The sequence below is a fragment of the Pseudomonas graminis genome, from assembly GCF_900111735.1.
Taxonomy (GTDB): Bacteria; Pseudomonadota; Gammaproteobacteria; order Pseudomonadales; family Pseudomonadaceae; genus Aquipseudomonas; species Aquipseudomonas graminis.
In genome coordinates this window covers 1-53841 of record NZ_FOHW01000035.1, presented here as the reverse complement: position 1 = coordinate 53841, position 53841 = coordinate 1, and the positions used below count along the sequence as shown (strand labels likewise).

53 protein-coding genes and 2 pseudogenes are annotated in these 53841 nt (G+C 61.7%); 24 read left to right on the top strand and 31 right to left on the bottom strand.

Annotated features, from left to right (window positions below; translation table 11 throughout):
* Positions 1-163 precede the first annotated feature (163 nt).
* The 10 genes from madM to BMY98_RS21390 form a co-directional block, all read right to left on the bottom strand.
* Complete coding sequence (madM, locus tag BMY98_RS21435) at positions 164-928, bottom strand: malonate transporter subunit MadM (RefSeq protein WP_074892392.1); 765 nt, start codon at positions 926-928, stop codon at positions 164-166.
* Position 929: 1 nt separating this feature from the next.
* The gene (gene madL, locus BMY98_RS21430; protein WP_065991198.1) at positions 930-1364 is read right to left on the bottom strand and encodes a malonate transporter subunit MadL; all 435 of its coding nucleotides are present in this window, start codon (positions 1362-1364) and stop codon (positions 930-932) included.
* A gap of 66 nt (positions 1365-1430) precedes the next feature.
* Entirely contained in the window at positions 1431-2366 is a 936-nt protein-coding gene (gene mdcH, locus BMY98_RS21425) for a malonate decarboxylase subunit epsilon (protein WP_074892391.1), read from the bottom strand.
* Positions 2363-2989: a malonate decarboxylase holo-ACP synthase gene (locus tag BMY98_RS21420; protein WP_425438898.1), complete on the bottom strand. Its 627-nt coding sequence runs from the start codon at positions 2987-2989 to the stop codon at positions 2363-2365. Before BMY98_RS21420 ends, mdcH begins: the two co-directional genes overlap by 4 nt.
* Positions 2989-3792: a biotin-independent malonate decarboxylase subunit gamma gene (gene mdcE / locus BMY98_RS21415; RefSeq protein WP_074892389.1), complete on the bottom strand. Its 804-nt coding sequence runs from the start codon at positions 3790-3792 to the stop codon at positions 2989-2991. The genes BMY98_RS21420 and mdcE overlap by 1 nt, the downstream gene beginning before the upstream one ends.
* A complete protein-coding gene (locus BMY98_RS21410) occupies positions 3789-4640 on the bottom strand; it encodes a biotin-independent malonate decarboxylase subunit beta (protein WP_074892388.1) in 852 nt (283 codons plus the stop codon). Before BMY98_RS21410 ends, mdcE begins: the two co-directional genes overlap by 4 nt.
* Positions 4633-4932 carry a malonate decarboxylase subunit delta gene (locus tag BMY98_RS21405; RefSeq protein ID WP_074892387.1) on the bottom strand — a complete coding sequence of 100 codons (300 nt, stop codon included), beginning with the start codon at positions 4930-4932 and terminating at the stop codon, positions 4633-4635. The genes BMY98_RS21410 and BMY98_RS21405 overlap by 8 nt, the downstream gene beginning before the upstream one ends.
* Before the next feature lie 2 nt (positions 4933-4934).
* On the bottom strand, positions 4935-5831 hold the full coding sequence (locus BMY98_RS21400; protein ID WP_074892386.1) for a triphosphoribosyl-dephospho-CoA synthase: 897 nt from the start codon (positions 5829-5831) through the stop codon (positions 4935-4937).
* Positions 5831-7507 carry a malonate decarboxylase subunit alpha gene (gene mdcA, locus BMY98_RS21395; protein WP_074892385.1) on the bottom strand — a complete coding sequence of 559 codons (1677 nt, stop codon included), beginning with the start codon at positions 7505-7507 and terminating at the stop codon, positions 5831-5833. The genes BMY98_RS21400 and mdcA overlap by 1 nt, the downstream gene beginning before the upstream one ends.
* Positions 7508-7605: 98 nt before the next feature.
* The gene (locus BMY98_RS21390) at positions 7606-8754 is read right to left on the bottom strand and encodes a Fic family protein (protein WP_074892384.1); all 1149 of its coding nucleotides are present in this window, start codon (positions 8752-8754) and stop codon (positions 7606-7608) included.
* Positions 8755-8938: 184 nt separating this feature from the next.
* Here BMY98_RS21390 and BMY98_RS21385 point away from each other — a divergent pair, with 184 nt between their 5' ends.
* Both BMY98_RS21385 and BMY98_RS21380 read left to right on the top strand, forming a co-directional pair.
* Complete coding sequence (locus BMY98_RS21385; protein WP_425438897.1) at positions 8939-9274, top strand: CopG family ribbon-helix-helix protein; 336 nt, start codon at positions 8939-8941, stop codon at positions 9272-9274.
* A gap of 25 nt (positions 9275-9299) precedes the next feature.
* Positions 9300-9530 carry a type II toxin-antitoxin system RelE/ParE family toxin gene (locus BMY98_RS21380; RefSeq protein ID WP_342742129.1) on the top strand — a complete coding sequence of 77 codons (231 nt, stop codon included), beginning with the start codon at positions 9300-9302 and terminating at the stop codon, positions 9528-9530.
* 170 nt (positions 9531-9700) lie between these two features.
* Here BMY98_RS21380 and BMY98_RS21375 read toward each other — a convergent pair whose 3' ends face one another.
* The 7 genes and pseudogenes from BMY98_RS21375 to pilG all read right to left on the bottom strand — a co-directional run bounded on the left by BMY98_RS21375 (position 9701) and on the right by pilG (position 19830).
* Positions 9701-10189, bottom strand: coding sequence for a chemotaxis protein CheW (locus tag BMY98_RS21375; protein ID WP_074892381.1), 489 nt, complete (start codon positions 10187-10189; stop codon positions 9701-9703).
* Positions 10182-12050 (bottom strand): annotated as a pseudogene (locus tag BMY98_RS28190) (hybrid sensor histidine kinase/response regulator); the annotation flags it as partial. The pseudogene BMY98_RS28190 and the gene BMY98_RS21375, both read right to left, overlap by 8 nt.
* A 102-nt stretch (positions 12051-12152) precedes the next feature.
* Positions 12153-16163: pseudogene (locus BMY98_RS21370) on the bottom strand (Hpt domain-containing protein); the annotation flags it as partial.
* Positions 16164-16241: 78 nt separating this feature from the next.
* Positions 16242-18278, bottom strand: coding sequence for a methyl-accepting chemotaxis protein (locus BMY98_RS21365; RefSeq protein WP_074892379.1), 2037 nt, complete (start codon positions 18276-18278; stop codon positions 16242-16244).
* Positions 18279-18452: 174 nt separating this feature from the next.
* Positions 18453-18992, bottom strand: coding sequence for a chemotaxis protein CheW (locus BMY98_RS21360; RefSeq protein ID WP_074892378.1), 540 nt, complete (start codon positions 18990-18992; stop codon positions 18453-18455).
* Positions 18993-19008: 16 nt separating this feature from the next.
* On the bottom strand, positions 19009-19374 hold the full coding sequence (pilH, locus tag BMY98_RS21355; RefSeq protein WP_065991171.1) for a twitching motility response regulator PilH: 366 nt from the start codon (positions 19372-19374) through the stop codon (positions 19009-19011).
* 45 nt (positions 19375-19419) lie between these two features.
* Entirely contained in the window at positions 19420-19830 is a 411-nt protein-coding gene (gene pilG, locus BMY98_RS21350) for a twitching motility response regulator PilG (RefSeq protein WP_065991170.1), read from the bottom strand.
* Between the two features lie 253 nt (positions 19831-20083).
* On the opposite strand from pilG, the gene gshB reads away from it, so the two are divergent.
* From gshB to BMY98_RS21315, 7 genes are all read left to right on the top strand, one after another.
* Positions 20084-21040, top strand: coding sequence for a glutathione synthase (gene gshB / locus BMY98_RS21345; RefSeq protein ID WP_074892377.1), 957 nt, complete (start codon positions 20084-20086; stop codon positions 21038-21040).
* Between the two features lie 258 nt (positions 21041-21298).
* Positions 21299-22201 (top strand): energy transducer TonB, encoded by a 903-nt coding sequence (locus BMY98_RS21340; RefSeq protein WP_074892376.1) that lies wholly within the window; start codon positions 21299-21301, stop codon positions 22199-22201.
* Between the two features lie 107 nt (positions 22202-22308).
* Entirely contained in the window at positions 22309-22878 is a 570-nt protein-coding gene (locus tag BMY98_RS21335) for a YqgE/AlgH family protein (protein WP_074892375.1), read from the top strand.
* A complete protein-coding gene (gene ruvX, locus BMY98_RS21330) occupies positions 22878-23315 on the top strand; it encodes a Holliday junction resolvase RuvX (protein WP_074892374.1) in 438 nt (145 codons plus the stop codon). Before BMY98_RS21335 ends, ruvX begins: the two co-directional genes overlap by 1 nt.
* Before the next feature lie 76 nt (positions 23316-23391).
* Positions 23392-23913 carry a bifunctional pyr operon transcriptional regulator/uracil phosphoribosyltransferase PyrR gene (gene pyrR, locus BMY98_RS21325; RefSeq protein ID WP_074892373.1) on the top strand — a complete coding sequence of 174 codons (522 nt, stop codon included), beginning with the start codon at positions 23392-23394 and terminating at the stop codon, positions 23911-23913.
* Positions 23914-23925: 12 nt separating this feature from the next.
* A complete protein-coding gene (locus tag BMY98_RS21320) occupies positions 23926-24930 on the top strand; it encodes an aspartate carbamoyltransferase catalytic subunit (protein WP_065991159.1) in 1005 nt (334 codons plus the stop codon).
* On the top strand, positions 24927-26198 hold the full coding sequence (locus BMY98_RS21315; protein WP_074892372.1) for a dihydroorotase: 1272 nt from the start codon (positions 24927-24929) through the stop codon (positions 26196-26198). The genes BMY98_RS21320 and BMY98_RS21315 overlap by 4 nt, the downstream gene beginning before the upstream one ends.
* 266 nt (positions 26199-26464) lie before the next feature.
* Here BMY98_RS21315 and BMY98_RS21310 read toward each other — a convergent pair whose 3' ends face one another.
* Positions 26465-26881, bottom strand: coding sequence for an NINE protein (locus tag BMY98_RS21310; RefSeq protein ID WP_074892371.1), 417 nt, complete (start codon positions 26879-26881; stop codon positions 26465-26467).
* Between the two features lie 250 nt (positions 26882-27131).
* On the opposite strand from BMY98_RS21310, the gene BMY98_RS21305 reads away from it, so the two are divergent.
* A complete protein-coding gene (locus BMY98_RS21305) occupies positions 27132-27863 on the top strand; it encodes a C40 family peptidase (protein WP_074892370.1) in 732 nt (243 codons plus the stop codon).
* 74 nt (positions 27864-27937) lie between these two features.
* Here the strand turns inward: BMY98_RS21305 and BMY98_RS21300 are convergent, their stop codons facing one another.
* The gene (locus BMY98_RS21300; protein ID WP_074892369.1) at positions 27938-28972 is read right to left on the bottom strand and encodes a type IV pilus twitching motility protein PilT; all 1035 of its coding nucleotides are present in this window, start codon (positions 28970-28972) and stop codon (positions 27938-27940) included.
* 54 nt (positions 28973-29026) lie between these two features.
* Here BMY98_RS21300 and BMY98_RS21295 point away from each other — a divergent pair, with 54 nt between their 5' ends.
* The 8 genes from BMY98_RS21295 (at position 29027) to BMY98_RS21260 (ending at position 35544) form a co-directional block, all read left to right on the top strand.
* A complete protein-coding gene (locus tag BMY98_RS21295) occupies positions 29027-29713 on the top strand; it encodes a YggS family pyridoxal phosphate-dependent enzyme (protein WP_074892368.1) in 687 nt (228 codons plus the stop codon).
* A 24-nt stretch (positions 29714-29737) separates the two neighbouring features.
* The gene (gene proC / locus BMY98_RS21290; protein ID WP_074892367.1) at positions 29738-30556 is read left to right on the top strand and encodes a pyrroline-5-carboxylate reductase; all 819 of its coding nucleotides are present in this window, start codon (positions 29738-29740) and stop codon (positions 30554-30556) included.
* Between the two features lie 10 nt (positions 30557-30566).
* Positions 30567-31157, top strand: coding sequence for a YggT family protein (locus BMY98_RS21285; protein WP_074892366.1), 591 nt, complete (start codon positions 30567-30569; stop codon positions 31155-31157).
* Between the two features lie 314 nt (positions 31158-31471).
* Positions 31472-32611: a homoserine O-succinyltransferase MetX gene (metX, locus tag BMY98_RS21280; RefSeq protein ID WP_074892365.1), complete on the top strand. Its 1140-nt coding sequence runs from the start codon at positions 31472-31474 to the stop codon at positions 32609-32611.
* A 7-nt stretch (positions 32612-32618) separates the two neighbouring features.
* On the top strand, positions 32619-33239 hold the full coding sequence (gene metW / locus BMY98_RS21275; RefSeq protein WP_074892364.1) for a methionine biosynthesis protein MetW: 621 nt from the start codon (positions 32619-32621) through the stop codon (positions 33237-33239).
* Positions 33240-33378: 139 nt separating this feature from the next.
* On the top strand, positions 33379-33987 hold the full coding sequence (gene rdgB, locus BMY98_RS21270) for an RdgB/HAM1 family non-canonical purine NTP pyrophosphatase (RefSeq protein ID WP_074892396.1): 609 nt from the start codon (positions 33379-33381) through the stop codon (positions 33985-33987).
* The gene (gene hemW / locus BMY98_RS21265; protein WP_074892363.1) at positions 33984-35198 is read left to right on the top strand and encodes a radical SAM family heme chaperone HemW; all 1215 of its coding nucleotides are present in this window, start codon (positions 33984-33986) and stop codon (positions 35196-35198) included. The genes rdgB and hemW overlap by 4 nt, the downstream gene beginning before the upstream one ends.
* A gap of 22 nt (positions 35199-35220) precedes the next feature.
* Positions 35221-35544 (top strand): DUF3392 domain-containing protein, encoded by a 324-nt coding sequence (locus BMY98_RS21260; protein WP_065991135.1) that lies wholly within the window; start codon positions 35221-35223, stop codon positions 35542-35544.
* A 93-nt stretch (positions 35545-35637) separates the two neighbouring features.
* On the opposite strand, the gene BMY98_RS21255 is transcribed toward BMY98_RS21260, so the two are convergent.
* The 5 genes from BMY98_RS21255 to BMY98_RS21235 all read right to left on the bottom strand — a co-directional run bounded on the left by BMY98_RS21255 (position 35638) and on the right by BMY98_RS21235 (position 38638).
* Positions 35638-36081: a hypothetical protein gene (locus BMY98_RS21255; RefSeq protein ID WP_074892395.1), complete on the bottom strand. Its 444-nt coding sequence runs from the start codon at positions 36079-36081 to the stop codon at positions 35638-35640.
* 207 nt (positions 36082-36288) lie between these two features.
* The gene (trmB, locus tag BMY98_RS21250) at positions 36289-37002 is read right to left on the bottom strand and encodes a tRNA (guanosine(46)-N7)-methyltransferase TrmB (RefSeq protein ID WP_074892394.1); all 714 of its coding nucleotides are present in this window, start codon (positions 37000-37002) and stop codon (positions 36289-36291) included.
* A 55-nt stretch (positions 37003-37057) separates the two neighbouring features.
* Positions 37058-37852: a thiazole synthase gene (locus BMY98_RS21245; RefSeq protein WP_074892362.1), complete on the bottom strand. Its 795-nt coding sequence runs from the start codon at positions 37850-37852 to the stop codon at positions 37058-37060.
* 66 nt (positions 37853-37918) lie between these two features.
* A complete protein-coding gene (gene thiS, locus BMY98_RS21240) occupies positions 37919-38119 on the bottom strand; it encodes a sulfur carrier protein ThiS (RefSeq protein WP_074892361.1) in 201 nt (66 codons plus the stop codon).
* A gap of 135 nt (positions 38120-38254) precedes the next feature.
* Complete coding sequence (locus BMY98_RS21235; RefSeq protein WP_074892360.1) at positions 38255-38638, bottom strand: DUF423 domain-containing protein; 384 nt, start codon at positions 38636-38638, stop codon at positions 38255-38257.
* 75 nt (positions 38639-38713) lie between these two features.
* Between BMY98_RS21235 and mtgA the strand changes: the two genes are divergently transcribed.
* Positions 38714-39424, top strand: a complete 711-nt coding sequence (gene mtgA, locus BMY98_RS21230) for a monofunctional biosynthetic peptidoglycan transglycosylase (RefSeq protein WP_074892393.1) — start codon at positions 38714-38716, stop codon at positions 39422-39424.
* 772 nt (positions 39425-40196) lie between these two features.
* Here mtgA and rpoH read toward each other — a convergent pair.
* The 4 genes from rpoH to ftsY all read right to left on the bottom strand — a co-directional run bounded on the left by rpoH (position 40197) and on the right by ftsY (position 44426).
* Positions 40197-41051 (bottom strand): RNA polymerase sigma factor RpoH, encoded by an 855-nt coding sequence (gene rpoH, locus BMY98_RS21225; protein WP_037018833.1) that lies wholly within the window; start codon positions 41049-41051, stop codon positions 40197-40199.
* Positions 41052-41182: 131 nt separating this feature from the next.
* Positions 41183-42208, bottom strand: coding sequence for a permease-like cell division protein FtsX (gene ftsX, locus BMY98_RS21220; protein WP_074892359.1), 1026 nt, complete (start codon positions 42206-42208; stop codon positions 41183-41185).
* Positions 42205-42876, bottom strand: coding sequence for a cell division ATP-binding protein FtsE (gene ftsE / locus BMY98_RS21215; protein ID WP_037018829.1), 672 nt, complete (start codon positions 42874-42876; stop codon positions 42205-42207). The genes ftsX and ftsE overlap by 4 nt, the downstream gene beginning before the upstream one ends.
* Positions 42873-44426 carry a signal recognition particle-docking protein FtsY gene (ftsY, locus tag BMY98_RS21210; RefSeq protein ID WP_074892358.1) on the bottom strand — a complete coding sequence of 518 codons (1554 nt, stop codon included), beginning with the start codon at positions 44424-44426 and terminating at the stop codon, positions 42873-42875. Before ftsY ends, ftsE begins: the two co-directional genes overlap by 4 nt.
* Before the next feature lie 271 nt (positions 44427-44697).
* Here ftsY and BMY98_RS21205 point away from each other — a divergent pair, with 271 nt between their 5' ends.
* The 4 genes from BMY98_RS21205 to BMY98_RS21190 are packed head-to-tail and all read left to right on the top strand — an operon-like array spanning position 44698 to position 49163.
* A complete protein-coding gene (locus BMY98_RS21205; RefSeq protein ID WP_074892357.1) occupies positions 44698-46050 on the top strand; it encodes a M16 family metallopeptidase in 1353 nt (450 codons plus the stop codon).
* Positions 46047-47543 carry a M16 family metallopeptidase gene (locus BMY98_RS21200; RefSeq protein WP_074892356.1) on the top strand — a complete coding sequence of 499 codons (1497 nt, stop codon included), beginning with the start codon at positions 46047-46049 and terminating at the stop codon, positions 47541-47543. The genes BMY98_RS21205 and BMY98_RS21200 overlap by 4 nt, the downstream gene beginning before the upstream one ends.
* Positions 47543-48163, top strand: a complete 621-nt coding sequence (gene rsmD, locus BMY98_RS21195; protein WP_074892355.1) for a 16S rRNA (guanine(966)-N(2))-methyltransferase RsmD — start codon at positions 47543-47545, stop codon at positions 48161-48163. Before BMY98_RS21200 ends, rsmD begins: the two co-directional genes overlap by 1 nt.
* Positions 48147-49163, top strand: coding sequence for a hydrolase (locus BMY98_RS21190; RefSeq protein ID WP_074892354.1), 1017 nt, complete (start codon positions 48147-48149; stop codon positions 49161-49163). The genes rsmD and BMY98_RS21190 overlap by 17 nt, the downstream gene beginning before the upstream one ends.
* A 51-nt stretch (positions 49164-49214) precedes the next feature.
* Here BMY98_RS21190 and BMY98_RS21185 read toward each other — a convergent pair whose 3' ends face one another.
* The 3 genes from BMY98_RS21185 to BMY98_RS21175 all read right to left on the bottom strand — a co-directional run bounded on the left by BMY98_RS21185 (position 49215) and on the right by BMY98_RS21175 (position 52088).
* Positions 49215-50069 carry a sulfurtransferase gene (locus tag BMY98_RS21185; protein WP_074892353.1) on the bottom strand — a complete coding sequence of 285 codons (855 nt, stop codon included), beginning with the start codon at positions 50067-50069 and terminating at the stop codon, positions 49215-49217.
* Between the two features lie 63 nt (positions 50070-50132).
* Positions 50133-50819: a TetR/AcrR family transcriptional regulator gene (locus BMY98_RS21180; protein ID WP_074892352.1), complete on the bottom strand. Its 687-nt coding sequence runs from the start codon at positions 50817-50819 to the stop codon at positions 50133-50135.
* A gap of 72 nt (positions 50820-50891) precedes the next feature.
* On the bottom strand, positions 50892-52088 hold the full coding sequence (locus BMY98_RS21175) for an MFS transporter (protein ID WP_074892351.1): 1197 nt from the start codon (positions 52086-52088) through the stop codon (positions 50892-50894).
* Between the two features lie 146 nt (positions 52089-52234).
* Between BMY98_RS21175 and BMY98_RS21170 the strand changes: the two genes are divergently transcribed.
* A complete protein-coding gene (locus tag BMY98_RS21170) occupies positions 52235-53674 on the top strand; it encodes a coniferyl aldehyde dehydrogenase (RefSeq protein WP_074892350.1) in 1440 nt (479 codons plus the stop codon).
* Positions 53675-53841 lie beyond the last annotated feature (167 nt).

Genomic DNA, 53841 nt, shown 5'->3' with positions numbered 1-53841 from the left:
TAGGAGCGCGCTTGCCCGCGAACAGGCCGGTGCAGCCGACACATCTCTATCGTCAGAAACAAAGCCTTCGCGGGCAAGCGCGCTCCTACAGGTTTTGCGACGGAAAATCATCCGGGCTCGGCCTTAGGAATTGCGACGAAAACACGCCGCGCACCTCGAAGCCTCAGCCCAAAATCCCGCGGACGATGAAGTACAGCAGGGAAGGCCCCAGCAGGCAGCCGAGCCCGGTGTGGAAGGTCGCCGTCAGCGCGCCGTAAGGCACCAGCCGCCGATCAGTTGCCGCGAGTCCTGCCGTCACGCCGCTCACGGTGCCGGCCAAGCCACCGAAAACCATCGCCGAACGCGGGTTATCCAGCCCCATCCAGCGTGCAGCCATCGGGGTGCCGACCATCACCAGAATGGCTTTGATCAGACCGGTCGCGATCGACAGCGCCATCACGTCCGAGCTCGCGCCCAACGCCGCGCCAGTCACCGGACCGACGATGTACGTCACCGCGCCCGCGCCAATGGTGGTGATGCTGACAGCATCGCGATAGCCGAACGCGTACGCCACGCAGCAGCCGACAATGAACGGCAGCAACGTGCCGAGCAACAGCGAGAACGCGCCGACCCATCCAGCCTTTTTCGCTTCGGTGGCCTGCACTTCGAAGGCCGTGGCGACGATGGCGAAATCACGCAGCATCGACCCGCCCATCAAGCCGATCCCGGAAAACAACGCCAGGTCCGCCAGCCCTTTCTGGCCCCCGGTCATCGTGCCGCCGACCCACGCCAGCACCAGGCCGATGACGATCGCAATGGCCGAACCATGGATGCGCCCGAACGTCAGGCGCTTGGACAGCACCACCGAAATCCACATCACCACGCCCACGACCGCAAACGCGGTAACGAGGCCCTGACTGATCAGGTCTTTCTGAATGAGCTCCCACATATCAGCGGCCTCCTGCTGGCGAAACAGTTGGCGCGATCACCGGGAGCGGGTTCGCCAGTTCGTCCTCTTTGGGCAGTGGCTCGCCCTTGTTGATGCGGCTGATGACCGCAATCGTGCAGCCACAGACCACCACTGACACCACCGCCGCAATGACCGCGATGGGCCCGCCCTTAAGCGCCGTAACGACATTTTGCTGAGCGGCCATGGCTACGACCACCGGGATGTACATGGCGCCCCAGAAGCCGACGCCCATTTCGCAGCCTTCGCTCATGCCGCCGCGCTTTTGCATGAACAGCCGTGCGCAGATCAACAGGATCATCGCGATCCCGACGCCGCCCACGTTGGATTTGACGCCCAGCAGCACGCCGAGCAGATCACCGAGAATCACCCCCGCGAGGGTGCAGATTGCGAGTAACGCCACGCCATAAATCACCATTGTTCTTTCCTCAAATTGCATCGTCGAAGTTGTTGTTTTTGTGTTCCTTCGAAAGCAGCAGTCGGTTTATGAGTGGCGGCGTTCCTCCTCTCGCGACAGCGCGCTGAGCGTGTCCAGCCGGGCGCCCTGAAAGGCAACGGCCGATCCTTGTTCGAAGACGCGGCGTGCCAGACCGGTAAGCACAGTGCCCGGCGGCAGTTCGATGTGCAGGCGTGCGCCGCGCTCGTACGCGGTTTGCACCGTGCTGCGCCAGTCGATGACACGGCACATGTTGAACGCCAGATCGTCGCGCACCTTGTCGGCGCTGAGCATCGGCCGCGCGGTGCTGCCGCTGAGGTATTTGAGCGTCGGCGCTTTCACGCCCACATGGGCAAACGCATCGGCGAGCGCCCGCGCAGGTTCAGCCAGCAGCTCGCAGTGGGACGGCACGCTGACCGCCAGCCGCTTGGCCGCCGCAGCGCCCTGCTCTTTTGCAAGCGCAGCGACAGCCGCCATGGCCTCGTCTCGCCCGGCAATGACGAACTGGTTATCGGCGTTGATGTTGGCCAGATAGACCGGGCTCTCAACGCTATGAATTCGGGCGATCAGGGCTTCGACGGTGGGTTGGTCAAGACCGATCAGCGCCGTCATGCCGAAGCCCTGTGGATAAGCGCTTTGCATCAGCTCGCCCCGCAGCGCCACCAGACGCACGGCATCCGAAAAATCCAGAGCGCCCGCGATGACGGCGGCGGGATAAGCGCCGATGGACAAACCCGCGACCATATCAGGGCTGTTTTCATCGGCCATCAACACCCGCGCACAGGCGACGCCAGCGATCAACAAACACAGCTGAACAGCGCGTGTCGATTGCAGGGCTGCGGCGGTGTCCAGGGTCAGGACGTCCTCTTTCAAAGCAGCGCTCGCTTCTGCCAGGCAGTGCGCGACCAACGGGTGCTCCGGCAGGCCGTGGAGCATGCCCGGCTGTTGCGCGCCCTGGCCGGGAAACGCCCAGAAGCTGCTCATGCCGCGACCGCCTGCGCCAGCCACGGGTTATCCACAAGCCTCGCGCCGTCTTCGGCTTTGAGGAGCACCTGACGAGACGGTCCTGCCCATTCGCGCAGCGCCACGGCGCCAAACGGGGTTTGCAGCTGAAGGTCGATTCGGCACACCGCGCCGGCAAGCTGCTCCACCAAACGAGCGGCGTGCTGGCGATCAAAAAATTGAGGGGTCCGCAGGATAAGATCGAGGTCGCTGCCCGCGTGCAGCACCGGCACGCCACTGGCCAGCTCGAAACCGGCGCCACCCGCCACGCCCCACTGCAGGCCGAGTGCATTCATCACTGAACGGATCTGCTGCAAGGCGCGCAACGCCGGCCAATCAGCGTCAGGCGTCATGGCGATCAACTCTTCAGGCAGCACGCGCCGTTGCACATCGTCGAGCCTCATGTGGGCGGCATAGCGCTGATCCCGCGAGCGACCCCGCACACCCACCGCCACCAGACCAGCCGCGACCCGGGCGCGGCGCACCACCACCGGATGACCCAGGCCAACGGCCTCGAACGCCCACGCCGGCGCGTCAATCGGCAACGCAGCCGCCGACATCCCCCACAACAGATCATGGGGGAGCACCGGCTGAAAAGTGCTCATCACCACTGCGCCCGCAACAGCTCGCGCACTTTCGACGACGCCCCACGGTTCGGCGCGCCCAGGCGTGTACTCAGGTCATTGGCCCCGGCCAGGGTGTCTTTGATCGCTGCAATCAAACAGTCCTCAACCAGGGTGAGATCCGCCGCGCTGGGCTGCTCGATTTGACTGACCGACAGGATTTCCCACAGCAGGCCAAGGCTGGCGTAGCTGTCGATGTCGTAGGCCATCGGCGGCACGCTGGCGGCGAGTTTTTCCAGTTCTTCGACGCTGCGCAGTGTCACCCGCGCCGCCGAAGCCTTGCCCATAGCGTGAACCATGACGCCCGGGTCGCGCAGGGCAATCAGGCGATTGGCCTGATAACCGTGGGCGAGAAACGCGCCCGACATCGCCTTGCCCACCAATAGCCCAATCACCGGATGCCCGGCCAGACGCGCCCGAGCATAAGCGTCGACCGCCCCGGCCAGTGCCTGGTGAATACCCAGCGCTTCCTCGCGGCGGCCATAGGCTTGACTCGGCACGTCGATGATCGCGATTAATGTCCGCTTGTTGTCGCTGTCCTGATCCAGCTCGATGGCGCTGTCCACGGCCTGGGCCAGGCCCCATCCTTCAAGCAATCCGACTTCGCCGTTTTGTGCGCGGGGAAAACGATTGGCAGGGTCGGCGACCACGGCCAGGAATCGCGCCGGGCGATCACCCAGCGTGCCGTCCGCTGCTTTCACCGACGCTGGCAGCCCCGCCACTTCGGCGGCGTTTGCGGCGAGCGCATTGAACCAGCTCAATCCACGCAGAGAGTAAGCACTCATGTCCGGTCTCCTTGATAGGCGCTGCGTACGGCAGCGGGCTCGATCTGCTGGCCGGTGTCCACCTGCGACAAACGCTCAAGGAACCAGGCGAACCGGCTGCTGCGCTCCTGCTCGGGCTTGCCCCTGTGCAACAACGCTTGCACCTGTTGCTGAATGGCGCTGATGTCATCGGCGACAAAGGCGTCTACCAGACCGCTGGCAAAACGTTGCTCGCCCCCGGTCAGGCTCCAGATGAACGGACGGTCGCGGGAGTCGTATTCCTCGATGCCGGCTTCCTGTTCGATGACTTGCGGGCCGTTCAGGCCCAGACGTGCTTCCTGGGTAACGACCAGATAACTGCACAGCGCCGCGGCGATGGACATGCCGCCGAAGCAGCCGACGCTGCCCGCCACCACGCCGATCACTGGCTGATAACGGCGCAGATCAACGATGGCCGCGTGAATGTCGGCGATGGCGGCCAGCCCGAGATTGGCTTCCTGCAAGCGCACGCCCCCGGTTTCCAGCAGCAGAACGGCTGCCGTCGGAATGCCCTTGCGGTTGTCTTCGGCGGCCAACTCAAGCGCGCCGGCCATTTTGGCGCCGCCGACTTCGCCCATGCTGCCGCCTTGAAAGCCGCCTTCGATGGCGCAGATCACCACCGGTTTGCCATCGATCGTGCCTTTGGCGATTACCACGCCATCGTCGGCCTGGGGCACGACGCCCTGCTTGGCCAGCCAAGGGGAAACCAGACGCTCGAAGGGATCGATCAGCTCACGAAAACTGCCGTTGTCCAGCAGCGCGCGAGCGCGTTGCCGGGCGCCGAGTTCGACGAAGCTGTGCTGCTGCAAAAGCCGCGTGCTGTCAGTCATGACCGACCTCCTCGAAACCTTGCTCCAGGCGCAGCCGAACCACGCCCGGTGTCGCGCCGAAATCATGGATGTCGATACTCATGGCCGGTGGCGTCTGGCCGTCGAACATGCGCTTGAAGAGATTGTCCCAGCGCGCCGAACTGCCATTGACCGACGTCAGCACCTGGATCGTCAGCTTGCCCGGCTGGCCCGGTTCAAGCAGCACTTCCAGATCACCTGAACCGACACAACCCACCAACGCGCGACCCCGTGGCGGCTGCCCGGCAGGGAATTCAAAAGACAGGGTTTCCATGATCAGACGTTCCTCGTTGCATCGCCGAGCGCACGCTCCAGGCGATCAATAAACAGGCAAGCGGCGAGCAAATCGGCAGCGCCGCCGGGAGAGGCGTTCAGGCTCAGCAGTTGTTGATCCAGCTGATTCAGCGCGCGACGGCCGCTGAGGGTCGCGCTGCCGCCGGCGTCCAGCACCCGCTGCGCACCGTGTTGCATGGCGTGCAGGCCTGCTTCACCCGCGCGATACAACACGCAGGTATCGGACAGGGTGGTCATGATCGCCAGCAGTGCATCGAGTCGCGCGTTCTGCTCGCCATGTCCGGCGGCGCGGCTGCGGATGAGTTGCGGCAAGCCGGTTTGAGTGACGGCAGGGAAACCCGCTTGCGCTTGCCCTCGGGCACCCGTTGCGCCGTATTTTTGCGCAACGGCCTGGCCATGGCTTTGACTCTCGCCCTGATGACGATCGTCGATCATTGCCAGATGGCTAGCGCGTTGGCACAGCCCTTCCGGAAAGAGATCATCGGGGTCCAGCGCTGCTGCGGTGACCAACAAGCCCAATGCCCAGATCGCGCCACGGTGGGTGTTCACACCATTGGTGGTGCGCATCATCGCGGCTTCGCCCTCGCGACCGAGGCGGCCGATGGTTTCCCGCAAAATCGGGTTGATCTCGCCAATGGCAACAGCGGCGTCGGCCATCTGCTTGAACGCCGGCCACAGCGAGAGCGCTGATGCGTGCATCAAGCCCAGGTGCAGATCTGTGTGAGCACCACTGCTGCGACGATCGACCAGCGCCGGTTTTGGCGACAGGTCGGCTTCGTCGATCAGCGCATCCACGGCCAGATCGGCCAGGCGCTCTGCCAGCGATGCAGGGTTCGGCGTTGCATCGAAGGCATCGAAAGCTACATTGAATGCGCGCATCACCAGCTCCTGAATTTCGCAGGCGGGTTGTACAAGCCGCCGGACCATTCCACCAGCTCGGCGACGCTCTTGGCCGCCAGCAGTTCGCGGCTGGCATCGGTGCGACGAATGCCCAAATCCTCAGGCAGCGCAATCAGCCCTTCACGGCGCATGCGGGCGGTGTCTTTCGGGTTGTGGCGCAGGCCGATGGAGGTCACACCCGCCACAGCGGCGATCATGGCCTGACGCTCTTCCAGCGTTCGCGCCTTGTACAGATAGGCGATGCCTTCTTCGGTCAACAGATGGGTGACGTCGTCGCCGTAGATCATGATCGGCGCCAGGGGCATGCCGCTCTTTTTCGCGACTTCGACAGCGTCCAGCGTCTCGACGAAAGTGGGTTTGCCGCCCTCCTGGAAAGTCTCGACCATTTGCACGACGAGCTTCTTGCCGCGTTCAAGATAGGCGTCCGGCCCGTCACCGCTCTGCTGGCGCATGTCCAGCCAGGCGGGCGTGGCGTGACGTCGGCCGCGCGGGTCGTGGCCCATGTTCGGTGCGCCACCGAAGCCGGCAAGGCGCCCGCGCGTAACGGTGGAGGAATGGCCGTCGCCGTCGACTTGCAGCGTGGCACCAATGAACAGGTCGACCGCGTACTGCCCGGCCAGCTGGCACATCATCCGGTTGGAGCGCATGGAGCCATCGTGGCCCGTGAAGAACACGTCGGGCCGCGCGGCAATATAGTTTTCCATGCCCAGCTCGGTGCCGAAGCAATGCACGCTTTCGACCCAGCCGCTTTCGATGGCGGGAATCAGCGTCGGGTGCGGATTGAGCGTCCAGTTACGGCAGATCTTGCCCTTCAGGCCCAGCGATTCGCCGTAGGTCGGCAGGATCAGTTCGATGGCTGCGGTGTTGAAGCCGATCCCGTGGTTGAGGGACTGGACGTTGTGTTTCTCGTAGATCCCGCGAATCGCCATCATCGCCATCAGCACGTGCACCGGCTTGATGTGGCGCGGGTCGCGGGTAAACAGCGGCTCGATGTAGAACGGCTTGTCGGCGACGACCACGAAGTCGACCCATGACGCCGGGATGTCCACCCGCGGCAGGTCGCTGACGTCATCCACCAACTGGTTGACCTGCACGATGACGATGCCGTCGCTGAAGGCGGCCGGTTCGATCAGGGCGGGGGTGTCTTCGGTGCTGGCGCCGGTATAGATGTTGCCAGCGCGGTCAGCCATGAAACCGGCCGAGAGCACGACGTTGGGAATCAGGTCGACCAGCAGGCGGGAATACAGCTCGATGTACGTATGAATCGCACCGATTTCCAGCAGGCCGTCTTCCAGCAACTGGCTGATACGCAGGCTCTGAGTGCCGGCGAAAGAGAAGTCCAGCTTGCGGGCGATGCCGCGTTCGAAGAGGTCCAGATGCTCGGCCCGGCCAACGCTGGGCATGATCATGTGCAGATCGTGAAGCTTGGCGGGATCGGCCTTCACCAGTGAGCGGGACAGGAAATCCGCCTGCTTCTGGTTATTGCCTTCCAGCACCACGCGATCGCCCGGCGCAATCAACGCCTCAAGCGCGGCGACAATGTTGTCGGTCGGCAGTACAACGCCATCGGCGAAGGAACGCACCAGGTCGAGCCGTCGCAGCTTTTCAGTGCGACGACGCGACCAGCGCGGGTCAAGTTTAGTTGTTGTGGTCATGCTGACTCCACGAGTTCGCTGTCGTGGGGCAGATTAGGAGGGGTTCAGGTTCGGCATCAATCAAGTAACTGGCGGGATCGTTACGGTCAGAGTAATGATCAGTCCGCCCAGTTGATCTGATAACGGGTGCTGCGCCCGCCGCCGGGGAGTTTACGCAAGCAGCCTTTTTCCAGAAGGTCTTGGAGATGCCGGGTGGCGGTGGCTTTACTGACTTTGGCGACCGCCTGATATTGAGCGGCGCTGATGCCACCGGTAAAACCCGCGTCGGGCTTCTCCGACAACAGGTCGCCATTCAATAACCGATTGAGCACCTTGGTCTGCTCGGGAGGTAGCCCGTCATCCCTATGGGCTTGCCAGAATCTCGCCTTCACCAACACTCGCTCGATACGCTGCATGGCCTGCTCAAGTGTGTGCAACAACGTCTGCAGAAACCATAGGAGCCATTCGGTGATGTTAAGGTCGCCACGCTGGGTCGCTTCCAGAATCCGGTAATAGTCCTGACGGCGGGCGAGGATGCTCGCGGACATGGCGTAAAAGCGTATGGCCTGATGTTCGCCCTGGGCCATGGCCAGGTCAGTGATCGCGCGGGTCAAACGTCCGTTGCCATCGTCGAACGGGTGCAGTGTCACGAACCAGAAATGCGCGATGCCCGCGCGGATAAGTGGGTCAAGGGTAGGATCGGCGCGGCTGCTGTTGAACCAGTAAAAAAAGTCATCGAGCTTTTGCTCCAGGCCTTCGCGTCCAGGCGCCTCGAAATGCACCACGGGCCGGTCGATGCGACCGGACACGACCTGCATGGGCTCCGGCCCTCTGAGCGTTCCGACCTGAATGGGGCGTGCCGTCAGCGCGCTAGTGTCGGGAAACAACAAGCGATGCCAGTGCATTAGCCGTTCAGACGTCAGCGGCCCATCGTGTTGTTGAGTGGCGTCCAGCATCAGCTCCGCAAGACCTTCGCTTCGGGCAGTCACCCGTTCATCGCTGGCGAGCCCGAGCCGCTTTGCCAGCGAAGAACGCACCGACTCCACATTGAGTTGCTCACCCTCAATGGCCGATGAGGTGATGACGTTCTGCAGCAAAGCGTCCAGCTCGCGCTCAACATTCGCGCCAGTGCCTGACGCGCCCATCATCCCCAATAACTGACCCTGCGCCTGGGTGCAGGCCCGCAACAGCGGCGCTAGCGCTTCCACATCCCAGGAAAAGGCAGGCCATTTGGGGTGTTGCCAAATCCACTTTGCTGACTGTTTCACGGGAGGCCTCGGAGGGGTGTGAGCCGATTAGCAATTATATTCGGCTCACCGGATGAGCCGAATATGCGGTTTATTCGGCTCATCGTCTAGGAGGAATTTGGTAGGAGTGCGATATATATGCACCGCAGTCGACCCTTCTTGACTGATTAAACTGTCTGCTTCACAAACCTGAAATCCGAGCGCAATGTCGCAGTTGCCTGAATTGCCTTTTCCGACCCAGACTCCTAGCTTTGAAGGCGATATGTATGCCTTTCAAGCGCCTGGAGATCTCATGTCATCGACTGTCCTGTCATTTCAAGCCGATGAAGAAACAGTACAAACGCTCGATCAGTTGGCCGGCGCCACTGAGCGTGATCGGCAATATCACCTTCAGCAAGCACTGAGCCGCTACCTCGAGGCCGAGATGCGCCAGATGCACGCTATCTCTGACGGCATAGCGGACGCCGATGCAGGAAACCTTACTGACATCGAATCTGTGAAAGCGAGATGGGTGAAGCGTGCTGACAATAGCCCTGACTGACAAAGCGCAGAGTGATCTAGAGGGCATGCATGAATACTACGCAGCAATGTGCGGCTCGGAAGTAGCCAACCGAATCGTGATTGACGTGCTTGGTCAGTTGGAGTCATTGAGGACGTTCAGTGGGCTAGGCCGGCCATCACAATCCCCGGGCGTCAGGGAGCTGGTGTTAAGTCGATACCCGTATGTGGCGCCGTATCGGGTGAAGGATCATCAGGTGGAGGTGCTGAGGGTTCTAAATCACCGGATGGATCGATGACAGCACGCCGTTCACGTGGGAGCAAGCTCGCTCTGGGCCGTATCCAGACGAAGATGGCGGTACATCCTTTAAATCTTCAGCAGATGAAATGAAGCGTTCGCGAGCAAGCTCACTCCTACAGGGGCTGTGTCCGGCATGCACCCTGCGGCGTTTGAGAGCCGGGGAGTCTCTTACAAGCTCGGCGTCACCTGAATCAACCCCGCATCCACCAACCACTGCTCAAGCGCCACAAGGTCCGGGATCTTCGCCACGGTCTCGCCCACTTGCACCGCGGCCAGTTCCAGCTCGGCCAGCGGCACGTCGACGTAGCTGAGTTGGCTGTCGAGTTTGCAGGAGCGCGGAATGCCTTGGGTCAGCAGGGCGACGAACTTGAGGTCAGGGCGGCCGCCGAGGGCGTTGAGCACGACGATGCGGGCGCGACCTCCGACACGGGCTCGGCTGCCGCAGGCGGCTTCGAAGCTGAGCAGTGGCAGGCTGCGGTTGCGCCAATTGATCGGTCCCAGGTACCACTGCGGTGCGGCGGGATCGGCGACGCTGTCTTGATAATCGATCAGCTCGGCGACCGCCACGTTGGGCAACAGCAGGTGCCGGTCACTCAGGGGGATCAGCAACCCGGTCAGGCTGGTCAGCCGCGCCGTTTGGGTTGTGGTGTCAGACATGGGCGTGGCTCCAGTGGGCGATGCTTTCCAGCAGTGCGGCTTCCTGATACGGCTTGCTCATGTATTCGTTCACCCCAAGCGCCATGGCGTGGTCGCGGTGTTTCTGTCCCGATCGCGACGTAATCATGATGATTGGCAGGTGCTTCAATGCGTCGTCTGCGCGAATCTTGCTGACGACTTCAAAGCCGTCCATGCGCGGCATCTCGATGTCCAGCAGCATGATGTCCGGGGTGTGCTCCTGCAGCAGCGCCATGGCATCGACGCCATCTTTGGCCGTCAGCACGTTCATGCCGTTGCGCTCCAGCAAGCGGCCGGTCACCTTGCGCACCGTCACCGAGTCATCCACCACCATCACCAGCAACGGCCGCGCCTGTTCGGGTTCGACATAACGCACCGGCGCATGCCCCGCGAATTGCAGCGCGAGCAGCTTGGCGTGAAAGCGCCGGATGTGCGCAAACAGATCGAGAATCAGCACCACGCGGCCGTCACCCAGAATGGTCGCACCGGCAATCCCGGGTATCGAGGAAAACTGCGGCCCGAGGTTTTTCACCACGATCTCCCGCGAGCCGGCCAGCGCGTCCACCTGCACCGCGACCCACTGATCGTGGACATGCACGAGGAGCACGGGGAGCGGCTGCGTCTGTGTCTGGCCGTTCAGTTTCGGCGGATGACCGTTATTGAGCAGCTCGCCCAGATAACGCAATTCGTAGGTGCGCCCGCTGTACTCGTAGCGCGGTGGCACCGTGTGATAACAGGTCTCCAGCTCGCTCGGCATCACGCGCACGATGCCCTCGATGCTGTTGAGCGGCACGGCGTACTGTTCTTCGCCGCACTGCACCATCAGTGCACGATTGACCGACACCGAGAACGGCAAGCGGACACGGAAACGCGCGCCTTCACCCGCCTTGGAATCAATAACCATCGAGCCGCCCAGGTCCTTGACCTCGGCGTGCACCACGTCCATGCCGACGCCGCGCCCGGAAATCTGGGTGATGGTCTCGGCGGTGGAAAACCCTGGGCGCAGAATGAACTGCAGGATGTCGTGCTCGCTCAGCTCGGCGTCGGGACTGATCATGCCGCGCTTGATCGCCTTGCGCCGCACGGCCTCGAAGTCGACACCGGCGCCGTCGTCGCGCATCTCGATAACGATGTCGCCACCTTCGTGGGCCAGACTCAGCGTGATATGCCCCCACTCTGACTTGCCGGCGGCCAGACGTTCCTCGACGCTCTCCAGCCCGTGATCGACGGCGTTTCGCAGCATGTGCTCCAGCGGCGCGACCATGCGTTCGAGCACGTTGCGGTCCATCTCGCCCTCGGCGTTGACCACGTCGAACTTGACCTTCTTGTTCAGCTCGCCCGACACCTGACGGACGATCCGGCGCAGGCGCGGCACCATGCGCTCGAATGGCACCATGCGCGTGCGCATCAGGCTTTCCTGAAGCTCGGTATTCACCCGCGCCTGTTGCAGCAGCAGGGTTTCGGCCTCATGGGCGCGGGTGTCGAGGGTTTCCTTGAGATCCATCAGGTCGGACGCGGACTCGAACAGCGCGCGTGACAACTGCTGCAGCTGCGAATGCCGGTCCATTTCCAGCGGGTCGAATGCTTCGTAACCGCGCCGATCAACGGGGTGATCGCGGCTGAGAATGCGGCCCTGGGTTTCGATATCAAGTCGGCGCAGCTGATCGCGCATCCGCTCAATGGTGGTTTCCATTTCGACCAGTGTGATCTGCGCGTCGCTGACCTGCTGCTCGACACGTCCCCGGAATATCGAGGTTTCCCCGGCCAGATTCGCCAAGTCTTCGAGCTGCTCGGCCGGGACCTTGATCATCTCCGGGCCGGTGCGCTCGCCATCGGCATCGGCCTGTGCAGCCGCCGGATCAACAACAGGCGCGGGCAGCAGAGCCGGCGCCTCCTGAGGTTTTTCAACAGATTCCCGAGCGGCCCCGGACGAGGTGTAGTGCCCGATGCTCTCGATCAGCAGCGCCGGGTTGGGCAGCGGCTCGTAACCCCGCACGGCATCCACCATGTCGGCGAGCATGTCGTGGCCGCTTTGCAGCAGGCCGTTGAGCAGTGCGCTGTTTTTAAGCGCGCCCGTCGACAACCCTTCATACAACGACTCCAGCTCATGGGCGAGGTCGCCAATCGGCCCGATCTCCACCATGCGCGCGCCGCCCTTGAGCGTGTGCAGATCGCGCAGCAGGTTTTCGACTTCCAGCGGGTTCTGAGTGTCGGCTTGCCAGCGCACCAACGCCCCGCTGCTGCTCTCGATGATGTCGTCGGCTTCTTCGAGGAAGATTTCCAGCAGTTCCGGATCGCGCTCGTCCAGCGAGTGAATCATCGAACTGACGTTGCGGGTCGCGCCGTCATTGGGCAGCAAGTAGCAGTTGCGCTGACGAAACTCGCGAATCTTCTCGATCAGCGGCGCCGGACTGGTCAGCGGTGAATGGTGCTGCAACTGCTCAAGCATCAGCGAGAGGTGATCGTGGCTGTGCACCAGCAGTTCGGCCAGTTGCGGCGAATAACCGCAACGTCGGTCGAGCAGGCCTTCGTACAGCGATTCCAGCTCGTGACCGAGGTCGCCCACCGGGCCGATTTCGGCCATGCGCGCACCCCCTTTGAGGGTGTGCAGGTCACGCTGCAACGATGACAGCGGCAGCGGGTTTTCCGGGTCGTCGAGCCAGCGCTGAAGCGCAGGGCCGGCGATGTCGAGAATATCCACCGCCTCCTCGAGGAAGATTTCGACGATTTCCTGATCGAAATCATCACTCGCAGGCTGGACGGGCTTGGCAAGGCGCTCGCTGACTTCCTCCATCTCCATGATGCGGGTCGCCCCACCGCCATCACTTTTGATTACGCCCATTGCGCCGGGGTCCAGCCCTTCGGCAAGCAGACCGCGCAAGGCGCCCACGCGCTCGGGGCACGGTTGGACTTCCTGTCCGGCGGCGACCTGGTCGAGCATGTTGATCAGCGCTTCGTGGGCCTTTTCGGCCTCATCGAAAAACCGTTCGCTGACGGCAAGGCTGCTTTCCTCCACCGCGCCGTACAGGTCGAGCAGCGCCTCGCAAAGCTCATCGACCTGAGGCAGGTCGGCCAGGTGCGCGCCGTGGCCGAGCATGGTCAGCTCGTCGAGCAGCGCGTTCAATTCCTGGCGATGGCCGGGGTGCTGGCGCCAGTCTTTGAGCAGGTTGTCTGCGTCCAGCAGGATGTCCATGCCTTCAGCCAGAAAGCTCGCGATCAGCTGCGGATTGCGTCGCGTGCGCAGGCCATTGCTGTCGTCGCTCAACGCATCGGCCAGTCGCGCGTCGAGCAGCTCTTGGGCCTGCTGAATCAGTGCTGCGGCGCCTTCGATGGGCATCAGCGGGTCGGCATTCAGCTGGGACAGGCCTTGTCGGAACAAAGGCTCGGCCGCACGCAGCAGGTCGATTTCGCCCTGGCCGACCGCAATCAGGTTGGTCTTGAACTCGCGCACCAATTGATCCAGCGGGCTCGCCAGCTCGGCGATCGGCAAGACGCCGGCCATGTACGCGCTGCCTTTGAGGGTGTGCAGCGCACGCAGCAGATCGTTGCTGAACACCGGCGCATCGGCGTCCTGCGCAGCGTCGAGGTAGCGGCCCATCGTGTTCAGGTGGGTGTGGGCTTCCTGGCGGAAAATTTCCAGCAACTGCGGATCGAAACCCTCTTCATCCTCCAGCCGCTGCGCAGGCTCGACGTCGCCCGCCTCACCCTGGGCCAGCGCATGGGCCTGAGCCGCCAGTTGGTCGACATCGTCACGCTGGCGCTGAACATCTTCGGCGAAATCGCGAATCACGTCCGGCAGTAAGGCCTGCACGTCCGTGAGCAACTGCTGCACCCGCGTGTCTGGCTCGACGCTGTGTTCCAGTACGCGGTTCAGCAGGTTTTCCACCGACCACGCCAGCTCGCCCAGAATCAGCGCACGCACCATCCGGCCGCTGCCCTTGAGGGTGTGAAACGCACGACGGATCTCGCCCAGCGCCGAGAGATTGCCCGGATCGGCGCGCCAGCGCGGTACGTACTCGCGCAGTGCTTCAAGCATCTCATCGGTTTCTTCCAGGAATACTTCCCGCAGCTCGTCATCGATCGCCTGCTCGCCCTTGGGCGGCGGCAACAGGCTGGCCGGCATATCGCGCGCCGGCGGGTTGACCGCCGATAACGGGCTGGCCAGCACTTCGGCAAGGGTCCGACTCGGGCTGACCAATGCCTGGCGCTCGTGCAGGTCTTGCAGCTCTTCTTCGCTGATGACTTCTTCGAGCACCGGCACATCCAGCGCTTCGGGGGCTGGCGAGTAACCGAGCCGGGCGAGACTTTCCTGGGCCAGATCCAGCACGTGTTCGCCGGGCGCTTCCGGGTCTTCGGCCATGCGTTCGAGGTAATACTCGACGCCGATGATCACGTCCGCCAGGTGATCGAGCTGCGAGGCAGCCGGGCTTTCGGTGTCAACCAGCAAGTGCTCGGTGATGTAGTCGTTACAGGCCGCCAGCAGCCCGGATGCCCGGGCCAGCGGGATCATCGCCAGCGCGCCGCGCACCTGAACCAATTGCTCCGACAGCGGCAGCAGACGTGCCCGGTCCAGCTCGCCGTCGACGTAGGCGTCGATCACATCCTTGGCCTGCTGCAGGACGATGCGCGCTTCCTTGATGACCAGTTGGTGAATCTGGCTGAGGTCGGTGGTCGGCAGGCGGCTCTCTTCGGGGCTGCTCTGGTTGACGGTCCCGGCCATGCCCGCCAGGGTCGATTCGAGGTACAGCAACGCCCCGGCGACGTCCATTAACGTGGCATCGTCGGGCGCGCGTTGTCCCTGAGCCATGCCCTGCACCACGGTCATCTGATCAATGATGACTTTGCGCGGCTGCCCAAATCCCAGCACCGCCAGAGTGTCGGCGATCTGCCGCAGCGGCGGCAGCAACGCACTCAGCTCACTGACGTGCTGGCGATCTCCGCGCACGAAGACGTCCAGCCGCTCCTTGGTACGCACCAGTTCATCGCACAGGGCGATGATCACCGAGCGCATGGCGTCGCGATCCGGTCCGGCCATGCGCGCGCGTTCTTCAGCGACCAAGGCGCTGTGCGGCAGGGCATCAGCAAGCGCGTACTGGTCCTTCAAGTCCGTCATCTTCTGCGCCTCGCTGTCGGACTTGGCGATGTAAAACAACAGGCTTTTCAGGAGTTCGTCGGGCGCAGGCTGATTGATGCCTTCGACGCCCTGATCCAGCAGGCGTTTGAGTTCTTTGTCGGCGTCCTTGAACAGGCTGCGCAGCGCCGGACTGTTGGTGAAATTGCCGCTGATCATGTTTTCAACCAGCGCCGAAGCAATACGCCACAGCGGCTCAAGCGGGGCGTCCGCGCACAACACTTCAAGCCGGGCGAACACTTTGCCCATGTAACCGAGTTGGGTCTGCACGTCTTGATCCCGGAGCAGCCCGACCAGTGCCGTCTGCAGCGTTTGCCGCAGTTTGCGCAGCTTCGCGGGCAGTTCCGGGCTGTCGCGCTCGGCCAATGCGTCGGGATCAAGGGCGGGGATGGACAGCAATTGCGGCGAGAACAGGCGGGTCTCGGACAGCAGGCTTTCGCCCCGGGCGCTGCGCAGATCGTTGAGCAGCGGCAGCACCACCAGCGGCAAATCACGGCGAGCGGAATGCACACGCTCCAGGTAGACCGGCAGTTGGGTCATCGCCAGATTCAGCAGCTGAATCGCTTCGCTTTCCTGGGCGACATGACCCTGCTTCAGCGCCAGCGCCAGCTGCTCGATTTCCTCGGCGAACAGCGCGGCGCCGTAGAACTCGATCATCTGCAGGCTGCCGTGAACCTGATGGATGAGATCAAGGCACACGTCCATCGACGCTGCGTCTTGGGGCCGGGCGACGAAGGTGTCCAGCGCCTGTCGAGCGTGCGTGAGTGTTTCGGCTATTTCGCCTTTGACCCACTCCAGGGCCACGTAATCGTGACGGTCAGCCATGGTGACTCCGGTTGCCTGTGCCTTGACGCTGCTTCATTTGCATTAACGGGGCTATCAAACGGGCTTTCAAGACGGCCCTCAATGCCGCGATGTCGGCAGCGTGAAGCCGGACACCGAGCGGCGCATCTCGCTGGCCATCTTCGCCAGATTGCCCATGCTCCGGGCGGTGGCCGCCGTGCCTGAGGTGGTCTGCGTCGTGGTCTGCTGAATGACCAGCATGGTCGAGGATATCTGCTGACCCAGTGCCGCCTGCTGCTGCGCTGCATTGGTGATGCTTTCGACCAGCGCGGCGAGGATTTTGGACACCCCTTCGATTTCCTCGAGCGCGACACCGGCATCCTGCGCCAGCCGGGCACCGCGCACCACTTCGGCTGTGGTCTGCTCCATGGAGATCACCGCTTCGTTGGTGTCGTTCTGAATGGCGCGCACCAGCGTCTCGATCTGCTTGGTCGCCGACGACGAGCGCTCCGCCAGCCGCTGGACTTCATCGGCCACGACTGCAAAACCGCGACCGGCATCACCGGCCATGGAGGCCTGAATCGCGGCATTGAGCGCAAGAATGTTGGTCTGGTCGGCAATGTCATCGATCAGGCTGACGATGTCGCCAATTTCCTGGGAAGACTCGCCCAACCGCTTGATGCGCTTGGAGGTGTCCTGAATCTGCTCGCGGATGTTGTCCATGCCGGTGATGGTGTTATGCACCACCTCGTTGCCCTTGTTGGCGATGGTCACGGATCGCTCGGCCACCGTGACCGACTCGGACGCATTGGCCGAGACCTGATCGATGGAAGTGGCCATGTCATGGATGGCGTTGGACGCCGCTGCGATCTGCAACGCCTGATGCTCGGACGCCGCGGCCAGTTGCGTCGCGGTGGTCTGCGTGTCTTTCACGGCGCCGAACACTTGCTCGGCGGTGAGGTTGATGGTCGACACCAACTCGCGCAGCTGGTCGATGGAGTAGTTGATCGAATCGGCAATCGCGCCGGTGAAATCCTCGGTGACCGACGCGGCCACGGTCAGGTCGCCGTCCGCGAGGTTCTCGATCTCGTCGAGCAGGCGCATGATCGCGTTCTGATTGCGCTCGTTCTTCTCGGCGGTTTCGCGCAGTTGCCGGTTGGTTTCGCGCACCATCACCAGGCCAATCAGGATGATCGACGCCAGGGCCAGCAGGCCCAGGATGTAGCCGCCATAGCTGTACGCCGCGCGACCACCGGCCATGTGCTCGAAACTGTTGGCCAGCACCGAGGCTTCGTCGAGGAGCGTCTGCGAAAGGTTGAAGATGCTGCCCGACGCTTCACGGACCTCCAGCAGTTCCGGCGAGGTTTCGAGGATTTCGTCGACCGAGCCGGAGACGAACTGGAACAGCTCGGCGATCTCGGCCAGCCGCGCGCGCGCATCGCGGTCTTCGACCTGAGCGATCTTCAGCGTGGCATTACCTTCGAGCATGCCGTTGAGCACCCGCCCGAACTGGCTGGCATCGCGACCGAAAGCGTCCGCTGCCTGGACCGCCGTTTCGTCGCCCGATAACACCGTGTTAACTGCGCCCAGTATTCGCTCGGCCAACAACGACTGCCGCTGGGCGAGGGCGACCTGGCTGGCAGGCGCGCGGGTTTGCAGGAGAATGTCGACGACCTTCTCCGATTCGATCTGCAATTGCGGAATGGTCTCGGCGAGGGTTGCCGCCACCTGATGCAGCGAGAGCACGGTCTGCTCACGGGCAAGAATCACATCGGTGCTTTTGCGCAGGTTTTCCCAGTCGTTCTGCACGGCTTTCAGCTCATCGCTCACTGCGGCGGGCGCAGCAGGCAGGCCGGTGTTCTTGTCACCTTTCTTCAAATACTGCCAGCGCGTGTCGAAGTCGTTGCGCGCGTCGGCCAGCAACTTGAAGGCCGCCGCCTTGCCCGCCGCCGCTTCCGTGGCGTTCTTGGCAATGCGCTGGGACAGCACGCGCAGTTCGCCGGCGTGGCCGATGTATTGTTTGTCGTAGTTGGACTGCGTGCTGAGGTACGCGAAGTTGACGAACAGCAGCATGATGAAAACGATGAGGCAGATAAACAGCACGACGATCTGCGATCGACTGCGCGCGCCTTCCAGTGACTTGCCGGTATTACTCATTGCTCAGGGCTCCGCCTGATGTTCGATTTAGGAAGGGCCGCCAAGAGCGTAGTGGCTGGAATACGCACCATCCACTGTAGGAGGCGGCTTGCTGGCGACCCCGAGGTGTCAGCCAACGCCTCTGCAATGAACCCACCGCATTCGCCAGCAAGCCGGCTCCTACAGGGGCGGGCATCAGAGCGCCACGTCCATGAAATCCGGCGACTGGACCAGTGCTCTCGGGCTGAACACCTGCCAGGCCTGCTCGCGCACGAAACGCCCCTGTATGTAGGGCGCGACGCGGGGTTCGCTGTCGTGCCCCGGTTCCGGCATCAGACTGCGTTCGCTGAAATGCTGCATACCCAGCACCTCGTCGATGAGCAAGCCGACAAAGACCCCCTGAAAATCGATCACCAGCACGCGACGCTGTTTGCGCAAGGGCGAGAGCTCGTGGCCGAAGAAGGCGCACAGGTCGATGATCGGCAACAAGCGGCCGCGCAGGTTGGCGATGCCCCGGACCCATGCCTTGGCGCCCGGCAACACCGCGCAGCGCGGCTCGTGGAGGATTTCGTCGATCTCGCCCATGGGCGCCACGTAATGGCGCTCGCCCATGCGAAAGCCAATGCCGCCCCAACCCTGCTGTCGGGTTTCCTGCAGCGGCAGGCCCGCAGCGAGTGAACGGCAGCGCTGGTCGATATCGAGCAGCAGCTGGAAGGCGGTTCGTGACTGAGCCATGAGCGTCAGCCGGGGGTCAGCCCGCGAGCACCGCGTTCAGGGTTTTCATGAGGGTTTCTTCGTCCACCGGCTTGGTCAGGTAATCCCGCGCGCCCTGGCGTTTGCCCCAGACCTTGTCGGTTTCCTGATCTTTGGTGGTGATCATGATCACGGGGATCATGCTGGTGTCAGCGTCTTTGGTCAGCTGACGGGTCGCCTGAAAACCGTTGAGGCCCGGCATGACGATGTCCATCAACACGGCATCGGGCTTTTCCTGACGGGCCAGGGCCACGCCATCAGCACCGTTCTCGGCCTTGAGGACCTGATGGCCGTGCTTCTCCAGCATGCCGGTCAGCTTGTACATTTCGGTCGGCGAGTCATCGACGATCAGAATTCGAGCCATGGTGCTTCCCCATAGAAACAGCCGTCCCGCACGAGGGGGTCGGCATCAAGATAGTTGTTGTTCGACTGCAACGAACCCGGGCACGTGGGCCTTGATCGCACTGAGCAGTTCTTCCTTGCTGAACGGTTTGGTCAAAAACTGATCGGAACCGACGATTCGCCCCTTGGCCTTGTCGAAAAGCCCGTCCCTTGAGGACAACATGATCACCGGCGTGGATTTGAACGCCCGGTTGTTCTTGATCAACGCGCACGTCTGATACCCGTCGAGCCTGGGCATCATGATGTCGACGAAAATGATTCTGGGATGATTGTCGGCAATCTTGGCCAGTGCGTCGAAGCCGTCGATGGCGGTGATCACTTCACAGCCGACGTTTTTCAGCAGCGTCTCGGCGGTGCGACGAATCGTTCGGGAGTCGTCGATGACCATCACTTTCAATGGGGCTGAATGCTGTTCCATATCTGCTCTACCATCGCCGCGGCGAATCAGATGGGTTGCCTTCTGCCGGGCATCTGGTTTCGGGTCGGAAGCATCGGCAAGTACCCAGTCAGTGCCAAAGCACGGCTGGCGCGACACCGGATGCCGAGCCTTTTTAGCACACTCTCCACGGTCAATCCATAAAGCCTTGCCCCTTGACCCAAAGCCGGCGCGGCGCCACCCTGACGCCTATTTTCGGCCTGTCGTGGCCATTACCGATCAGAGGATATTACCCATGAGCATTCGCCTGGGAATCGTCATGGACCCCATCGAGCGCATCTCCTATAAAAAGGACAGCTCGCTGGCCATGCTCCTGGCAGCGCAAGCCCGCGGCTGGTCGTTGTTCTATATGGAGCAGCACGACCTGTACCAGGACGCCGGCCAGGCCCGCGCCCGCATGAAACCGCTGAAAGTCTTCGCCGACCCGGCTCACTGGTTCGAGCTGGAAGCCGAGGTCGACAACGGTCTGGACGACCTGGACGTGATCCTGATGCGCAAGGATCCGCCGTTCGACATGGAGTTCGTCTACTCCACCTATCTGCTCGAACAAGCCGAGCGCGCCGGCGTGCTGGTGGTCAACAAGCCGCAAAGCCTGCGTGACTGCAACGAGAAGCTGTTCGCCACGCTGTTCCCGCAGTGCACGCCGCCGACGCTGGTCAGCCGCCGCGCGGACATCATTCGTGAGTTCGCCGCCAAACACGGCGATGTCATTCTCAAACCACTGGACGGCATGGGCGGCGCGTCGATCTTCCGCCACCGCGTTGGCGACCCGAACCTGTCGGTGATTCTGGAAACCCTGACCAAGCACGGCCATGAGCAGATCATGGCGCAGGCATATCTGCCGGCGATCAAGGACGGCGACAAGCGCATTCTGATGGTTGACGGCGAACCGGTTCCGTATTGCCTGGCCAGGATCCCGGCCGCTGGCGAAACCCGAGGCAATCTGGCCGCTGGCGGTCGTGGCGAAGCCCGTCCCCTGAGTGACCGCGACCGCTGGATCGCCGCCGAAATCGGCCCGACGCTGCGGGAAAAAGGCCTGCTGTTCGTAGGCCTGGACGTGATTGGCGAGCACTTGACCGAGATCAACGTCACCAGCCCGACTTGCATCCGCGAAATCGACAACGCGTTCGGGACGGACATTGGCGGGATGTTGATGGATGTGATCGAGAAGAAGCTGCAGGCGCGGGCTTGACCAAGCCTTGAGATAACCCTCACGAGGCCCCCACCGTTTAGGAGCGCGCTTGCCCGCGAACGCGGTGTGTCAGCGAAAAGACTGAACCTGACATACCGCAATCGCGGGCAAGCGCGCTCCTACAGGGAACCGCACCTCCCACTAATCGGCCCAGCTGTATCAAACCCCAGGCAAGCCCTGACATTGCGTTATCATGCGCGGCCTTAATTTTTGCGCTAGGTGAGTAGTAATGCTGGCACATGTGCTGCCGGAGCGTAGATGAACGCTGCGGTCGACGATGATCTCCCCCTGTCCCTGACCCGCACCGCCGTGCGCCCTGCCGATCGCCTCGGGTTTACCCTGATGATCGCTGCACTGGTGCATCTGGCGGTCATCCTTGGCGTCGGTTTCACTTACGTCAAACCGGAAAAGATCAGCCAGACTCTGGAGATCACCCTCGCCCCCTTCAGAAGCGACACCAAGCCCAAGGACGCTGACTTCCTCGCCCAGGAAAACCAGCAGGGCAGCGGCACCCTCGACAAGAAAGCGGTGCCCAAGACCACCGAAATCGCCCCGTATCAAGACAATCAGATCAACAAGGTCACGCCACCGCCTGCCGCCAAACCGGTGGTCAAGCAGGAAGCGCCGAAGACAGCTGTCGCCACGAAAGCCCAGTCCCCGCAAAAGACAGTCGCCAGGCGCGACGAGGTCAAGCCGGAAGAACAGAAGAAAGCCGCACCGACCATCGACAGCACGCAGCTGAACAGCGAAATCGCCAGCCTCGAAGCCGAGCTGGCGGATGAGCAGCAGGCCTACGCCAAGCGTCCGAAGATCCACCGCTTGAGTGCGGCCTCGACCATGCGCGACAAGGGCGCCTGGTACAAGGAGGACTGGCGCAAGAAGATCGAGCGCATCGGCAACCTGAACTACCCGGATGAAGCCCGCCGCAAGCAGATCTACGGCAGCCTGCGGATGATGGTGTCGATCAATCGCGACGGCTCCCTGTACGAAGTGCTGATTCTCGAGTCATCGGGCCAGCCGCTGCTGGATCAGGCGGCGCAGAAGATTGTCCGGCTTGCCGCACCGTTTGCGCCATTCAGTGGCGATCTGGCCGATATCGACCGGCTTGAAATCATCCGCACCTGGAAATTCGCACGCGGGGACAAGCTGTCGAGTAATTGATCAGCCAATACCGCGCGATATGAAACCTGACCTGCGTCGCGATTTATCCGCCCGTGAGTCGGTTCTGCCAGTTGTCACAACAGCCCCGCAACGCCACACTAGGGCTCATGAAAAACGTCTCTCCGTCGTACCTCAAACACCAGTTTCTGATCGCCATGCCCCACATGCACGATGAGAACTTCGCTCAGACCTTGACCTACATCGTCGAGCACAATGCCAATGGCGCCATGGGTCTGATCATCAATCGACCGCAAAGCCTGTCGCTGGCAGACGTCCTCGAACAGCTGCGCCCCGAATTGCCCCCCCCTGCGCGGTGCAAGGACATCGCCATTCACCTTGGCGGGCCGGTGCAAACCGATCGCGGTTTCGTCCTGCACCCTTCGGGTCAGGTGTTCCAGGCAACCGTTGATTTGGGCGGCATTTCGCTCTCGACTTCTCAGGATGTCCTCTTCTCCATCGCAGACGGTTACGGCCCTGATCAAAATCTGATCACCCTCGGCTATGCCGGTTGGGACGCAGGCCAGCTTGACGCCGAGTTCGCCGCCAATGCGTGGCTCAACTGCGCCTTCGACCCGGCAATCCTGTTCGAAGTAGAAAGCGAAGACCGTCTCAACGCTGCCGCCGCCAAACTGGGCGTCAATCTGAGCTTGCTGACCAGCCAGGCGGGCCACGCCTGATGGCCGGACTGCGCCTGCTCTTGGGATTCGACTACGGCACCAAACAGATCGGCGTGGCGGTCGGCCAAGTGATCACCGGACAGGCACGCGAACTCTGCACATTGAAAGCGCAGAACGGCGTGCCGGACTGGGACAAGGTTCAGGCGCTGATCGCCGAGTGGAAGCCGGATGCCATCGTGGTCGGCCTGCCGCTGAACATGGACGGCACGCCGAGCGAAATGAGCGCACGCGCCGAGAAGTTTTCGCGCAAGCTCAACGGCCGCTTCAACTTGCCGGTTTATACCCACGACGAGCGCCTGACCACGTTCGAGGCCAAAGGCGAGCGCGCCTCTCGCGGCCAGCACGGCAGCTACCGGGACAATCCCGTGGACGCCATCGCCGCAGCGCTTCTGCTGCAAAGCTGGCTTGAAGCCAACACCGCGCTGTTTGAAACCTGATCCATCTACGCTGAACCGAATTCGATTTACTCCGGACGTTCGTGCAGCGCACGCCGGGGCACCTGAAGGAGCAACCATGAGCCTGCCAAATCCCGCCGAACTGATCAGCCAGATGGCGATTGATCTCAACGCGCACCTGAACAAACGCGGCATCCAGGAGCCTCGTTTCATCGGCATTCGCACCGGTGGCGTGTGGGTCGCGCAGGCCCTCCTTGAGGCCCTCAACATTCAGTCGCCGCTTGGCACGCTGGACGTGTCCTTTTATCGCGACGACTTCAGCCAGAACGGCCTGCACCCGCAAGTGCGCCCTTCGGAGCTGCCCTTCGAAATCGAAGGCCAGCATCTGGTGCTGATCGATGACGTGCTGATGAGCGGGCGCACCATCCGGGCGGCGCTCAACGAACTGTTCGATTACGGCCGCCCGGCCAGCGTGACCCTGGTGTCGCTGCTGGATCTGAAAGCCGCCGACCTGCCGATCCGGCCGAACGTGACGGGCGCGACCCTGTCACTCGCGCCAAACGAGCGGGTAAAGCTGTCCGGGCCAACGCCGCTGACGCTTGAACTGCAAGACCTTTCAACCGATTCCGCCGCCCTCTAAGAGTCCTTTGCGATGACGCCTCTCGACGCCAAGCGCCCGCTGCAACTGAACCATCAGGGCCAGCTGCAGCACTTCCTCTCCCTCGACGGTTTGCCCCGCGAGCTGCTCACCGAAATCCTCGACACCGCAGACTCCTTCCTCGAAGTCGGCGCCCGGGCGGTAAAGAAGGTCCCGTTGCTGCGCGGCAAGACCGTGTGCAACGTGTTCTTCGAAAACTCGACCCGCACCCGCACCACGTTCGAGCTGGCGGCGCAAAGGTTGTCGGCGGATGTCATCACGCTGAACGTATCGACCTCCTCCACCAGCAAGGGCGAGACGCTGTTCGATACGCTGCGCAACCTTGAGGCCATGGCCGCCGACATGTTCGTCGTGCGTCACGGTGACTCCGGTGCAGCGCACTTCATCGCCGAACATGTCAGCCCGCAGGTCGCGATCATCAACGGCGGCGACGGCCGTCATGCGCACCCGACCCAGGGCATGCTGGACATGCTGACCATCCGCCGCCACAAGGGCAATTTCGAAAACCTCTCGGTGGCGATCGTCGGCGATATCCTGCATTCCCGCGTCGCGCGCTCGAACATGATCGCGCTCAAGGCGCTGGGCTGCCCGGACATCCGCGTGGTCGCGCCAAAAACCCTGCTACCGGTGGGCGTCGAGCAATATGGCGTGAAGGTGTACACCGATCTGACCGAAGGCCTGAAGGACGTCGACGTGGTGATCATGCTGCGCCTGCAACGCGAGCGCATGTCGGGCGGCCTGCTCCCGAGCGAGGGTGAGTTCTACCGACTGTTCGGCCTGACGACTGCACGCCTGGCCGGCGCCAAGCCCGACGCCATCGTGATGCACCCGGGCCCGATCAACCGGGGCGTGGAGATCGAATCGGCAGTGGCCGACGGCCCCCATTCGGTGATTCTCAACCAAGTGACATACGGCATTGCGGTGCGCATGGCCGTTCTGTCCATGGCCATGAGTGGCCAAACCGCCCAACGTCAGTTCGAGCAGGAGATCGCCCAGTGAAGTTCAGCATCCTCGGCGCTCGCGTCATCGACCCTGTCAGCGGTCTGGATCAAGTCACCGACATCCATCTTGCAGCGGGCAAGATTCTCGCCCTCGGCGCGGCACCTGCCGGCTTCAGCCCTACGGAAACCATCGATGCCGCCGGCCTGATCGCCGCCCCCGGCCTGGTTGACCTCAACGTGTCGTTGCGCGAGCCGGGTTACAGCCGCAAGGGCAACATCGCCAGCGAAACCCGCGCCGCAGCAGCAGGCGGCGTCACCAGCCTGTGCTGCCCGCCGCGTACAAAACCGGTGCTGGACACCTCCGCGGTCGCCGAGTTGATCCTCGACCGTGCCCGCGAAGCCGGCCACAGCAAGGTCTTTCCCATCGGCGCCTTGAGCAAGGGTCTGGAAGGCGAGCAACTGGCCGAGCTGATCGCCCTGCGCGACGCGGGTTGCGTGGCGTTCACTAACGGCATGGTGAATTTCCGCAGCAATCGCACGCTGTGCCGTGCCCTCGAATACGCGGCGACGTTCGATCTGACGGTGATTTTCAACTCTCAGGACCACGATCTCGCTGAAGGCGGTCTGGCCCACGACGGCCCGACGGCTGCTTTCCTTGGTCTGCCGGGCATTCCGGAAACGGCTGAGACGGTGGCACTGGCGCGGGACCTGTTGCTGGTCGAGCAAAGCGGTGTGCGCGCGCATTTCACGCAGCTGACCAGTGCGCGCGGGGTGGCCCTGATTGCCCAGGCCCAGGCACGCGGCCTGCCGGTGACGGCGGACGTGGCGCTGTATCAGTTGATACTGACCGACGAGGCGCTGACGGGCTTCTCCAGCCTGTACCACGTGCAGCCGCCATTGCGCACACGTGCCGACCGCGACGCATTGCGTGACGCGGTGAAGTCGGGTGTGGTGCAAGCGATCTCCAGTCACCACCAACCCCATGAGCGTGACGCAAAACTGGCCCCGTTCGGCGCGACCGAGCCGGGCATCAGCAGCGTGGAGTTGTTGTTGCCACTGGCGATGACGCTGGTCGAGGACGGTCTGCTGGATCTGCCGACGCTGCTGTCACGCCTAAGCTCCGGGCCCGCCGAAGCGCTGCGCCTGCCCGCGGGAAGGCTGATCGCAGGCTCGCCTGCGGACGTGGTGCTGTTCGACCCTGCCGCGTCCACTGTCGCCGGCGAGAAATGGCTGTCGAAAGGCGAAAACTGCCCGTTCCTCGGCCATTGCCTGCCGAGTTCCGTGAATTACACGTTTGTGGATGGGCGGGTGAGCTATAACGGTTGAGATTCCCAACCGTAACCTTGTAGGAGCCCGCTTGCTGGCGAACGCGACAGAGGCCGACCATTAGTGTTGGCTGACACGACGCATTCGCGGGCAAGCGCGCTCCTACAAAGAGTATTGCGTTCGACGCCGATTGCGCAGGCTACGCACGCCCCGTGTAGGAGCGCGCTTGCCCGCGAAAAGGTTCACGCCTCACAAAGACGAATCTGACACCCTGCAGACGGATTCACAGGGTGCGGGGCGCTACCAGATCACGCGATCACGGTGAATTACCGGCGGGCGTTCTTCACCGATATCTGCTCATTCAGCGTCCAGAAGTCGTACAGCACGCCCAGCAGCGCCAGACCTCCCGTGAACAGATAAATGATCCCGGTGATCCATTTGCCCTGATACATGCGGTGCACACCGAACACGCCCAGGAAGGTCAGCAGAATCCAGGCAAGGCTGTAATCGGTCGGGCCAGCGTTGAACCGCAGGTCTGCTTCCCGATCCATCGCAGGGATCAGGAACAGGTCAATCAGCCAGCCGATGCCCAACAGCCCCAGTGTGAAAAACCAGATCGTGCCGGTCACTGGCTTCCCGTAATAAAAACGGTGAGCGCCGGTAAATCCCACAATCCAGAGCAGATAGCCCATGACCTTGCTGTGGGTGTCCGGACGTTGAACGTCGGGCTGATAGGTGTTCATTGTTGACCTCGCTTGCTGCAATAGAAAAAAATATGCGTAAGTTTTGTGACTTTCGTGACGCCTTCCGACGTATGGCTTGAACCTCTCTCCAATCGTGCAAACCCTTGTTCTGCAAGGTGATCAGCACACCAACATGACAATTCTGCGGCCTAAACTGACTTTGAAGGCAGTAAATTGTTCGACAAGTGGCCTCAGAATTTCGCAAAAAGCTGTTATAAAGTTGCGCGCTGACCAACATGAGCCCTGCCTAATGCGTCCATTTTTCAAGACATGGCTGACTATTTGTCTATTTATGCCACTGGCCGCCCACGCCACCAATCGTGAGCAAACGCTTCCACCGAGCTTCACCGGTTTCACCGCCAGGTCCGAGTCGCCGGAATCCGTTTCACGCAACATCGCCGCTCAACGAGCGGCCATGGCTGCACTGGATCAAACGGCTACTCCACTCGAGACCTCTGGCAAACGCGTGAAAGCTGTTAAAGGGAAGCCATCCCGCAGCACTCGCAAGATTTCGCAAAACACTGTCGCCCTGGCCAACACGGCGCAGATGGGTACCAAACAAAGCAGCACCGTGGTCAACCGGGCGGTTAACGCCATCGGTACACCTTATCGTTGGGGCGGCACCAGCCCAACAAAAGGGTTCGACTGCAGTGGGCTTGTGAAATATGCCTTCAACGACGTGAGCGAAGTCGATTTGCCGCGCACCTCCAACGCCATGGCCGAAGGCCACGGGCAGAAGGTTGACCGCAAGGATTTGAAGCCGGGCGACTTGCTGTTCTTCAACATCAAGAGCCGCAAGGTAAATCACGTTGCCATCTACCTCGGCAACGACCGGTTCGTTCACGCGCCACGCCGTGGCAAATCCGTAACGATCGATACGCTGAAGAAGCCTTACTGGGACAGCCATTACGTCGTCGCCAAGCGTGTGCTGCCAAAGCAGCCGCCGAGCCAGAAAGGCACCGTGCGCATCGCCCAGCGTTGATCGCACACGCCGCCTGACAAACAACACAGTGGGGAGCGGAGTCATTCGCTCCCCACCGTCGTTTGCCCTCCCGATCAAAAATTGTCCGGCGTCTTCGCCTTCTCCCGCGCACTCTCGCGCGTGATCAGCCCCTTGCTGATCAGATCCTTCAAGCACATATCCAGCGTCTGCATCCCCAGCGATCCCCCGGTCTGAATCGACGAATACATCTGCGCCACCTTGTCCTCGCGGATCAGGTTACGAATCGCCGACGTGCCGATCATGATCTCGTGGGCCGCAACCCGACCTCCGCCGACCTTCTTCAGCAGCGCCTGGGACACGATGGCGTGGAGCGACTCGGAGAGCATCGAGCGGATCATCGACTTCTCCTGCGCCGGGAACACGTCGACGATACGGTCGATGCTCTTGGCAGCGGACGTGGTGTGCAGCGTGCCGAACACCAGGTGGCCGGTTTCGGCTGCCGTCAGCGCCAGGCGAATGGTTTCGAGGTCGCGCAGCTCACCCACCAGAATCACGTCAGGGTCTTCACGCAGCGCCGACCGCAGCGCTTCGGCGAAGCCGTGGGTGTCGCGATGGACTTCGCGCTGGTTGATCAGGCTTTTCTTGGACTCGTGGACGAATTCGATCGGGTCTTCGATGGTGAGGATGTGGTGGTGCTTGTTGCTGTTCAGGTAATCGACCATGGCCGCGAGGGTGGTCGACTTGCCCGAGCCGGTCGGACCGGTCACCAGAACCAGGCCGCGCGGTACGTCGGTAATCTTGCGAAACACTTCGCCCATGCCCAGTTCTTCCATGCTCAGGACCTTCGACGGAATGGTCCGGAACACCGCGCCGGCGCCGCGATTCTGGTTGAAGGCGTTAACCCGGAAGCGCGCCACGCCCGGCACTTCGAAGGAGAAGTCTGTCTCCAGATCTTCCTCGAAGTCCTTGCGCTGCTTGTCGTTCATGATGTCGTAGATCAGCGCCTGAACCTCTTTCTGGTCCAATGCGGGCAGGTTGATCCGCCGCACATCGCCATCGACGCGAATCATCGGTGGCAGGCCGGCAGAGAGATGCAAGTCCGACGCGCCTTGCTTGGCACTGAAGGCCAGCAGCTCGGTAATATCCATACAGCTCCTCATCACATAGAATGCCGCAGACTTTAGCCCTGCTGGCGCAAATCAATGTCCACGATAGCAGAGAACATTTCAACGCTCGCCGAGCGAATTCGTAGCGCAGCGCAAGCGGTGCAGCGCGACCCGGCCTCTGTCGGCCTGTTGGCGGTGAGCAAGACCAAACCGGCGAGCGATCTGCGGGATGCCTACGACGCAGGTCTTCGCGATTTCGGCGAGAACTACCTTCAGGAAGCCCTCGGCAAGCAGGCCGAATTGAGCGACCTGCCCTTGATCTGGCATTTCATCGGCCCCATCCAGTCCAACAAGACTCGCGCCATCGCCGAGCACTTTGCCTGGGTGCATTCCGTGGACCGTCTGAAAATCGCGCAACGGCTGTCCGAACAGCGTCCGCCAGAACTGCCGCCCCTGAACATCTGCATTCAGGTCAACGTCAGCGGCGAGGCCAGCAAGTCAGGATGCAGCCCTGAAGACCTGCCCGCACTGGCCCAGGCCATCAGCACGCTGCCGAACTTGAAACTGCGCGGGCTGATGGCCATTCCCGAACCCACCGACGACCGCGACGAACAGAACGCTTCGTTCGCCGCCGTCAGCACCCTGCAGGCACAACTGGGCCTGCCGCTGGACACGCTTTCCATGGGCATGAGCCACGACCTCGAAGCTGCCATCGCACAAGGCGCGACCTGGGTGCGGATTGGCACTGCCCTCTTCGGCGCCCGCAATTATGGGCAGCCTTAACCTTTGCCCCACAGGAAACCGTTCATGAGCAAAACCCGTATCGCGTTCATCGGCGCCGGTAACATGGCCGCCAGCCTGATTGGCGGCATGCGCGCCCAGGGCGTCGACGCTGAGCTGATTCGTGCCAGCGACCCTGGCGCAGAAACCCGCGAGCGCGTGGCAAAAGAACACGGCATCAAGGTAGTCGCCGACAACGCCGAGGCCATCGAAGGCGCCGATGTGGTGCTGCTGGCGGTCAAGCCGCAAATGATGAAGTCCGTGTGCGAAGCGCTGAAGCCGGCGCTCAAGCCTCATCAACTGATCGTGTCCATCGCCGCCGGGATTACCTGTGCCAGCATGCGGGCCTGGCTGGGCGAGCAGCCCCTCGTACGCTGCATGCCGAATACCCCGGCGCTGTTGCGCCAAGGTGTCAGCGGCCTGTACGCCACGGCGGATGTCACCGCGGCCCAGCGCGAGCAGGCCGAGACGTTGCTGTCGGCGGTCGGGATTGCATTGTGGGTCGATGAAGAAGCGCACATCGATGCCGTGACAGCGGTGTCGGGCAGCGGCCCGGCGTATTTCTTCCTGCTGATCGAAGCCATGACCGCCGCAGGCGTCAAGCTCGGCCTGCCCGCTGACGTCGCCAGCAAGCTCACGCTGCAAACCGCGCTGGGCGCTGCACTGATGGCCACCGGCAGCGACGTCGATGCGGCCGAACTGCGTCGCCGTGTGACATCGCCTGCGGGCACCACCGAAGCCGCCATCAAATCGTTCCAGGCCAATGGCTTTGAAGCAATTGTGGAAGAGGCGTTGAGCGCCGCTGCACATCGCTCCGCCGAACTCGCCGAACAGCTGGGCAAATAAGGAGCAATTCATGAATGCACTCACCGGCGCCACGATTTTCGTCATCCAGACGCTCATCAGCCTGTACCTGACCATCGTTCTGCTGCGCTTCGTGCTGCAGTTGGTCAAAGCCAACTTCTATAACCCGCTTTGCCAGTTCGCCGTTCGTGCCACTCAGCCGTTGCTGAAGCCTATCCGGCGCATCGTGCCGAGCGTCTTCGGGCTCGACACGTCCTCACTGCTGCTGGCGATCGTCATTCAGGCGCTGCTGATGGCCTTCGTACTGATGATGACCTACGGCACCATCGGCGATGTCCCACACCTGTTGATGTGGTCGATCATCGGCGTGACCTCGCTGCTGCTGAAAATCTTCTGGGTTGCGATGATCATCATGGTCATCGTGTCGTGGATCGCTCCGGGCAGCCACAATCCGGCCGCCGAGCTGGCCTACCAGATCAGCGAGCCTATCCTGGCACCATTCCGCCGCATCATCCCCAACCTGGGCGGTCTGGACATCTCGCCGATCTTCGCCTTCCTGGCGATCCAGGTGCTGCAGTCCTATGTCATGCCTGAACTGGCTGCATACGCCGGCATGCCGCAAGAGCTGTGGCGGTTGATCTGACAGTCAGGGCGACGGCGTCACCTGTCGTCGCCTTTTTCCCCTTCTGACGAACATCGCGTCTGCCGAAGGCGTAGGAGCGTGGCTTGTCCCGCGATCGGCTGCGCAGCAGTCGCAAACCTGAGAGTTCGGTATGGCTGGACCACCGCGCTCTGTGATTTCAGGCTTGCTGCGCAACCCATCGCGGGACAAGCCACGCTCCTACGCCCTGCGGGCAGAATCCAACGCGTCACCCTCCGCGAATTCAGCCATTTAGTTTGTTGCCGCACCCCCGCGCGATCTTTAGACTTACGCCTCATTTCAGCGAGAGCAGGTCGATGTCCACGGTCTTTCCCAAAGATTCTGTCGGTCTAGTCACGCCGCAAACGGCGCATTTCAATGAGCCGCTGGCCTTGGCCTGCGGACGTTCCCTGCCTGCCTACGACCTCATCTACGAAACCTACGGTCAGCTCAACGCCGCCAAGACCAACGCGGTGCTGATTTGCCACGCGCTGTCGGGTCATCATCACGCAGCGGGTTATCACAGCGCCGAAGATCGCAAGCCGGGCTGGTGGGACAGCTGCATCGGCCCCGGCAAGCCTATCGATACCGATAAATTCTTCGTCGTCAGCCTGAACAACCTCGGTGGCTGCAACGGCTCCACCGGCCCCAGCAGCCTCAATCCCGAAACCGGCAGACCCTTTGGCGCCGACTTCCCGGTATTGACGGTCGAAGACTGGGTGCACAGCCAGGCGCGTCTTGCCGACCGACTGGGCGTCGATCAGTGGGCGGCCATCGTCGGCGGCAGCCTTGGCGGCATGCAGGCGCTGCAATGGACGATCACCTACCCCGAACGCGTGCGCCATTGTCTGGCGATTGCTTCGGCGCCCAAGCTGTCGGCGCAGAACATCGCGTTCAACGAAGTCGCGCGGCAGGCGATCCTGACCGACCCGGAATTCCACGGCGGCTCGTTTCAGGAACACGGCGTGATTCCCAAGCGCGGCCTGATGCTGGCCCGTATGGTCGGGCACATCACGTACCTGTCCGACGACTCGATGGGCGAGAAATTCGGCCGGGGCCTGAAAAACGAAAACCTCAACTACGACTTCCACAGCGTGGAATTCCAGGTCGAAAGCTACCTGCGGTATCAGGGCGAGGAGTTTTCCGGTCGTTTCGACGCCAACACCTACCTGCTGATGACCAAAGCGCTGGACTACTTCGATCCGGCCGCCAACTTCAACGACGACCTTGCCGCTACCTTCGCCAATGCCAGCGCCAGGTTCTGCGTGATGTCGTTCACCACCGACTGGCGCTTCTCCCCGGCCCGCTCGCGGGAACTGGTCGATGCGCTGATGGCGGCGAAAAAAGACGTCTGCTATCTGGAGATTGATGCGCCTCAGGGCCACGACGCCTTCCTGATCCCGATCCCGCGCTACTTGCAGGCCTTCTCCAGCTACATGAACCGAATTGCACTCTGAGGACACCATGAGAGCCGACCTGGAAATCATCCAAGACTGGATACCGGCAGGCAGCCGTGTGCTCGACCTCGGTTGCGGCGACGGCGAATTGCTGGCCTGGCTGCAGGAGCACAAGCAAGTCACAGGCTATGGCCTGGAAAACGACGCCGATAACATCGCCCGCTGCGTGGCGCGGGGCGTCAATGTCATTGAACAGGATCTGGACAAGGGGCTGGGCAACTTTGCCAGCAACAGTTTCGATGTCGTCGTCATGACCCAGGCGCTTCAGGCCGTGCACTACCCGGACCGCATCCTTGACGAAATGCTGCGCGTTGGCCGCCAGTGCATCATCACCTTTCCCAACTTCGGGCACTGGCGTTGCCGCTGGTATCTGGCGAGCAAGGGGCGGATGCCGGTTTCCGAGTTCCTGCCGTACACCTGGTACAACACGCCGAACATTCACTTCTGCACCTTTGGCGACTTCGAAGAGCTGTGTCGCGGTCGTTCGGCGAAGGTCATTGATCGGCTCGCGGTCGATCAACAGCATCGCCACGGCTGGGCCAGCAAGCTTTGGCCTAACCTGTTGGGTGAAATCGGCATCTATCGCGTCAGCAGCCCAGGCTTGCAGGACCACCAGATTGCCGTGTGACCTGCGCTAAAGGGCGTTGAAAGCCCTGTCGGCCAGCGCCAACACTGAAGTAAAAGCGGGCAACAGCGACGCACCCAGGCTCAGCTTCAATCAGCAGATTTTATGCAGCCGATTTCACGTAGCCGATTTTCACGGACTCATCATGAACCTCACCCAGCTCGTACTGGCCAGCCATAACGCCGGCAAACTCAAAGAACTTCAGGCCATGCTCGGCGCCAGCGTACAGCTGCGCTCGATCGGCGAGTTCAGCACCGTGGAACCCGAAGAAACCGGGCTGTCGTTCGTCGAGAACGCCATCCTCAAGGCGCGCAACGCTGCGCGGATTTCCGGTCTGCCGGCACTGGCCGATGATTCGGGACTGGCGGTGGATTACCTGGGCGGTGCGCCGGGCATTTACTCCGCGCGTTACGCCGACGGCAAGGGCGATGCGGCGAACAACGCCAAATTGCTGGACGCCCTCAAGGACGTCCCCGCCGAACAACGTGGCGCCCAGTTCGTCTGCGTTCTGGCCCTGGTGCGCCACGCCGACGACCCGCTGCCGATCCTCTGTGAAGGTCTGTGGCACGGCCGCATGCTCACCGCCGCCAGTGGCGACCATGGCTTCGGTTATGACCCGTTGTTTTGGGTGCCGGAGCGCAACTGCTCCAGTGCCGAACTCACCCCGGCTGACAAAAACCAGATCAGCCACCGCGCCCGCGCCATGGCCATTCTGCGTCAGCGTCTGGGGCTGAGCCCTGATCAGCAATGACTAAGGATTCCACCACCCGGCCGCTGATTCTCGGCGCGGCCGGTTTCTCCTCTGAGCAGCCACGGCCGCCCCTTGCCGAGCTGCCGCCGCTGTCGCTGTACATCCATATCCCGTGGTGCGTGCGCAAATGCCCGTACTGCGATTTCAACTCACACACGGCAAGCCCGGTGTTGCCGGAGCAGGAATACGTCGACGCGCTGCTGGCCGATCTCGATCAGGACCTGCCCCACGTCTACGGCCGCGAGCTGAGCACCATCTTTTTCGGTGGCGGCACGCCCAGCCTGTTCAGCGCCGACGCGCTGGGCCGTCTGCTGCGGGGCGTTGAGCAACGCATTCGCTTCGCACCCGACATCGAGATCACGCTGGAAGCCAATCCCGGCACCTTCGAGCAGGTGAAATTCAGCGCCTATCGGGGCTTGGGCATTAATCGGCTGTCCATCGGCATCCAGAGTTTTCAGGAAGCCAAGCTCAAGGCGTTGGGACGTATCCATAACGGCGATGAGGCCGTGCGCGCTGCCGACATGGCGCGTCGGGCGGGTTTTGATAATTTCAATCTGGACCTCATGCACGGCCTTCCGGACCAGTCCCAGGAAGACGCCCTCGGCGATCTGCGTCAGGCGATCGCCCTCGCACCGACTCACCTGTCCTGGTATCAGTTGACCCTTGAGCCGAACACCGTGTTCTGGAATCAGCCGCCAACACTGCCGGAAGACGACATTCTCTGGGACATTCAAGAGGCTGGTCAGACGCTGCTTCGGGACAACGGGTACGGCCAATATGAAGTATCGGCCTATGCACAGAAGGGACGCGAAGCGCGGCATAACCTGAATTACTGGAGCTTCGGGGATTTCATCGGGATAGGCGCCGGGGCCCATGGCAAACTCAGCCACCCGGACGGGCGCATCATCCGCACCTGGAAGACCCGGCTGCCCAAGGATTACCTCAATCCGGCCAAGGCCTACCAGGCTGGCGAAAAGCAGCTGCCGCTGGACGAGATGCCCTTTGAATTCCTGATGAACGCCCTGCGCCTGACAAAAGGCGTGGACGCTGCATTATTTCAGCGCCGCACCGGTCTAAGCGTCGATTCGCTCGCCAGCGCCCGTCTTGAGGCGGAACAACGCGGCTTGCTGGAGACCGATCCGTTACGGCTGGTGGCGACCCCTCGCGGCCAGTTATTCCTCAACGACCTGCTGCAGCACTTTCTTCTGTAAGGCTCAACACTAAGGACACTGAATGGAATTCGTACTCGACTTGCTGGCCACCGTCTCGCGCTGGAGTCGCAGCAATTTGTCGGAAATCGCTCTGGCATTGGTGGGCTGTCTGCTGATTCTTTTCGGGACCGACATCAAGGGCTGGATCGAAGGCCGCCTCGGCAGCTTTGCCGGCGCCCTGCGCATTCCGATCATGGCGCTGCTCTGCACCGTCGGCAGTGGCGCTGCGCTGATTTATGCCACGCCATGGGTCGTGCGCGGCCTGAGTCAGTTCAACAACTACAGCCTGGCGCCGGTGTTGGTGGTGGTGCTGGTGTTGATCGGGGTCGTGGCGGATCGGAAGTAACCGACCGGAAATGCAAAAGCGCCCTTGCCCACCATGGCGGGAAGGGCGCTCTCAAGACATCACTCTCAGCTGTTGCCGAGTGTGATCAGCCCATTAGCGAATGCTCTGGATGCTGCCTTTGTTACCGGTCACTTTTACGTTCACTTGCTTGAAGATGAAGTAATCGTTGACGGTGACTTCGTAACGCGGCGCGACGATCAGGTCGGAACCGGACGACTTGACGGCCTTGAACGCAGCGGCTGCCTTGGTGGAGGAGATCGGATCCGGCAGAGGCAGGCCGATGCCGCCACCACCGCTCGCGCCACCGTAGGTCACGCCGTCCGCAAACTGAGTATCACCACCGATGTTCAACCAGCCGAACAGCACATTGGTGGAAGACTCGCCGCTGATGGCTTCACCGACTTTGACGTCAGCCTTCAGATCAGTCTTCACGTCGCCGGACAGCGAAGCGCTTGGCTGGCTGACGTTGTAGCTGACACAGCCGCTGGTGGTCGCAATCAGCGTGGCGATCGCAGCCATTTGCCAAAACTTGTTCATCTTCATTCCTCGTCATCAATATTGATATATGCAACGGCGGGGACTATGAAGATCAGAACTGAAAATGGATGTCGGACGATTCCGAAGACCTTGTAGCCTTCTTAGGAAGAAATCGAAGGGTTCGTCATACAAGGCAATTGGCGGGCTGAAATGTGCGGTAAAAACTCAAAAGCGGCCACTGTCGGGCCGCTCCTGGTCAAAAAGTGATCAGGCCAGCTTCTCGAACTTCAGATCCCAGACCCCGTGGCCGAGGCGTTCGCCACGGCGTTCGAACTTGGTGATCGGACGTTCCGCAGGGCGCGGAACGCATTTACCGTCTTCGGCCAGGTTGCGGTAACCCGGGGCCACATTCATCACTTCCAGCATGTATTCGGCATACGGTTCCCAGTCAGTCGCCATGTGCAGCACGCCGCCCGGCTTCAACTTGGTGCGCACCAGCTCGGCAAATTCGGCCTGGACGATACGGCGCTTGTGATGGCGCGACTTGTGCCACGGATCAGGGAAAAACAGCATCAGCCGGTCCAGGCTATTGTCAGCCACACAGCGGTTAAGTACTTCGATCGCATCGCAATCGTAAACCCGCAGGTTGGTGAGACTCTGGGTCAGCACGCCGTTCAGCAAGGCGCCAACGCCCGGACGGTGCACTTCCACGCCGATGAAGTCCTGCTCTGGCGCGGCGGCAGCCATCTCCAGCAGCGAGTGCCCCATGCCGAAACCGATTTCGAGGGTGCGCGGGGCGGAGCGGCCAAAGACCTGATCGAAATCAACGGGAGCGTCTGCCAGCGGCAGCACGAATAGCTCCTTGCCTTGATCCAGGCCGCGTTGCTGACCTTCGGTCATGCGGCCGGCGCGCATCACGAAGCTTTTGATGCGGCGGTGATTACTGTCATCGCCTGGCGCTTTGGCATTTTCGTCATTCATCACTTCGTCGTCCGGAAGTGGGTCGGGCGTTTGCGAATCAATCATCAACGGGCTCTTACTTGATCAGACCATCCAGCGGCGAAGATGCGCTGGCATAGAGTTTCTTGGGCATACGACCGGCCAGGTAAGCCATGCGGCCAGCCAGAATGGCGTGTTTCATGGCTTCGGCCATCAACACCGGATGCTGGGCGTGAGCAATCGCTGAGTTCATCAGCACCGCTTCGCAACCCAGTTCCATGGCGATGGTGGCGTCGGACGCAGTGCCGACACCAGCATCCACCAGGACCGGAACTTTCGATTCTTCGAGGATGATCTGCAGGTTGTACGGGTTGCAGATCCCCAGGCCAGTACCGATCAGGCCCGCGAGGGGCATCACCGCGCAGCAACCGATCTCGGCGAGCTGGCGGGCAATGATCGGGTCATCGCTGGTGTAGACCATGACGTCGAAGCCGTCCCGAACCAGCGTTTCCGCCGCTTTGAGGGTTTCGATGACATTAGGGAACAGGGTCTTCTGGTCAGCGAGGACTTCCAGCTTGACCAGATTGTGACCATCGAGCAGCTCACGGGCCAGACGGCAGGTGCGCACGGCCTCGATGGCGTCGTAGCAACCGGCGGTGTTCGGGAGGATGGTGTAGCGATCCGGCGGCAGCACGTCGAGCAGGTTCGGTTCGCCAGGGTTCTGCCCCAGGTTGGTCCGGCGCACGGCAACGGTAACGATCTCGGCGCCCGAGGCTTCGATGGCCAGTCGGGTCTGTTCCATGTCCGTGTACTTGCCAGTGCCGACCAGCAGGCGCGACTGAAAAGTACGACCTGCCACGGTAAACGGCTTGTCGCTGCGAACGTTGCTCATCTGAAATCCTCTTTACGGTTGAGGTTCTTGCAGTGATTGCGGATCAGGCCGGCGGCACGTCGAAGGCTAGCCGCCACCGATGGCGTGCACCACTTCGACCTGATCGCCCTCGGTCAGCGTCGTAGCGGCATGCTGGCTGCGCGGGACGATGTCCAGATTGAGCTCGACGGCGACTCGGCGCCCGGTCAGATCCAGACGTGTCAGCAATGCCGAAACGGTCTCGCCGTCGGGCAGCTCAAAGGATTCACCGTTCAACTGAATGCGCATGCGAGGGGCAGCCATCATTTTAGGGGGCGAGCATTCTAGCCCGATCGGTCGGTATGACCAAGGCAAAGCCACGCCATTCGTCTCAGGCGTGGCCGAGGGTTGCTGCGCGCTCGACATAAGCGCACGCAGTGGGGATCAGAGCGTGTCGAGGCCCAGGCGCCATGCCGTCCAGCCAAGAATCGCCCAGCCGATCAGGAAAAACAGGCCACCGAAGGGGGTGATGATGCCCAGCTTGGTCGCGCCGGCCAGCGTCATCAGGTAGAGACTGCCGGAAAACAGGATGATGCCCAGTGTGAAAGAGATCCCTGCGTAGGTGACGAGCCGGCCCTGGATCTGCATCGCCAACAGCGCCACGCCGAAAATCGCCAGCGCATGAATCAGTTGGTAGAGCACTCCGGTATGAAAGACCGCCAGGTACTCGGGCGTCAGACGGTTTCTTAGGCCGTGGGCAGCGAACGCACCAAGGGCGACGCCAGTGAATCCGAAGAAGGAGGCCAACATCAGAAAGGTTCGTAACATGTACAACTCCAGGCAGGTTCGATGACGCGTGGTCTGTATAATGGCCCGCTCAACCGGTTCGGCCAAGCCATCTCTATGCTGCAATTACTCCTCCGTCGTGTCGCCAAAGGCCTGCTCTGGTTCGCAGCGGCAAGTGTCGTGCTGGTACTGATTTTTCGTTGGGTCCCTCCTCCGTTTACCGCGTTGATGGTCGAACGCAAGATCGAATCCTGGTTCGACGGTCAGCCCATTGATCTGCAGCGCGACTGGGAGTCGTGGGACAACATTTCCGATGATCTGAAAATCGCCGTCATCGCTGGCGAGGACCAGAAGTTCGCCGAGCACTGGGGTTTCGATATCGACGCCATTCAGGCGGCACTGGTTCATAACGAACGCGGTGGTTCGCTGCGCGGGGCCAGTACGCTGAGCCAGCAGGTATCCAAAAATCTCTTTCTGTGGTCGGGCCGCAGTTACTTTCGCAAGGGCCTGGAAGCGTGGTTTACCGGTCTGATCGAGGTGTTCTGGTCCAAGCAGCGCATTCTCGAGGTGTACCTGAACAGCGTGGAATGGGACGACGGCGTCTTTGGCGCCCAGGCCGCTGCGCAGCACCACTTTCACGTGAATGCGAGTCAGCTGTCCACGCAACAGGCCAGCTACCTGGCCGCCGTCCTGCCCAACCCGCGGGAATGGAGCGCCAGCCATCCCAGCAGCTACGTCTCACGCCGCGCCGGCTGGATCCGCCAGCAGATGAGGCAGCTGGGTGGGGATGAGTATTTGATGGGGCTGAATCACAGTCGAAAGTGGTAAGCCACGATCCCTGCAGGAGCCGGCTTGCTGGCGAATGCGCCCTGTCAGTGGGTAAAGAAGTGACTGACACACCGCGTTCGCGGGCAAGCGCGCTCCTACAGTTGATTTGCGTCGTCCATCAATCTGCATCCACGCCGGTAATCCCCGTGGTAACCATCTCGCAGGTCTAAAGTCCCGAGATAACATGGCATGGAACGCGGTCTGCCTCTGCCCGCAGGGCGTAGGAGCGCGCTTGCCCGCGAAGGCGTTCTCGGGGGCGCCGGCCTTCACGCCTGACACGACGCCTATGGATCAATCCACACAAGCCGCAGCCGGCTTGCTGGCGAACGCGCCCTGTCAGTGGGTAAAGAGGTGACTGACACACCGCATTCGCGGGCAAGCGCGCTCCTACAGTTGATTTGCGTCGTCCATCAATCTGCATCCACGCCGGTAATCCCCGTGGTAACCATCTCGCAGGTCTAAAGTCCCGAGATAACATGGCATGGAACGCGGTCTGCCTCTGCCCGCAGGGCGTAGGAGCGCGCTTGCCCGCGAAGGCGTTCTCGGGGCGCCGGCCGTCACACCTGACACGACGCCTATGGATCAATCCACGCAAATCCGCAGCCGGCTTGCTGGCGAACGCGCGCGTTCAGACACTTAGCTAGCGAATGCCATATGAGGTTCACCAGCAAGCCGGCTCCGGATTGTCGTTGGGGGCAACCAGATTTAGCGTCGGACCGACAAACAAAAACGCCCCGATCATCTCGGGGCGTTTTGCGTTACGGCGTAGCGATCAGGCAGCGATCGACAGCTTCAGCTTGTTCATCGCGCTCTTCTCGAGCTGACGAATACGCTCGGCAGAGACGTTGTACTTCTCGGCCAGGTCGTGCAGCGTCGCTTTTTCTTCCGCCAGCCAGCGTTGATACAGAATGTCGCGGCTACGGTCGTCGAGCACGTTCAGCGCTTCGTGCAGGTTGGCCGTGGAGCTGTCAGTCCAGTCGGAATCTTCCAGCTGACGCGCCGGATCGTAACGATGGTCTTCCAGGTAGTTGGCCGGCGACTGGAAAGCGCTGTCGTCGTCGGCTTCTGCAGCCGGGTCGAACGCCATGTCATGGCCGGTCAGACGGCTTTCCATCTCACGCACTTCGCGGGGCTCGACGCCCAGGCTTTCTGCTACGCGATGCACTTCTTCGTTGTTCAGCCAGGCCAGACGCTTCTTCTGACTGCGCAGGTTGAAGAACAACTTGCGCTGAGCCTTGGTGGTCGCGACCTTCACGATGCGCCAGTTGCGCAGAATGAACTCGTGAATCTCGGCCTTGATCCAGTGCACTGCGAAGGACACCAGGCGCACGCCCATCTCTGGGTTGAAGCGCTTGACGGCCTTCATCAGGCCAACGTTACCTTCCTGAATCAGGTCAGCCTGAGCCAGTCCGTAACCGGAATAACTGCGTGCGATATGCACGACAAATCGCAGGTGGGCGAGCACCATCTGCCGAGCCGCCCCTAGATCCTGCTCGTAATAGAGACTCTCGGCCAGTTCACGCTCCTGCTCAGGCGTCAGCAGTGGAATGCTGTTTACCGTATGCACATAGGCTTCCAGGTTTGCACCCGGAACCAAGGCATAAGCAGGTTGCAAAGAAGTGGTCATACGAAAAAACCTCCGACACATAACTCGTGCAGTTCAGCACTGCGAAATTGACCGGGAACCGCTAGACAAGTTCCCTGAGCTGAAAAGTCAATAGGTGAAACAAAATTTACTAACGACGTTGCTACTCAACACTAACGAGGTGCCAACTCTCTTAAATGGCGCGCTACCGCAATCCACGCACCGATATACCCCAACAGCACCGCTCCAAGCAAGAGAGACAATCCGTCTGAGACTGGCACGCCGGCGAGGGCGAAATTGCTGCCGTAGAGTCCGGCCAGCCGGACCACCGCTTCGTTCAACCAGTCTAGCCCGAAAGCCAGAACACCCCAGGAAAGAACTCCCGCACCCAGCCCGTACAACGCACCCATATAAAGGAAGGGCCGGCGCACGTAGCTGTCCGTACCGCCTACCAACTTGATGACCTCGATTTCCGTACGACGGTTCTCGATGTGCAGACGAATGGTGTTGCCGATGACCAAAAGCAGCGCCGCGACCAACAATACGGTCAGGCCGAAGACAAATCGGTCGCCCAGCTTGAGAATAGCGGCCAGCCGCTCAACCCAGACCAGGTCAAGCTGGGCCTGCTGCACCTTGGGCAACTCGGCCAGACGCGTACGTAATGCCTCCAGCGCCGCTTTGTCAACTTCCAGCGGCGTCACCAGCACAACGCCGGGCAGCGGGTTTTCAGGCAGTTCCTTCAGCGCCTCGCCCAGACCGGACTGCTTCTGGAATTCGTTCAGCGCCTCATCGCGGCTGATGTACTCGGCCTCGGCGACGCCGCCCATTTCCTTGATCTGACGGACAAGGCCTTCGCCCTCACTCGGGGACGCGTCCAGCTGCAGATAGAGAGATATCTGGGCAGCGCGCTGCCACGAACCGCCCAGACGCTCGACGTTACTCAGCAACAACGACAAGCCCATCGGCAAACTGAGGGCAATCGCCATCACCAGGCAGGTAAAAAAGCTGCCAATGGGCTGCTTGCCCAGACGGCGCAGGCTGTCCAGCAGACTTGAACGGTGGGCTTCGATCCAGGCGTTGAACAACTCGCCGAAACTCGGGCCGTCATCGTCATCGCGCTTCTTTTTCTTTTGCGGAGCCGGGTCGGACACCTTGGGCGCTACGCGTTCGGACACCTTGGGACTGCGGGTGGCACTCATACGCCAGCCTCCCCGTCGCCGATCAATCGACCACGCTGCAGCGTCAGCATGCGGTGGCGCATCCGCGCGATCAGTGCCAAGTCGTGGCTCGCAATCAGCACGCTGGTGCCCAGTCGGTTGATGTCTTCGAACACACCCATGATCTCGGCCGCCAGTCGCGGGTCAAGGTTACCGGTGGGTTCGTCCGCCAGCAGCAGGGCCGGGCGGTGAACGATGGCGCGGGCGATGCCGACGCGCTGTTGCTGACCGGTGGACAAGTCGCCCGGGTAGAGCTCGGCTTTATCAGACAACGCCACTCGTTCAAGGGCCGAGTCGACGCGCTTGACCACTTCAGTCTTGGACAAGCCGAGGATCTGCAGCGGCAGCGCGACGTTGTTGAACACCGTACGATCAAACAGCAGCTGGTGGTTCTGGAACACGACGCCGATCTGGCGACGCAAAAAAGGAATCTGCGCGGTGCTGATCTGGCCGAGATCCTGACCCGCCAGCAAAAGCTTGCCGGTGGTCGGACGTTCCATCGCCAGCAGCAGCCGCAGCAAGGTGCTCTTGCCCGCGCCGGAATGACCGGTCACAAACAGAAATTCACCACGACGTACTCGAAAGCTCAGCTCATGCAAGCCGACGTGTCCGTTCGGATAGCGTTTACCGACCTGTTCGAAACGAATCATGGGCGCTCCCGCTCGGCGAATAGGGCTTGGACGAACGGCTCGGCTTCGAAGGTTCGCAGATCGTCGATGCCTTCACCGACACCAATGTAGCGAATCGGCAGGCCGAACTGCTTGGCCAGGGCGAAGATCACGCCGCCCTTGGCCGTCCCGTCGAGCTTGGTCAGCGCGAGGCCGGTCAGCTGGACGGTCTGGTGGAACTGCTTGGCCTGATTGATAGCGTTCTGACCTGTGCCAGCGTCCAGCACCAACAAGACTTCATGGGGCGCGTCGGCGTCGAGCTTGCCGATCACGCGGCGAACCTTCTTCAGCTCTTCCATCAGGTTGTCTTTGGTGTGCAGACGGCCCGCCGTGTCCGCGATTAGCACATCAATACCGCGCGCTTTGGCGGCCTGAACGGCATCAAAAATCACCGAAGCCGAGTCCGCACCCGTGTGCTGCGCGATGACCGGGATCTTGTTGCGCTCGCCCCAGACCTGCAGTTGCTCAACGGCTGCAGCACGGAAGGTGTCGCCCGCCGCCAGCATGACCTTCTTGCCTTCGAGCTGAAGCTTCTTGGCGAGCTTGCCGATGGTGGTGGTTTTACCCGCGCCGTTGACGCCGACGACCAGGATCACGAATGGCTTGTGCTGTGCAGTGATGACCAGCGGTGCTTCCACCGGCTTGAGCATTTCGGTCAGCTCGTTTTGCAATGACTTGTACAGCGCGTCGCTGTCAGTGAGCTGCTTGCGCGCCACTTTCTGCGTCAAGTTGCGCACGATCGCCGACGTTGCTTCCACGCCGACGTCTGCGGTCAACAGCCGGGTTTCCAGCTCGTCGAGCATGTCGTCGTCGATGGCTTTCTTGCCGAGAAACAGGCTGGCCATCCCTTCGCCCAGGCTGGCGCTGGTTTTCGACAGGCCCTGCTTCAGGCGCGCGAAAAAACCAGGCTGCTTGGGTGCGGCGGATCCTTCGAACGGGACAGGCGGCACGCTGGTTTCAAGAACGGGCACGGCAGGTGCGGCTGGAACCACCGGCGCTGTCGTCAACGGCGGGGTCAGCGAAGGGAGATCATTGCCGGAAACCGGATCAGGCAGCGCGACGGGGGTTGGCTCGATGGACGGAGCCACTTCGAACGAGGTCGTGTCGATGACCGCCGGTGGAGCGGGCACTTCAGCCAATGGAGTGGCTGCGGACTCCACGTTGGACTCGGTGTGAACCGGGATGGACGGTGTAACGTGCGGCTCACGCTCATCGGTGAAAGCGACCGGTTCTTCAGCGACAGGCAGGTGAAGCCAGGGATCTTCGACAGGGGCCGAAAGTGCTTCGGTCGTGGCGGTCTGTGGCAACGGCTGCGGCGCGGGTTGCGGCTGACGCTGGGCCGGGATGACCGGGGCGTTGTGCTGCTCAGCAACAGCCGGTGCCTGATCGGGCACGGACTCTGGCGCTGGTGCGGGGTCATTCTGCGGCGGCTCGGGAGTGACTTCCTGCGGCTTTTTGCGCAGCCATCCGAACAGGCCTTTTTTCTCGCCAGCCGGGGCTGGGGTCTTCTTGTCGTCGTTGGAACCAAACATGGAGGACGGCTATCTCACGGTAACGACGCGCCAGAGCGGCGCCTCTGAAAAATTCTGTATGGGAAACAGACTGCTTTTAGGTCCGCTTGTTCAGCGTTCGCCCTGCCACAGGGGCAGCGCAGTCCCGTTGAGGGCACTGCTCGGCCATTTCTTACGAAGCAGGCTTACGACGCTGACATCTTAGTCATGGTCGTCAGGCAAACTCGCCGCTATCCTAACACCCCCGCGCCCGCTGACGCTAAGCAGGCCGTCTCCAAGGTTCAAATCACGAATGAATGCTCTAGCCCGCTGTGCCGCAGGCCTGCTGCTCAGCACAATCTGTTTGCCCTTCGCCGCATCGGCTGCCGACCCACAACCCACCACCGAATTCACGCTGGACAACGGCCTGAAGGTGGTCGTGCGTGAAGATCACCGCGCACCGGTGGTGGTTTCGCAGGTCTGGTACAAGGTGGGTTCCAGCTACGAGACGCCTGGCCAGACGGGCCTGTCCCATGCGCTGGAACACATGATGTTCAAGGGCAGCTCGAAAGCGGGTCCCGGCGAAGCGTCGCTGATCCTGCGCGACCTGGGCGCGGAAGAGAATGCGTTCACCAGTGACGACTACACCGCTTATTACCAAGTGCTGGCACGAGATCGACTGGCCGTTGCCTTCGAACTGGAAGCCGACCGCATGGCCACCCTGCGCTTGCCTCCAGAAGAGTTCGCGCGGGAAATAGAAGTCATCAAGGAAGAGCGCCGGCTGCGCACCGACGACAAGCCGAGCGCCAAGGCCTATGAGCGCTTCAAGGCCATCGCCTACCCCGCCAGCGGCTACCACACACCGACCATTGGCTGGATGGCGGACCTTGAACGCATGAAGGTCGAGGAACTGCGCCACTGGTATGAATCCTGGTACGTGCCCAACAACGCCACGCTGGTGGTGGTGGGTGACGTGAAGCCCGATGAAGTGAAAGCCCTGGCTGAGCGCTTCTTCGGCCCGGTGCCACGCCGCGACGTACCGCCCTCGAAAAAGCCGCTGGAGCTGGCCGAACCTGGTCTGCGCCAGATCACTGTGCATGTCGCCACACAGATGCCGAGCCTGATGTACGGCTTCAACGTGCCGAGTCTGGCCACCGCCACCGATCCACAGTCGGTCAACGCACTGCGCCTGATTTCGGCCTTGCTTGACGGCGGCTACAGCGCGCGCATTCCGACGCGCCTGGAGCGCGGCGAAGAGCTGGTAACCGGCGCTTCATCCGACTACGACGCCTACACCCGCGGCGACAGCCTGTTCACCATTAGCGCCACGCCCAATCAGCAGAAGAAGAAAACCCTCGCTGACGCTGAAGCCGGCATCTGGCGCTTGCTGGACGAACTGAAAACCAAGCCGCCTGCCAAGGAAGAGCTGGAACGGGTCCGGGCCCAGGTGATCGCCGGATTGGTCTATGAGCGCGATTCCATTACCAGTCAGGCCAGTACCATTGGCGAACTCGAAACGGTGGGCCTTTCCTGGAAACTCATCGATCAGGAACTGGCAGCGCTGCAAAGCGTGACGCCGGAAGACATTCAGAAAGCTGCACGCACCTACTTCACCCGCGAGCGCCTTGCCGTTGCGCATGTTTTGCCTGAGGAGAAAGCCCAATGAGCCAGCGCATCGAATCCCGCTTTGCGCGAACGCGGGCCTGCTCATTCGCACTCGCCGTGACGTTTGGCCTGCTGGGTGCTGGATCGGCGATGGCAGAGACTGCCGCCGAAACCCCGAAAGCCATCGACAAGGCGGCCAGTACGCTGGAATCCCTGAAAGAACTGGACGGTAAAGCGCCGGCTCGCCGCTCGCTGAACATTCAGTCGTGGAATACCGCTGAAGGCGCTCGTGTGCTGTTTGTCGAAGCCCATGAGCTGCCGATGTTCGACATGCGCCTGCTGTTCGCGGCCGGCAGCAGTCAGGACGGCGCCAACCCAGGCATCGCGCTGGTCACCAATGCGATGCTCAACGAGGGCGTCAAAGGCAAGAACGTCAGCGCTATCGCCGAAGGTTTCGAAGGGCTGGGCGCTGATTTCGCTAACGGCTCCTACCGCGACATGGCGATCGCTTCGCTGCGCAGTCTGAGTGCCGCCGACAAACGCGAGCCCGCGTTGAAACTGTTTGCCGAAGTGGTGGGCAAACCGACATTCCCGGCGGACTCGCTGGCGCGGATCAAAAACCAGTTGCTGGCGAGCTTCGAATATCAAAAGCAGAACCCCGGCAAGCTCGCAGGCGATGAACTGTTCACGCGGCTGTACGGCGATCATCCTTACGCGCACCCGAGCATGGGCACGGCCAAAAGCATCGCGCCTCTCACTTTGGCTCAGCTGAAGGCCTTTCATGCCAAAGCCTACGCCGCTGGCAACGCGGTGATTGCGCTGGTTGGCGACCTGACACGGGCAGAGGCCGAAGCGGTAGCAACCCAAGTGTCCGCCGCGCTGCCTAAAGGTCCGGCGCTGGCACAAACCGTTGCACCGACCAAGCCCAAGCCGAGTGAAACCCACATCGAGTTTCCGTCCAAGCAGACGCACCTGATGCTGGCTGAACTGGGCATCACCCGCGGCGATCCTGACTACGCGGCCCTGTCACTGGGCAACTCGATCCTCGGTGGCGGCGGCTTCGGCAGCCGTCTGATGACCGAAGTCCGGGAAAAACGCGGCCTGACCTACGGCGTGTCTTCCGGCTTCACGCCGATGCAGGCACAGGGTCCGTTCATGATCAGCCTGCAGACCCGCGCCGAACTGAGCGAAAACACCCTGAAACTGGTCAAGGACATCACCCGTGACTTCCTCGCCAACGGCCCGACCCAGAAAGAACTCGACGATGCCAAGCGCGAACTGGCCGGCAGCTTTCCTCTGGCGACTGCCAGCAATGCGGCCATCGTTGGCCAACTGGGCGCGGTCGGCTTCTATAATCTGCCGCTGACCTACCTTGAAGATTTCATGACGCAGTCCCAGAGCGTCACGGTCGAGCAGATCAAAACCGTGATGAACAAACATCTGGACGCTGACAAGCTGGTGATCGTGACTGCAGGTCCGACCGTCCCGCAGAAGCCGCTGCCACCCCCTACTGACAAACCCGCCGAGCAACCGCTCGGCGTTCCGGAGCACTGATGACCTCGACTTCCAAGCCGCCGCGTATCCACAAAGGGCACAAAATCCACACAGGCCTCGGCCAACTGCGGATCATCGGCGGCGAATGGCGCAGTCGGCGTCTGAGTTTCCCTGACGCCCCCGGTCTGCGGCCGACGCCGGACCGCGTGCGTGAAACCCTGTTCAACTGGCTGGCGCCGTACATCGAGGGCGCGCGCGTCCTTGACCCGTTCGCCGGCAGTGGCGCGCTGTACCTTGAAGCCCTTTCCCGCGGCGCCAGCATGGGTCTGGCGCTGGACACCAACTCGATGGCGATTTCCAGCCTGCGCGAACACCTCGGTACGCTACGTTGCACCGTCGGCAGAACCGCTACCGGCGACGCGCTCCGCCATCTGGAAACCCAGCCGGCCGAACAATTCGACGTGGTGTTCCTCGACCCGCCGTTCCACCAGGACTTGCTGATGCCTGCCTGCACATTGCTGGAAGAGCGCAACTGGCTGGCGGACAGCGCGTGGATCTACACCGAAAGCGAAACCGCGCCGTCGACGCTGGGCATGCCCGCCAACTGGCGCCTGCACCGTGAAAAGAAAGCCGGTCAGGTTCACTACGCGGTATGGGAACGCAGTGCCGTCGCAAGCTGACCTTCCCGGGTTCGTCCCGGCGTTCGGCCTGGGTAACCCGCACTTGCAGACGCTGTGGGGGCCGCTGTGGCGGCCGACCACTCACCTCGAGCGCCGGCGCGAGCGCATCTGGCTGGAAGACGGCGATTTCCTCGACATGGACTGGCATGGCCCGCACGACGCAAACGTGCCGGTCGTGCTCGTGTTGCACGGTCTGACCGGATCGTCCAACTCCCCCTATGTCGCCGGGCTGCAGCACGCCATGGAAAAACGCGGCTGGGCAAGTGTCGCCCTCAACTGGCGAGGCTGTTCAGGGGAGCCGAACCTGTTGCCCCGCAGCTATCACTCAGGCGCCAGTGAAGACCTTGCCGCCGTGATCGATCATCTGCGCAAGGCCCGACCACTGGCGCCCCTTTACGCTGTCGGGTATTCCCTCGGCGGCAATATTTTGCTCAAGCACCTCGGCGAAACCGGGCTCGACAGCCACCTGCAAGGCGCTGTGGCGGTGTCGGTGCCGTTTCGTCTGGACGAATGCGCCGACCGAATCGGACTGGGGTTTTCCAGGGTTTACCAGCGGCACTTCATGCGCGAGATGGTCGGCTACATCAAGGACAAGCAGCGACGCTTTCAGCATGAAGGTCTCAGCGATGGCCTTGCAGAACTGGCGGCGCTGGGTTCGCTGAAAGACATGCGCACATTTTGGGATTTCGACGGGCGTGTGACAGCGCCGCTGAATGGATTCGTGGACGCCCATGATTATTACCGGCGCGCGTCCAGTCGATACTTCCTCGGCGCCATCCGCACGCCAACTCTGCTGATTCAATCCCTGGACGACCCGTTCGTGTTCAAGCACAGCCTGCCTGCAGCCTCGGAGCTGTCGTCCAGCACCGAATTCGACCTGCAGAAAAAAGGCGGCCACGTGGGTTTTGTCGGCGGCACGATTAGAAAGCCGACGTATTACCTCGAGCAGCGGATTCCGATGTGGCTGACGGACGTCCATGGCGCGCAGGCAAACGACTAGTTTTTGCTGCGCCGGGCGATTGGCCTGATGTAAGGCTCACATGCCTCCACCTTAGTCCCCCGTCGCAACGCCCCGCTGCGGATCATTGATCCACTCGCTCCACGAGCCCGCGTACAGCGCCCCCAACGGATAACCGGCGAGGGCCAACGCAAACAGGTTGTGACAGGCCGTCACACCAGAACCGCAATAGGCGACGAGCTCAGGGGCAGGACGGCCTTGCAAAGCCTCGGCAAACCGCTGCTTCAGCTGCTCTGCCGGGAGAAAGCGGCCATCCGGGCCGAGGTTGTCGGTGAATGCCGCGCACTGCGCGCCGGGAATGTGCCCCGCAATTGGGTCGATGGGCTCGACCTCACCCCGGAACCGCGCGGGGGCACGTGCGTCGATCAGAGTCATCGCGGGATCGCCGATGCGGGCCTGCAGCTGCTCGGCCGTCAGCACCATCGAGTCATCCGGTACGCCGTCGAACGAACCCTCGGGTTGGTGAGGCGGATCAAGACTCAGCGGCAGACCCGCCCCGTGCCAGGCCTTGAGCCCGCCATCGAGTACATACACACCGTCGCGCTTGCCCAGCCACGCCAGCAACCACCAGGCGCGGGCGGCATAAGCACCGGGCCCATCGTCATACAGCACGATATCGCTCTGATTGTTCACACCCCAGAACCGCAAGCGCTCAATCAGCGTCTGTGGATCCGGCAGCGGGTGGCGGCCGGTGACACCCTTGGTGATGGCCCCACTGAGATCATTGAGCAAGTCAGCGTAGGAAGCGCCTTCGATATGGCCCTCTGCGTAGCTGCGCTGGCCATAGTCCAAATCGTCCAGCGACGAACGACAATCCAGTATCACAAGCCCGGGCTGTGTCAGGCGTTCTGACAATTGTTGCGGGCTGATCAATTGTGCGATGGACATGACAGGCTCCTGCAGGCAGTAAAAAATGGCGATATGACAATCGATTGAGACAGCCGGGCCGATTTAGCCGGCATCTTCCAGCGCCTTGGCCAATGGCACATAAAACTCCGCGCACAGCGCATTCACCGCTTCCCGCGCCTGGGCCGTGACATAGGCCAGCTCAAGCATCAGCACCTGATAAACCCCGCGACGAATCGCGTCTTCATTGAGGTGGGCGGGGGTTTCTCGCGTGGTGCACAGAAAACGTACCCATGACGTGAGGATGATCCACGCATTGAGCGTCAGAGATTCAATCTGGACTTTGTCCATGCTTAGAATCTGCGCGTCGACAAAGCCGCTGTAAATGGACATCGCCTTGATCAGGCAGTGTTGGGAAAAGCGTCGGTAACGCACCGCCAGCTCAGGATCGGTTTCAAGCAAGTGTTCGAGATCGCGGTGCAGAAAACGGTAGCGCCACATGCCGTCGAGAATCGCCATCAAATAATGGCGCTTGTCTTCAACCCCCGGCAGCCGGCCCTTGGGCGGGTGGAGAAAGCTGTCGACCAGCGTTTCGTATTCGGTGAACAACTCGGCGATGATCGCCTGCTTGTTGGGGAAGTGGTAGTACAGATTGCCGGGCGACATTTCCATGTGCGCGGCGATGTGATTGGTACTGACGCTGCGCTCGCCCTGCTGATTGAACAGCTCCAGACTGCTGTGCACGATGCGTTCACGGGTGTTGATGCGTACGGTTTTGATGCGCGGCGCCATGTTCAACTCGAACGTCGAAACGTAACAGGGATGTGCCGGATCTTAACGCAAGCGTCGGGCTCGTTGCAGACTTCATCGCTCCATGGCAGTCGCCAGCCTGAGCCGAACCACAGCTGCGACACCAATGCCGAGCACGGCTGCCGCCAGCGTGTTGATCAAAATCACGCCGCGCAACCCGATCGGCGCCGTGAGCACTCCGACCAGCAGACCGGCCAGCGGCTGCGACAAGTTGTTCAGCAGCGTGATGACGCCAACGGTCTTGCCGAAGTCGCGCGCCGGGATGACCCGCTGACGAATGCTGCGCATGTACACGTTGAACATCTTGTCGAAGCCGACGATCAGCAGAAAGCCGACAAGATAGACCTCGGATGACGCACTCGTAGCGGTAACGAATGCCCCCAGCAGCAAGGCGATGTATGACATCGCACCGAGCAGTTTCAGCGGCAGACTGACCCGTGCCAGGACAAACAGAATCGCGATGGTTAGCAAGGCGCCCACCGCCTGGAGGCCGGCATAGTAATCTTTGCTCTCGCTGAATGAGCCGATCACCATCGCCGCCGAGCTGGCCAGCGTGACACCGACGATCAGGTTGACGCCGACCGCCAGCAGGATGATTTTCTTCAGTTCGGCCAATCGGAAGATGTGTCCGAAGGCGATTCTTAACGGCTGCGTCCAGCTGTAGGCGTGCTGATCAAAGCGTTCCAGCGTGACATCGCTGTTGCGTTGCCAGACGCGCATCGCCAGATCCGCCGCAACGAAAACCAGCGCCACGCCGATGACGACGCTCCACCACGGGCAGATCTCCAGAGCCAGCGCCGCCAGCAAAGGTCCGAGCACCAAGCCGGTCTGGTCGGCAATCTGAGAGTAGGAGAGCGTCTTGCCGTAGCGGTAATCCGGAAAAATATGCGGCATCACCACTTCCCGGGCCATGATCCCCTGAGTGGTCAGGACCCCACAGATCGCCGACAGCCCGATCAGCCAGCCGATGCCCCCAAACAACCCATACAGCCCCATCGCGACCAGGCAGATCAAGGCGCGGTAGATCTGGCTGATGTGCAGCAGCCGGATGGGCGAGTATCGGTCGCAAAGCGCGCCGCAAATGGGGAATGCAAGGAAGCGCGGCAACGTCTCGACAAAGAACGCCAGCCCCGCCAGGGAAGCGCTGTTGGTGGTCTGGAAAACAATCAGCGGCACCAGGAACAGGAGAACCTGATCGGCGAGGCGGGAGAGAAACAGGGAAAGGAAAAACGCCAGATAGTCCGTGCGCATTGAGACTCCGTGTCAGGTGGTGCGGGGCGGCAGTGCCGTATTTGCCCGGACAGTCTGGCGTGCGCCTGCGAGCGAATGCAAGGGCCGTTGACTTCGTAGAGCAATGACTCTAAAAGCACTGCATAACTTTAACAAGGACCGCTGCGATGCCCGTCGAATCTAATCTTTTGCCATGCGCAGACGACGCTCCTTCCCCGCGCAGCCATCTGGAGCAGGTATTCGACGAGCAACGGCGCGCGTTTGCCGCCAACCCGATGCCGGCTTTGCAAGAGCGCAAGCAATGGCTCGACCGCTTGCACACGCTGCTCAGCACCGAGCGCCAGGCGATCATCGACGCGATCAGCGCTGACTTCAGCCACCGCAGCGCCGATGAAACCCTTCTCGCCGAGCTGATGCCGTGCCTGCACAACATCCGCCACGCCCAGCGTCATCTGAAGAAATGGATGCGGCCTTCGCGCCGAAGCGTCGGCATGGCGTTCCAGCCCGCCAGCGCCAAAGTCGTTTACCAGCCATTGGGGGTGATTGGCGTGGTGGTGCCTTGGAATTACCCGCTGTATCTGGCCATCGGGCCGCTTGTGGGCGCATTGGCAGCCGGTAACCGCGTGATGCTCAAGCTCAGTGAGTCCACACCCGCCACCGGCGCGTTGCTAAAAAGCCTGCTGACGCGGGTGTTTGCGGAAGATCACGTCGGGGTTGTGCTGGGCGAGGCGGAGGTTGGCGTGGCGTTCTCTAAATTGCCGTTCGATCATCTATTGTTCACAGGCGCCACCAGCGTCGGGCGGCACGTCATGCGCGCGGCGGCGGAAAACCTCACCCCGGTGACGCTAGAGCTGGGCGGCAAATCCCCCGCCATCGTGTCCCGCGACGTGCCGCTCAAGGACGCCGCGGAACGCATCGCTTTCGGGAAAACACTCAACGCCGGACAAACCTGCGTGGCGCCCGACTACGTGCTGGTGCCCAGGGATCGCATTGACGAATTCGTCGAATCCTACAAGGAAGCGGTCACACGGTTTTACCCCACGCTGGCCGACAACCCGGATTACACCGCGATCATCAATCAGCGGCATGTCGGGCGCCTGAATTCATATCTCGCCGACGCTCAAACCAAGGGTGCGCGGGTGATACATCTGTTCGCCGAGGGGCAAGACCGCAGGATGCCTTTCAGCCTGATTCTGGACGTGAGCGACGATATGCTGATCATGCAGGACGAGATCTTCGGACCGCTGCTGCCAATCGTGCCCTACGACAAGATCGAGCAAGCGTTTGACTACATCAATCAACGACCCAGACCACTGGCGCTGTACTACTTCGGCTACGACCGGAATGAACAAAACCGCGTGCTGGAGCAGACACATTCGGGCGGCGCCTGCCTGAATGACACCCTGCTGCATGTTGCCCAGGACGACTTGCCTTTCGGCGGCATCGGCGCGTCGGGCATGGGTCATTACCACGGGCACGAGGGTTTTCTGACGTTCAGCCACGCCAAAGGCGTATTGATCAAGCAACGTTTCAACGCCTCACGGCTGATCTACCCACCCTATGGAAAGGCACTTCAGAAGCTGGTTCAGCGACTGTTCGTGCGCTGATCCTTTTGCAAACCCTGACCGACACCACGCGCCCGGCCAGCGGCAATGGATATGGAAACTTGTGGGACCGGCTTTAGCCGGGAAGGCGTCTTGCGTCACACCGCAAATCTGATGGCGCCCACACCGGCCTCTTCCCGGCTGAAGCCGGTCCCACTATTTGAACGCGG

Bases quoted from the DNA above. Each gene is read 5' to 3' on its own strand.
- BMY98_RS21305 (WP_074892370.1), top strand. From the start codon at position 27,132: ATGCGTCCATTTTTCAAGACATGGCTGACTATTTGTCTATTTATGCCA.
- BMY98_RS21295 (WP_074892368.1), top strand. From the start codon at position 29,027: ATGTCCACGATAGCAGAGAACATTTCAACGCTCGCCGAGCGAATTCGT.
- mdcA (WP_074892385.1), bottom strand. From the start codon at position 7,507: ATGACCACAACAACTAAACTTGACCCGCGCTGGTCGCGTCGTCGCACT.
- metW (WP_074892364.1), top strand. From the start codon at position 32,619: ATGAGAGCCGACCTGGAAATCATCCAAGACTGGATACCGGCAGGCAGC.
- pyrR (WP_074892373.1), top strand. From the start codon at position 23,392: ATGAGCCTGCCAAATCCCGCCGAACTGATCAGCCAGATGGCGATTGAT.
- BMY98_RS21405 (WP_074892387.1), bottom strand. From the start codon at position 4,932: ATGGAAACCCTGTCTTTTGAATTCCCTGCCGGGCAGCCGCCACGGGGT.
- BMY98_RS21260 (WP_065991135.1), top strand. From the start codon at position 35,221: ATGGAATTCGTACTCGACTTGCTGGCCACCGTCTCGCGCTGGAGTCGC.
- BMY98_RS21205 (WP_074892357.1), top strand. From the start codon at position 44,698: ATGAATGCTCTAGCCCGCTGTGCCGCAGGCCTGCTGCTCAGCACAATC.
- BMY98_RS21310 (WP_074892371.1), bottom strand. From the start codon at position 26,881: ATGAACACCTATCAGCCCGACGTTCAACGTCCGGACACCCACAGCAAG.
- BMY98_RS21285 (WP_074892366.1), top strand. From the start codon at position 30,567: ATGAATGCACTCACCGGCGCCACGATTTTCGTCATCCAGACGCTCATC.
- mtgA (WP_074892393.1), top strand. From the start codon at position 38,714: ATGCTGCAATTACTCCTCCGTCGTGTCGCCAAAGGCCTGCTCTGGTTC.
- pilG (WP_065991170.1), bottom strand. From the start codon at position 19,830: ATGGAACAGCATTCAGCCCCATTGAAAGTGATGGTCATCGACGACTCC.
- BMY98_RS21200 (WP_074892356.1), top strand. From the start codon at position 46,047: ATGAGCCAGCGCATCGAATCCCGCTTTGCGCGAACGCGGGCCTGCTCA.
- trmB (WP_074892394.1), bottom strand. From the start codon at position 37,002: ATGAATGACGAAAATGCCAAAGCGCCAGGCGATGACAGTAATCACCGC.
- ftsX (WP_074892359.1), bottom strand. From the start codon at position 42,208: ATGAGTGCCACCCGCAGTCCCAAGGTGTCCGAACGCGTAGCGCCCAAG.
- ftsY (WP_074892358.1), bottom strand. From the start codon at position 44,426: ATGTTTGGTTCCAACGACGACAAGAAGACCCCAGCCCCGGCTGGCGAG.
- ftsE (WP_037018829.1), bottom strand. From the start codon at position 42,876: ATGATTCGTTTCGAACAGGTCGGTAAACGCTATCCGAACGGACACGTC.
- BMY98_RS21360 (WP_074892378.1), bottom strand. From the start codon at position 18,992: ATGGCTCAGTCACGAACCGCCTTCCAGCTGCTGCTCGATATCGACCAG.
- thiS (WP_074892361.1), bottom strand. From the start codon at position 38,119: ATGCGCATTCAGTTGAACGGTGAATCCTTTGAGCTGCCCGACGGCGAG.
- BMY98_RS21245 (WP_074892362.1), bottom strand. From the start codon at position 37,852: ATGAGCAACGTTCGCAGCGACAAGCCGTTTACCGTGGCAGGTCGTACT.
- BMY98_RS21180 (WP_074892352.1), bottom strand. From the start codon at position 50,819: ATGGCGCCGCGCATCAAAACCGTACGCATCAACACCCGTGAACGCATC.
- BMY98_RS21410 (WP_074892388.1), bottom strand. From the start codon at position 4,640: ATGACTGACAGCACGCGGCTTTTGCAGCAGCACAGCTTCGTCGAACTC.
- proC (WP_074892367.1), top strand. From the start codon at position 29,738: ATGAGCAAAACCCGTATCGCGTTCATCGGCGCCGGTAACATGGCCGCC.
- metX (WP_074892365.1), top strand. From the start codon at position 31,472: ATGTCCACGGTCTTTCCCAAAGATTCTGTCGGTCTAGTCACGCCGCAA.
- BMY98_RS21255 (WP_074892395.1), bottom strand. From the start codon at position 36,081: ATGAACAAGTTTTGGCAAATGGCTGCGATCGCCACGCTGATTGCGACC.
- BMY98_RS21365 (WP_074892379.1), bottom strand. From the start codon at position 18,278: ATGAGTAATACCGGCAAGTCACTGGAAGGCGCGCGCAGTCGATCGCAG.
- BMY98_RS21380 (WP_342742129.1), top strand. From the start codon at position 9,300: ATGCATGAATACTACGCAGCAATGTGCGGCTCGGAAGTAGCCAACCGA.
- BMY98_RS21335 (WP_074892375.1), top strand. From the start codon at position 22,309: ATGAAAAACGTCTCTCCGTCGTACCTCAAACACCAGTTTCTGATCGCC.
- rsmD (WP_074892355.1), top strand. From the start codon at position 47,543: ATGACCTCGACTTCCAAGCCGCCGCGTATCCACAAAGGGCACAAAATC.
- BMY98_RS21375 (WP_074892381.1), bottom strand. From the start codon at position 10,189: ATGTCTGACACCACAACCCAAACGGCGCGGCTGACCAGCCTGACCGGG.
- hemW (WP_074892363.1), top strand. From the start codon at position 33,984: ATGACTAAGGATTCCACCACCCGGCCGCTGATTCTCGGCGCGGCCGGT.
- BMY98_RS21420 (WP_425438898.1), bottom strand. From the start codon at position 2,989: ATGAGCACTTTTCAGCCGGTGCTCCCCCATGATCTGTTGTGGGGGATG.
- rpoH (WP_037018833.1), bottom strand. From the start codon at position 41,051: ATGACCACTTCTTTGCAACCTGCTTATGCCTTGGTTCCGGGTGCAAAC.
- madM (WP_074892392.1), bottom strand. From the start codon at position 928: ATGTGGGAGCTCATTCAGAAAGACCTGATCAGTCAGGGCCTCGTTACC.
- mdcH (WP_074892391.1), bottom strand. From the start codon at position 2,366: ATGAGCAGCTTCTGGGCGTTTCCCGGCCAGGGCGCGCAACAGCCGGGC.
- BMY98_RS21320 (WP_065991159.1), top strand. From the start codon at position 23,926: ATGACGCCTCTCGACGCCAAGCGCCCGCTGCAACTGAACCATCAGGGC.
- BMY98_RS21185 (WP_074892353.1), bottom strand. From the start codon at position 50,069: ATGTCCATCGCACAATTGATCAGCCCGCAACAATTGTCAGAACGCCTG.
- madL (WP_065991198.1), bottom strand. From the start codon at position 1,364: ATGGTGATTTATGGCGTGGCGTTACTCGCAATCTGCACCCTCGCGGGG.
- BMY98_RS21175 (WP_074892351.1), bottom strand. From the start codon at position 52,088: ATGCGCACGGACTATCTGGCGTTTTTCCTTTCCCTGTTTCTCTCCCGC.
- BMY98_RS21400 (WP_074892386.1), bottom strand. From the start codon at position 5,831: ATGCGCGCATTCAATGTAGCTTTCGATGCCTTCGATGCAACGCCGAAC.
- pilH (WP_065991171.1), bottom strand. From the start codon at position 19,374: ATGGCTCGAATTCTGATCGTCGATGACTCGCCGACCGAAATGTACAAG.
- BMY98_RS21235 (WP_074892360.1), bottom strand. From the start codon at position 38,638: ATGTTACGAACCTTTCTGATGTTGGCCTCCTTCTTCGGATTCACTGGC.
- BMY98_RS21300 (WP_074892369.1), bottom strand. From the start codon at position 28,972: ATGGATATTACCGAGCTGCTGGCCTTCAGTGCCAAGCAAGGCGCGTCG.
- BMY98_RS21170 (WP_074892350.1), top strand. From the start codon at position 52,235: ATGCCCGTCGAATCTAATCTTTTGCCATGCGCAGACGACGCTCCTTCC.
- gshB (WP_074892377.1), top strand. From the start codon at position 20,084: ATGAGCATTCGCCTGGGAATCGTCATGGACCCCATCGAGCGCATCTCC.
- BMY98_RS21385 (WP_425438897.1), top strand. From the start codon at position 8,939: ATGTCGCAGTTGCCTGAATTGCCTTTTCCGACCCAGACTCCTAGCTTT.
- BMY98_RS21340 (WP_074892376.1), top strand. From the start codon at position 21,299: ATGAACGCTGCGGTCGACGATGATCTCCCCCTGTCCCTGACCCGCACC.
- mdcE (WP_074892389.1), bottom strand. From the start codon at position 3,792: ATGAGTGCTTACTCTCTGCGTGGATTGAGCTGGTTCAATGCGCTCGCC.
- ruvX (WP_074892374.1), top strand. From the start codon at position 22,878: ATGGCCGGACTGCGCCTGCTCTTGGGATTCGACTACGGCACCAAACAG.